General features: G+C 58.7%; 47 protein-coding genes and 13 pseudogenes. 32 read left to right on the top strand and 28 right to left on the bottom strand.

The genetic code is table 11. From position 1 onward, the window contains the following. The 4 genes and pseudogenes from BN1800_RS25665 to BN1800_RS25655 all read right to left on the bottom strand — a co-directional run. The coding region (locus tag BN1800_RS25665; RefSeq protein ID WP_087001700.1) for an ROK family protein at positions 1-1,045 on the bottom strand (1,045 nt) is incomplete at its 3' end. Between the two features lie 495 nt (positions 1,046-1,540). Further along, a pseudogene (locus BN1800_RS40575) lies at positions 1,541-1,710 on the bottom strand (transposase); the annotation flags it as partial. 199 nt (positions 1,711-1,909) lie between these two features. Then, complete coding sequence (locus BN1800_RS25660) at positions 1,910-2,869, bottom strand: S1C family serine protease (protein ID WP_087001705.1); 960 nt, start codon at positions 2,867-2,869, stop codon at positions 1,910-1,912. Between the two features lie 593 nt (positions 2,870-3,462). Further along, positions 3,463-4,020, bottom strand: coding sequence for an alpha/beta fold hydrolase (locus BN1800_RS25655; protein WP_244564636.1), 558 nt, complete (start codon positions 4,018-4,020; stop codon positions 3,463-3,465). Between BN1800_RS25655 and BN1800_RS42745 the strand changes: the two genes are divergently transcribed. Both BN1800_RS42745 and BN1800_RS25650 read left to right on the top strand, forming a co-directional pair. Next, on the top strand, positions 3,910-4,152 hold the full coding sequence (locus BN1800_RS42745) for a hypothetical protein (protein ID WP_244564635.1): 243 nt from the start codon (positions 3,910-3,912) through the stop codon (positions 4,150-4,152). The genes BN1800_RS25655 and BN1800_RS42745 overlap by 111 nt on opposite strands. Positions 4,153-4,358: 206 nt before the next feature. Further along, complete coding sequence (locus tag BN1800_RS25650; RefSeq protein WP_087001698.1) at positions 4,359-5,834, top strand: FAD-dependent oxidoreductase; 1,476 nt, start codon at positions 4,359-4,361, stop codon at positions 5,832-5,834. Between the two features lie 56 nt (positions 5,835-5,890). Here the strand turns inward: BN1800_RS25650 and BN1800_RS25645 are convergent, their stop codons facing one another. Further along, complete coding sequence (locus BN1800_RS25645) at positions 5,891-6,166, bottom strand: hypothetical protein (protein ID WP_087001697.1); 276 nt, start codon at positions 6,164-6,166, stop codon at positions 5,891-5,893. Positions 6,167-6,531: 365 nt separating this feature from the next. Then, positions 6,532-6,768, bottom strand: a complete 237-nt coding sequence (locus BN1800_RS25640) for a hypothetical protein (protein ID WP_179213887.1) — start codon at positions 6,766-6,768, stop codon at positions 6,532-6,534. A gap of 327 nt (positions 6,769-7,095) precedes the next feature. On the opposite strand from BN1800_RS25640, the pseudogene BN1800_RS43490 reads away from it, so the two are divergent. Together BN1800_RS43490 and BN1800_RS25635 are read left to right on the top strand one after the other, a co-directional pair. After that, positions 7,096-7,443 (top strand): annotated as a pseudogene (locus tag BN1800_RS43490) (divalent metal cation transporter); the annotation flags it as partial. A gap of 7 nt (positions 7,444-7,450) precedes the next feature. Then, positions 7,451-8,434, top strand: coding sequence for an NRAMP family divalent metal transporter (locus BN1800_RS25635; protein WP_280173975.1), 984 nt, complete (start codon positions 7,451-7,453; stop codon positions 8,432-8,434). Between the two features lie 1,103 nt (positions 8,435-9,537). Here BN1800_RS25635 and BN1800_RS25625 read toward each other — a convergent pair. The 5 genes from BN1800_RS25625 to BN1800_RS25605 are packed head-to-tail and all read right to left on the bottom strand — an operon-like array spanning position 9,538 to position 13,704. After that, a complete protein-coding gene (locus BN1800_RS25625) occupies positions 9,538-10,425 on the bottom strand; it encodes an MBL fold metallo-hydrolase (protein WP_087001694.1) in 888 nt (295 codons plus the stop codon). A gap of 34 nt (positions 10,426-10,459) precedes the next feature. Next, positions 10,460-11,398, bottom strand: coding sequence for a PQQ-dependent sugar dehydrogenase (locus BN1800_RS25620; RefSeq protein ID WP_087001693.1), 939 nt, complete (start codon positions 11,396-11,398; stop codon positions 10,460-10,462). A 55-nt stretch (positions 11,399-11,453) separates the two neighbouring features. Further along, the gene (locus BN1800_RS25615) at positions 11,454-11,918 is read right to left on the bottom strand and encodes a DUF2231 domain-containing protein (protein ID WP_087001704.1); all 465 of its coding nucleotides are present in this window, start codon (positions 11,916-11,918) and stop codon (positions 11,454-11,456) included. A 57-nt stretch (positions 11,919-11,975) separates the two neighbouring features. Further along, positions 11,976-12,302 carry a twin-arginine translocation signal domain-containing protein gene (locus BN1800_RS25610; protein ID WP_143534081.1) on the bottom strand — a complete coding sequence of 109 codons (327 nt, stop codon included), beginning with the start codon at positions 12,300-12,302 and terminating at the stop codon, positions 11,976-11,978. A gap of 49 nt (positions 12,303-12,351) precedes the next feature. Next, positions 12,352-13,704 carry a c-type cytochrome gene (locus BN1800_RS25605; protein WP_087001691.1) on the bottom strand — a complete coding sequence of 451 codons (1,353 nt, stop codon included), beginning with the start codon at positions 13,702-13,704 and terminating at the stop codon, positions 12,352-12,354. A 195-nt stretch (positions 13,705-13,899) separates the two neighbouring features. Between BN1800_RS25605 and BN1800_RS25600 the strand changes: the two are divergent. Continuing rightward, positions 13,900-14,280 (top strand): annotated as a pseudogene (locus BN1800_RS25600) (FAD-dependent oxidoreductase); the annotation flags it as partial. A gap of 417 nt (positions 14,281-14,697) precedes the next feature. Here the strand turns inward: BN1800_RS25600 and BN1800_RS25595 are convergent. Both BN1800_RS25595 and BN1800_RS25590 read right to left on the bottom strand, forming a co-directional pair. Further along, a complete protein-coding gene (locus tag BN1800_RS25595) occupies positions 14,698-14,883 on the bottom strand; it encodes a DUF3008 family protein (RefSeq protein WP_087001690.1) in 186 nt (61 codons plus the stop codon). Between the two features lie 265 nt (positions 14,884-15,148). Then, positions 15,149-15,724: a cysteine hydrolase family protein gene (locus BN1800_RS25590; protein ID WP_280173974.1), complete on the bottom strand. Its 576-nt coding sequence runs from the start codon at positions 15,722-15,724 to the stop codon at positions 15,149-15,151. 213 nt (positions 15,725-15,937) lie between these two features. Here BN1800_RS25590 and BN1800_RS25585 point away from each other — a divergent pair, with 213 nt between their 5' ends. Beyond that, entirely contained in the window at positions 15,938-16,429 is a 492-nt protein-coding gene (locus BN1800_RS25585) for a hypothetical protein (RefSeq protein WP_087001689.1), read from the top strand. A 1,099-nt stretch (positions 16,430-17,528) separates the two neighbouring features. Here BN1800_RS25585 and BN1800_RS42735 read toward each other — a convergent pair. The 4 genes and pseudogenes from BN1800_RS42735 to BN1800_RS25575 form a co-directional block, all read right to left on the bottom strand. Next, entirely contained in the window at positions 17,529-17,759 is a 231-nt protein-coding gene (locus BN1800_RS42735; RefSeq protein ID WP_244564633.1) for a hypothetical protein, read from the bottom strand. A gap of 370 nt (positions 17,760-18,129) precedes the next feature. Continuing rightward, a pseudogene (locus tag BN1800_RS42730) lies at positions 18,130-18,265 on the bottom strand (IS5/IS1182 family transposase); the annotation flags it as partial. Positions 18,266-18,285: 20 nt separating this feature from the next. Further along, a pseudogene (locus BN1800_RS44060) lies at positions 18,286-18,386 on the bottom strand (IS5/IS1182 family transposase); the annotation flags it as partial. Between the two features lie 109 nt (positions 18,387-18,495). Continuing rightward, a pseudogene (locus BN1800_RS25575) lies at positions 18,496-20,120 on the bottom strand (alpha-amylase family protein). A 398-nt stretch (positions 20,121-20,518) separates the two neighbouring features. Here BN1800_RS25575 and BN1800_RS41555 point away from each other — a divergent pair. The 5 genes from BN1800_RS41555 (at position 20,519) to BN1800_RS25555 (ending at position 24,290) form a co-directional block, all read left to right on the top strand. After that, positions 20,519-20,659 (top strand): hypothetical protein, encoded by a 141-nt coding sequence (locus tag BN1800_RS41555; protein WP_165928315.1) that lies wholly within the window; start codon positions 20,519-20,521, stop codon positions 20,657-20,659. A 341-nt stretch (positions 20,660-21,000) separates the two neighbouring features. Next, entirely contained in the window at positions 21,001-22,338 is a 1,338-nt protein-coding gene (locus BN1800_RS25570) for an SDR family oxidoreductase (RefSeq protein WP_087001687.1), read from the top strand. Further along, positions 22,338-22,805, top strand: a complete 468-nt coding sequence (locus BN1800_RS25565; protein ID WP_087001686.1) for a DUF2269 family protein — start codon at positions 22,338-22,340, stop codon at positions 22,803-22,805. Before BN1800_RS25570 ends, BN1800_RS25565 begins: the two co-directional genes overlap by 1 nt. Before the next feature lie 299 nt (positions 22,806-23,104). Then, positions 23,105-23,365, top strand: a complete 261-nt coding sequence (locus BN1800_RS25560; protein ID WP_244564632.1) for a hypothetical protein — start codon at positions 23,105-23,107, stop codon at positions 23,363-23,365. Between the two features lie 427 nt (positions 23,366-23,792). Beyond that, positions 23,793-24,290, top strand: a complete 498-nt coding sequence (locus BN1800_RS25555; protein ID WP_087001684.1) for a YciE/YciF ferroxidase family protein — start codon at positions 23,793-23,795, stop codon at positions 24,288-24,290. A gap of 355 nt (positions 24,291-24,645) precedes the next feature. Here BN1800_RS25555 and BN1800_RS25550 read toward each other — a convergent pair whose 3' ends face one another. Next, a complete protein-coding gene (locus tag BN1800_RS25550; RefSeq protein WP_087001683.1) occupies positions 24,646-25,080 on the bottom strand; it encodes a hypothetical protein in 435 nt (144 codons plus the stop codon). A gap of 598 nt (positions 25,081-25,678) precedes the next feature. Between BN1800_RS25550 and BN1800_RS25545 the strand changes: the two genes are divergently transcribed. The 4 genes and pseudogenes from BN1800_RS25545 to BN1800_RS44055 all read left to right on the top strand — a co-directional run. Then, a complete protein-coding gene (locus tag BN1800_RS25545; RefSeq protein WP_087001682.1) occupies positions 25,679-26,071 on the top strand; it encodes a DUF6766 family protein in 393 nt (130 codons plus the stop codon). A gap of 483 nt (positions 26,072-26,554) precedes the next feature. After that, a complete protein-coding gene (locus BN1800_RS25540) occupies positions 26,555-26,776 on the top strand; it encodes a hypothetical protein (protein ID WP_087001681.1) in 222 nt (73 codons plus the stop codon). Between the two features lie 440 nt (positions 26,777-27,216). Then, positions 27,217-28,395, top strand: a complete 1,179-nt coding sequence (locus tag BN1800_RS25530; protein WP_087001679.1) for a zinc-dependent alcohol dehydrogenase — start codon at positions 27,217-27,219, stop codon at positions 28,393-28,395. Between the two features lie 99 nt (positions 28,396-28,494). Then, a pseudogene (locus BN1800_RS44055) lies at positions 28,495-28,645 on the top strand (IS5/IS1182 family transposase); the annotation flags it as partial. A gap of 142 nt (positions 28,646-28,787) precedes the next feature. Here BN1800_RS44055 and BN1800_RS25525 read toward each other — a convergent pair. Next, positions 28,788-30,467, bottom strand: a complete 1,680-nt coding sequence (locus BN1800_RS25525; RefSeq protein ID WP_087001678.1) for a glycoside hydrolase family 13 protein — start codon at positions 30,465-30,467, stop codon at positions 28,788-28,790. Positions 30,468-31,152: 685 nt separating this feature from the next. On the opposite strand from BN1800_RS25525, the gene BN1800_RS25515 reads away from it, so the two are divergent. From BN1800_RS25515 to BN1800_RS25505, 3 genes are all read left to right on the top strand, one after another. After that, entirely contained in the window at positions 31,153-32,160 is a 1,008-nt protein-coding gene (locus BN1800_RS25515; RefSeq protein WP_087001676.1) for an SDR family oxidoreductase, read from the top strand. Between the two features lie 227 nt (positions 32,161-32,387). Beyond that, the gene (locus BN1800_RS25510) at positions 32,388-32,918 is read left to right on the top strand and encodes a DUF4142 domain-containing protein (protein WP_087001675.1); all 531 of its coding nucleotides are present in this window, start codon (positions 32,388-32,390) and stop codon (positions 32,916-32,918) included. A gap of 20 nt (positions 32,919-32,938) precedes the next feature. Beyond that, positions 32,939-33,796, top strand: coding sequence for an SDR family oxidoreductase (locus BN1800_RS25505; protein WP_087001674.1), 858 nt, complete (start codon positions 32,939-32,941; stop codon positions 33,794-33,796). 122 nt (positions 33,797-33,918) lie between these two features. Here the strand turns inward: BN1800_RS25505 and BN1800_RS25500 are convergent, their stop codons facing one another. Together BN1800_RS25500 and BN1800_RS25495 are read right to left on the bottom strand one after the other, a co-directional pair. Beyond that, positions 33,919-35,118, bottom strand: coding sequence for an epoxide hydrolase family protein (locus BN1800_RS25500; protein ID WP_244564631.1), 1,200 nt, complete (start codon positions 35,116-35,118; stop codon positions 33,919-33,921). A gap of 69 nt (positions 35,119-35,187) precedes the next feature. Next, entirely contained in the window at positions 35,188-35,634 is a 447-nt protein-coding gene (locus tag BN1800_RS25495; protein WP_087001673.1) for a hypothetical protein, read from the bottom strand. A 370-nt stretch (positions 35,635-36,004) separates the two neighbouring features. Between BN1800_RS25495 and BN1800_RS44050 the strand changes: the two are divergent. From BN1800_RS44050 to BN1800_RS25475, 5 genes and pseudogenes are all read left to right on the top strand, one after another. Continuing rightward, a pseudogene (locus BN1800_RS44050) lies at positions 36,005-36,119 on the top strand (IS66 family transposase); the annotation flags it as partial. A 212-nt stretch (positions 36,120-36,331) separates the two neighbouring features. Then, positions 36,332-37,321: a YihY/virulence factor BrkB family protein gene (locus tag BN1800_RS25490; protein WP_179213885.1), complete on the top strand. Its 990-nt coding sequence runs from the start codon at positions 36,332-36,334 to the stop codon at positions 37,319-37,321. Positions 37,322-37,738: 417 nt separating this feature from the next. Continuing rightward, positions 37,739-38,275 carry a hypothetical protein gene (locus tag BN1800_RS25485; RefSeq protein WP_087001671.1) on the top strand — a complete coding sequence of 179 codons (537 nt, stop codon included), beginning with the start codon at positions 37,739-37,741 and terminating at the stop codon, positions 38,273-38,275. A 10-nt stretch (positions 38,276-38,285) separates the two neighbouring features. Then, positions 38,286-38,705, top strand: a complete 420-nt coding sequence (locus BN1800_RS25480) for a phage holin family protein (RefSeq protein WP_087001670.1) — start codon at positions 38,286-38,288, stop codon at positions 38,703-38,705. Continuing rightward, on the top strand, positions 38,702-39,679 hold the full coding sequence (locus tag BN1800_RS25475; protein ID WP_087001669.1) for a DUF3618 domain-containing protein: 978 nt from the start codon (positions 38,702-38,704) through the stop codon (positions 39,677-39,679). Before BN1800_RS25480 ends, BN1800_RS25475 begins: the two co-directional genes overlap by 4 nt. Positions 39,680-40,277: 598 nt before the next feature. On the opposite strand, the gene BN1800_RS25470 is transcribed toward BN1800_RS25475, so the two are convergent. Together BN1800_RS25470 and BN1800_RS25465 are read right to left on the bottom strand one after the other, a co-directional pair. Continuing rightward, positions 40,278-40,538 (bottom strand): DUF2934 domain-containing protein, encoded by a 261-nt coding sequence (locus BN1800_RS25470; protein WP_087001668.1) that lies wholly within the window; start codon positions 40,536-40,538, stop codon positions 40,278-40,280. A gap of 45 nt (positions 40,539-40,583) precedes the next feature. Then, positions 40,584-41,089, bottom strand: a pseudogene (locus BN1800_RS25465) (ferritin-like domain-containing protein). Between the two features lie 1,012 nt (positions 41,090-42,101). Here BN1800_RS25465 and BN1800_RS25455 point away from each other — a divergent pair. The 3 genes from BN1800_RS25455 (at position 42,102) to BN1800_RS25440 (ending at position 45,533) form a co-directional block, all read left to right on the top strand. Further along, complete coding sequence (locus BN1800_RS25455) at positions 42,102-44,003, top strand: potassium transporter Kup (RefSeq protein ID WP_087001701.1); 1,902 nt, start codon at positions 42,102-42,104, stop codon at positions 44,001-44,003. Between the two features lie 376 nt (positions 44,004-44,379). Beyond that, on the top strand, positions 44,380-44,835 hold the full coding sequence (locus BN1800_RS25445) for a hypothetical protein (RefSeq protein WP_087001665.1): 456 nt from the start codon (positions 44,380-44,382) through the stop codon (positions 44,833-44,835). Between the two features lie 179 nt (positions 44,836-45,014). Beyond that, positions 45,015-45,533 carry a P-loop nucleotide/nucleoside kinase family protein gene (locus BN1800_RS25440; protein ID WP_280173976.1) on the top strand — a complete coding sequence of 173 codons (519 nt, stop codon included), beginning with the start codon at positions 45,015-45,017 and terminating at the stop codon, positions 45,531-45,533. A 104-nt stretch (positions 45,534-45,637) separates the two neighbouring features. Here BN1800_RS25440 and BN1800_RS25435 read toward each other — a convergent pair. The 3 genes and pseudogenes from BN1800_RS25435 to BN1800_RS25425 all read right to left on the bottom strand — a co-directional run. Further along, positions 45,638-46,292, bottom strand: a pseudogene (locus BN1800_RS25435) (hypothetical protein); the annotation flags it as partial. A 31-nt stretch (positions 46,293-46,323) separates the two neighbouring features. Next, on the bottom strand, positions 46,324-48,960 hold the full coding sequence (ligD, locus tag BN1800_RS25430; RefSeq protein WP_087001663.1) for a DNA ligase D: 2,637 nt from the start codon (positions 48,958-48,960) through the stop codon (positions 46,324-46,326). 2 nt (positions 48,961-48,962) lie between these two features. Beyond that, positions 48,963-49,271 carry a hypothetical protein gene (locus tag BN1800_RS25425; RefSeq protein WP_087001662.1) on the bottom strand — a complete coding sequence of 103 codons (309 nt, stop codon included), beginning with the start codon at positions 49,269-49,271 and terminating at the stop codon, positions 48,963-48,965. 409 nt (positions 49,272-49,680) lie between these two features. On the opposite strand from BN1800_RS25425, the gene BN1800_RS25415 reads away from it, so the two are divergent. Together BN1800_RS25415 and BN1800_RS25410 are read left to right on the top strand one after the other, a co-directional pair. Next, complete coding sequence (locus tag BN1800_RS25415; protein WP_087001660.1) at positions 49,681-49,887, top strand: hypothetical protein; 207 nt, start codon at positions 49,681-49,683, stop codon at positions 49,885-49,887. Positions 49,888-50,112: 225 nt separating this feature from the next. After that, positions 50,113-50,832, top strand: coding sequence for an SOS response-associated peptidase (locus BN1800_RS25410; RefSeq protein WP_087001659.1), 720 nt, complete (start codon positions 50,113-50,115; stop codon positions 50,830-50,832). A gap of 268 nt (positions 50,833-51,100) precedes the next feature. Here the strand turns inward: BN1800_RS25410 and BN1800_RS41550 are convergent, their stop codons facing one another. Next, positions 51,101-51,262: a hypothetical protein gene (locus BN1800_RS41550; protein WP_179213884.1), complete on the bottom strand. Its 162-nt coding sequence runs from the start codon at positions 51,260-51,262 to the stop codon at positions 51,101-51,103. Positions 51,263-51,602: 340 nt separating this feature from the next. Here BN1800_RS41550 and BN1800_RS25400 point away from each other — a divergent pair, with 340 nt between their 5' ends. Both BN1800_RS25400 and BN1800_RS25395 read left to right on the top strand, forming a co-directional pair. Next, positions 51,603-51,929 (top strand): low affinity iron permease family protein, encoded by a 327-nt coding sequence (locus tag BN1800_RS25400; protein WP_087001658.1) that lies wholly within the window; start codon positions 51,603-51,605, stop codon positions 51,927-51,929. Between the two features lie 63 nt (positions 51,930-51,992). Continuing rightward, positions 51,993-52,630, top strand: a pseudogene (locus BN1800_RS25395) (IS66 family transposase); the annotation flags it as partial. 96 nt (positions 52,631-52,726) lie between these two features. Here the strand turns inward: BN1800_RS25395 and BN1800_RS42725 are convergent. Further along, positions 52,727-53,065 (bottom strand): annotated as a pseudogene (locus BN1800_RS42725) (hypothetical protein). A gap of 196 nt (positions 53,066-53,261) precedes the next feature. Here BN1800_RS42725 and BN1800_RS40550 point away from each other — a divergent pair. Continuing rightward, a pseudogene (locus BN1800_RS40550) lies at positions 53,262-53,369 on the top strand (transposase domain-containing protein); the annotation flags it as partial. A gap of 848 nt (positions 53,370-54,217) precedes the next feature. Then, positions 54,218-55,204, top strand: coding sequence for a dienelactone hydrolase family protein (locus BN1800_RS25375; protein WP_087001655.1), 987 nt, complete (start codon positions 54,218-54,220; stop codon positions 55,202-55,204). Positions 55,205-56,079 lie beyond the last annotated feature (875 nt).

The following is a 56,079-nucleotide window of genomic DNA, read 5'->3' as shown; positions in this document are numbered from 1 at the left end:
GGTTGGTAAAGCGAACGTTCCCGAAACCCGTTCCGATCGTGACGGTTCCCCAATGTCTAACGTCCTGCATCACGGGAATCTGCGATAGGCCCTGAACGACGCCATCATTGTGCATCACCACCAGCGAGTCATGTTTCCCAATAGCCGGAATGGCATGCATCAGTTCGCGGGGCAGATTGAATTGCTCACCTTCCCAGTTGCCGCCTGGCAGGTTCTGGCCGCCACGTGCGATTGATCCATCCGCTTCGATGATACCGGGACATGCGACACCGATGACTGGCGCTAACAGAAAATGCTGCTTCTCCGTCTTGCCAATCAATTTGGTTAGCATTTTTAAGAGTTTCTCGATGGCCGCGTGCCGGCTGTTGCAGTCTTCGCCATATCGCCAAATGTAAGATTTCCAGATTCGCGCTTTCGATAGGTCCCGGCGGTCGGAGAGCCTGGTTTCCACGACGCCCGCTCGAATATTGGCGCCCCCGATGTCGACTGCGAGGATGCCATCATATCCATCGAGCATCCAGGAATGCATTAGGTGCGCCGAGCCGAGCAACCCGGCCTCGTCAGGGTTATGGGCAATTGGCACGATATCAATCGGTAGCCCCTTGCTCTTTAATCTCACCATCACCCGCGCAATCGCCAGTTCACAGAAGGCGCTCTCTTTCAGGCCGCCTCCAACTGCAATCCGCCTCGTACCGTTCCAGCCATCCTCCTCGAGAAATTGTTGCAATACATACGCAATTTCCGTAGCGAAGTCCTCGATTGCCCCCAGAACCAACGCACAGGCTTCCTTATCCTCGCCGTTCAACAATGCGTCGATCTGCTTTTTGGACAGTTTTTCCGTCGCCGTATCGCCAAGCGGATCCTTGCCGCCTTTGCGAACGCGTTGACGCCAATCTTCAAGTTTCTGATGGAAAGCCTGCCTGTTGGCGCGATCGCCGATGAAACCGTTCTCGTCGTGGAGCTCAATATTGTAACTGTCCACGGTGACGGACGGCAGGTCTGCCGCACCGTGATTGAGGAGGGGACGGCCATTTTGTTTTGCCATTTCGTTTTCCAAGTCCCGACGTACATCCTCAACGTTCACGGCAGATACTCGGTTCCTTGGTAGCCGTCGAATACCCGGGTGAGACCAACGGGCTCGGAAGAAGCGCTGAAATGCGGCAGCGCTTACTTCTGTACGCCTGCTCTAACGGTCGCCAGTACCGGCACTAGTCTATCACCACGTCGAGGCCGGGTTCGCCCGGCCTTTGGGACTGGCTAGCGGCGCATGATCGACTGCACCACATTGAGGATTGGGAAATGCTTCAAGCTGGTGGGGTACAAAGGGGCGCCGTGAGAACCGTTGCTATCCAGATTATAGTGCGACATCTGGATGGGAATTCGGTGGTGTCGTCGGCGACTGTGGCATCGCAATTGACGCTGGCCGGGCGTCGCTCGTTTCAGGCTGTCGCGCCGCGACAATCTCGGCGGCGTTATCATCGATAGCAGAGTCGAAGCTTAATTATGCTGAACAGTGTCGGTCATGAAGGTAACGAAGATGGGGGGCAGCGACGGCGATCGCCTTCTTCAATCCGGCATGATCGTCCGAGACGACGAATTCCAGCCGTGCAGATGGCGCTGCTTCAGCTTGGCCAGGAAGTCCTTCCAACTCGAGTGGCTCTCACGGTTGGCCAGGTCGACCGCCAACACTTGGCGCCGGCCTTCGAGATCCGACCGCGTCCACCCGGCCGTGTAATCGAGCGATTACTGCTTTCATCCACTGCTCCGGTATTGATAGAGCCGCAACTGCTGCCATGACGTTTCATTTCGCCAAGTTGCGTCCGGCCGTGATCAGCCCAGCACGGGAGATCGCGAATCCTATCGAAGATCGAACTCGGCTTCACTTGGACAGAACTCGCCGCCTTGCGCGCTATTCATGCCGGCGCTGCGGTCTGACGGTACGGCTTTCTATCCGTCCTGCGACCGAGAAGATCAGGAAATCACTGTCGGTATCGATCCTCTCTCCATCCATCAATCTCACGACGTCATCAATGCCGGAAACCGGAAGGCGGTCGATCGACAGGAGATAGTCGCCCTCTTGCAGCCCTGCCTTCTCGGCGGGGCTGCCCGGCTCCACGCGGCGAAGTCGGACCGCCGTAGTCTGTGCCATGCCCGCTTCCAAGGCTATCCTTCGATGGAGCTCGACGGTGTCCGCGGCAATGCCAATATAGGCTCTGCGAACATGACCGAAACGCAGAAGCTCAGAGACTACATGCTTTGCTGTATTCGACGCCACTGCGAATGCGATGCTTTGCGCGCCCTGGATCACGGCCGTGTTAACGCCGATCACCTCACCCGCAGACGATACCAGAGGGCCGCCGGAATTACCGGGATTGAGCGCCGCGTCAGTTTGGATGATGTCCTCCATCAAACGACCACTGGCAGCGCGCATTGACCGGCCCAGCGCAGATATGATTCCTGCCGTAACCGTCCATTCAAAGCCCAGAGGATTGCCGATTGCTATGGCGATATGACCCCGCTTTAGACTTTTTGAGTCTCCCAATTTCGCCCAGACACCTGACCAGTCGTTCGCGCGGATCAAAGCGAGGTCCGTGTCAGCGTCGCGCCCGAGCACCCTGCCCTCGATGACTGCTCCTTCCGGCGTTGTGATCAGGATGTTCTTGGTGTCACCCACGACATGGTTGTTGGTGACGACAAGACCATCTGGCGAAATTGCAAAGCCTGAGCCATGACCGGCACGGTCACCGATTCTTTCGATTCGGCTGACCGCGGGACCGACAAGATCGACTGAGGAAGACACCGATAGGGAATAGGCATCCAGCAATCCGGTGTCTGAAGACGGCTGGATGTCGCGATCAATGAAGCCCATGAAAAACTCCGCAGGATGCGTCGCGTTGAGGACCGGCAGCGGCCGCAAAACAAGCGAGAGGCTGTCAGTTCGACAGATTTAAATCCGCATTCAGATGATGGTTGTGATGACATTATTCAAGTCACCGGCCCAGCTATCGCCGCGGCTGTCGGCAAGTGCTCGACAATGCGCTGCGCAGGACATCCTGCAGGAGCGCCCTCCCATTTCGCTGGCCTTGCGAGCGAGCGTGCGATCTCTTCAATGTTACATGCGAGGTGGCCGCGCCCCTTCACATGAGGAGCTCAGTCTGCTTATTTAGTTCTTCTGCGCATCCGCGCCCGCGCGCTTCGCTCCCAAAACTATTTCGTGCTTCCAGTTGCGCCGTCACCCAAGAAGGCCAAGAGCTGCTGCGGGACGAAAGCCGGGTTTTCGTCCGGCAGCCAATGTCCGGTATCCGGCACAACGGCGCCGCGCAGGCGCGCACCTGTGGCGGCCTCTGACCGCGTAGATCGTAAATCAACCGGACGCCGCGATGAAGTCGCGCAGGGCCTCGGCGAGAGCGCCCGGTTGCTCTTCCGGCGAGAAATGACCGCAATCCGGTATCAGCGCGTCTGTCAGGTCAGCAAGGTCGGCGCCTCGCAATCCTTTGAGATAAGCCTGAAATTCACCACCCTCAGCCTCGCCTCGCACATACAGCACCGGCGTCGGGGAGCTGCCACGCGAGGAATTGTCATTCTCATCCTCGGAAATCCCCGGTACCAATCGAAACCGGCCTTGAGACTTGACGGCGTGGCATAGGAGTGCGCATAGCGGCGGCGGGCATCTTGTGAAACAGCGGCGGGACGGGCCGAGATCGCCTCGAAGAAGAAGTCGAAATACTCCTGCTGACGCCCGGCGACCAATCGCTCCGGCAAGTCCGGAACCGCGTGGAAGGCGAAGTGCCAGAGGCGGGGATTTCGGATCACCTTATCCCACGGCGGCACGCCCGGCAGAATGGCGGCCCGGGAAACGGCGTTCGGAAAAGCTCGGAGATAGGCATAGACGATCTGGCCGCCGATATCATGACCGATCACCGTCACGTCCTCGAATCGGGCCGCCTTGATGAGACGGTCGACGTAACTCGCGAGGGTTCGTTTATCGGCGTTGGGCAGCGGCGCGACCGAGCCCCCGATGCCCGGAAGATCGATGGCGGCAACTCGGAACTGCCCCTCAGTGAGTATCGCCCCGAGCGCGATGTTGACAACGCGTCGAGCAGCGAGAATTGCGCCGGCGCCGGTCCGTTGGAGACCGTTCCGTCAAATTAGACTGCAAGACCTTGTGCGCCGTCCCGGAACCGTTGGCGCACTGCCGGGTTAGACGGACAGCCCAATTGAGCAACATTGGAGAAAATCGATGATATTGGCCTTTGAAAACCAGGCGTTCAACAAGAAAGCACGGACATCCCACAAACAGGCCCGGGATGTAATTTCGCAAGTCGAGCTCATCGGCATCCGCGCCAAGGCCTGAGCCGATGGGCATGCTCTCGGGAAAATCAGGCTGCTGCTGGACGGAAACAGCCGGAGCCATGACCTATCCTCCTCTCGACGCTTCCATTCATGCCGAAACGGTTGTTGTGGGCGCAGGCATCGTGGGTCTCACAACGGCCCTGCGGCTGCTTGAGGCGGGACGTTCCGTAATCGTGATCGAAGGATTGCGTGTGGGAAGGCAGGTTACTGGCCGATCAACGGCTAAGATCACCACGCAGCATCGGCTCATCTATCGTCACCTGATCGATACGATCGGCCTTGAGCATGCCCGCGCCTACGCCGAAGCCAACAGCGCAGGGGCAGATTGCATCAAGGGCTGGATTGCAGAACACGGCATTGACTGCAATCTCGAGGCTAAGTCAGCCTATGCGTATACGCAGGATCCCGCGACTTCCGCCCTTATCAAGGTCGAGGCGGAGGCCGCGCGAAGCCTCGGTCTTCAGGCGGAGGTGCTCGACCGCGCGCCCCTGCCTTTCGAAACCGCCGCCGCACTCCGCTTCCCAAACCAGGCGCAGTTCAATCCCGCCCGATATCTGACCGGACTCTCCGCGGTCGTAACCGCGCGAGGCGGCAAGATTTTCGAAAATAGTCGCGCACGGCTCATTGGTGAGGCGAGCCGCTGGCGCGTGGTCACCGACGGTGGCACGGTGCACGCCGAAAATGTCGTTGTAGCAACAAACATGACGGTCAAGAGTCCCGTAGGCATGTCGCACCGCACGCAGCCGAGAAGCCACGTTGCCATGGCCTTCCGCCTCGACGATGCTGCCTTGATCGACGGCATGTTCATTACCGTCGAAGAACCATCGCGCTCGCTGCGGACCGGCCGCGACGCGCAAGGACCGCTGCTGGTGGCGCTAGGCCCCCATTTCAGAACGGGTCAGGACGGCGATGTGGCGGCGCGATTCGTGGAGCTTGAACGTTGGGTGCGTGCCAACCTGCGCGTTGGCGAGGCGCTTTGGCGCTGGTGCAACGAGGACTACGACACGGCAGACCGGGTTCCATACGGCGGCGAGCCCGACCCGACGAGCGCCCCAGGCTTCTACATCGCCACCGGCTTCAACGCTTGGGGGATCAGCAATGGCACGGCTGTCGGTATGTTGATCGCCGATTTAATTGCCGGCCATCCCAATGCCTGGGCAAGGCTCTACGACCCGACAAGACCCTATCCGAAAGATTTCCACAAGAGCGGCGACAGCCAATCGATCGTCCGGAGCCTGGACGAAATTGAGGCTAGGCAAGGCGGCGTGCTTGTGCGCGGGCAGGAGAAGATTGCAGCTTGGCGAGACGATGCCGGCCTGATCCATACCTTGTCCGCGTCCTGCACGCATAAGGGCTGTACGCTCACTTGGAATAACGCGGATCGCACATGGGACTGCCCTTGCCACGGCTCGATTTTCGCCGCGGACGGATCAGTCATCCACGGCCCGGCCAGAAAGCCGCTGCCGAAAATCAGGCTATAGCCTTAGTGCAACAAAGACGCTTGCCGATAAACAACAACCATTAAATTCCGGTCGCCTTACTGGCTCGACCGTTGCCGCAGCTCTCGTTGCCTTAGCGCGCGAAGCACCACGATGAGTTCGAGCTCCAGCTCGGCGCAAATATCATCATTCTCTTTGATTATGACAGGATCCTCACCTTTGCGCTTCACGTTGTCGCGACGGTCAATCGCCTTTCCGAATGTCCGCAGTAGTTCGCTTGCAGGATCGTCCAAAGGCGCACCGGACAGCGTCCCGCGCAAAAAAGGTCTCTTCAGCAAAAGAGTTGCCTTTCCAATCTTGAAGAAGTCCTTCATTCGTAGGTTTCCGTGAATGGCGGGCATCAGGAACTGTTGCGATTCGCCCCAGAGCGGCCGACCCAATAAAGGGTAGTGCAAGGTCTCGTCGCTTCAATAGTGGCAAGGTTCACGCCCGCGGGCGTAACAATCGCGCACGACATTTCGAACGGAAACATCTTCAGTGGATATTTACCCACAATTATCCTTGCCGTTTCATTGAGTGTGGCGCGACTCAACGGCAGCAATCAACGTGATCAGGCCGTTGGACCCCTACCACGGCAAGAGAGACCCGGTGGGGCCGCAGGAACCTGCCGCCGGGGCAGGAATGTTACCGCCGGCGGAGAGCTTCGCCAGCTACGTGAAAAATTGAGCGGGCCTGTTCACTACATCTCGCCTTCGCTGTAGATCTGACCGAGGCAACGCAGGCTGCGCTTCATTGCCTCGACGCGATGTTCGGCGTCGCCTTGCGAATGCGCCCAAAAGGCTACTGCCCAAGCCCGCCCGTCCATCTCGAATTCGCAGGCAAACTTATAAAAGCTGCGGCCTGTGCCGTCATGTTTTATCAGATCCGCGTCCGGTTCATTCCTGGCGTCGTCTAAATGAATTACGACCATTTCCAACTCCTCACGGTATCAGCTTTATCCTCCGAACTCTCGCGGAATGCATTTGTTCGCCTATGTGCCGATCCCTGGGGAGGTTGCGGTAAACAAGCTTTACGACAGGTACGGGGCGGTGCATCGACGCAGATGACACCCGACGCTGCGAGACGAAGGCGGTTGAATTCGAGGCCGAGGCGCCCGTCCGCCTTGGACCGGGCTAACAGCGACAGGGAACATTTGTCATCCGCCACGGTTATCTGACGCTACGCCTCGGTCATGATGCCCACCACGAGGACAGCGGTCATGGTATCCGTACCAGAGGCTTCGTGTGCCCTCTGATGATCGCGTATGAAAGCGTCAAACGATGCGGGCGCGTTCTTAAAACGCGAGCTAAACCACGATGAACTACGATCCTCCGCCCGCGGCGAACGAGGAAGGTCGATGGCGGTAGGAGGATCACTCGGACGCGGCATAATTTCAGGCGCGGCGGATGACGATCCGTCTGCTATCGGCACCTATGCCAGTGCTGGTGCGCGTTTTGGGCTTGATATCTTATGGACAGCACCGATCACGCTGCCAATGATGTTCACGGTCGTCTATCTCTCATCCAAGCTCGGGCAGGTCTCCGGGAGAGGATTGTTTCAGGCGATCCATGACTTCTACCCCCGCTGGCTGCTTTGGGGTGTTTTGGCCGGCGTGGTGATTGGCAACGCGATCGAGGCCGCGGCAGATCTCGGTGGCATGGCGGCGGCGATCGGGCCTCTTCGTGCCGCTGCCGGTGCCGATAATTGCGGCGGCCGTAGCGGCCTTGATCTTCGCATTGCAGATATTCGGCTCCTATACGCTCATCAGAAGTATTTTCCGCTGGCTGGCGTTGTCGCTGCTTGCTTATGCCGCTGCCGCTTTTCTAGCAAAGCCGGATCTCTTCGCGGTTTTGAGGGGCACCGTCGTTCCTTCGATCGAATTCAGTAAGGAATTCCTGTCCATCGTCGTCGCGATAATCGGGACGACGCTGTCTGCCTATCTTTATGCATGGCAGTCAAACGAGGAAGTCGAAGACCAAATTGCGGACGGCAAAACAACGCTGAACCAGCGCAAGGGCGCGAGCGACAAAGAATTGCGCCGGTCTCAGCGCGATATCTGGATTGGCATGACATTTTCCAATCTGATCATGTATTTCATTATTCTGGCGACAGGCGCAACTTTGCATGCCAATGGCCAAACGGAGATAGAGACCGCTGCACAGGCTGCTGAGGCGTTAAAGCCGATTGCCGGAAATGCGGCTGGATTTCTATTCGCGGCAGGCGTCATATCGGTTGGTTTCCTCGCAGTGCCCGTCATGACCACCGGCGCCGCATATGATTTCGCGCAGTCAGTTGGTATCAAGGGTACCTTGCACGCAACGGCGCGTCAGGCTCCGAGGTTCTATCTCGTCATCGGCGTGATCACGCTTGTTGCCGTCGGCATGAACTTCCTCGGCTTCAACCCGATGAAAGCCCTGGTCTGGGCGGGTATTGTACAGGGATTTGCGACGCCGCCGCTTCTGCTCCTGATCGTGCTGATGACAAACAACAGGAACATCATGGGTAAGCAGGTGAATTCCCGAGCGATGAACGTGATGGCCTGGGTGACGACGGCGGCGGTCTTTTCCGCAAGCCTCGGGCTTGTCGCAACTTCGTTCATCTAAAGTGGTTTGTTGTCATGTCGGCCTTTTTGCAAAACTGCTTGAGTCCGCGTGCCACTTCGGCGAGGCATTAACGCCACTTCGGATTCCGCTTTGCATTGTACATAAGCTCGCATGCGGTCGCGAATGGGCCAAACAACTGAAGCAATCGAGCCTGTTCCGTTTCGCCAATCTGGTGCCGTTTCGAATATTCCCGCACCGACCACACCCTGGTTGTTGGTCCGGTATCCGTGTTCTTCGGCTCCACACGTTCCATGTGTAACTCCTCCCATATCGCGAAAGGAGGACGATACCGAAGTCTAATTTAGAATCAAGACATATAAGATGCCCGGACTCGAACTGTACGCTGCCCGACCAAGTCTTCATTCGGCAAGCTTTTCTTTTCTGACATCAAAGCCGGATCGAGAGAGCTGCGCAGCTGCATGTTCCTGCCGCATGACAGTGTCCGGCAGCACGGCTTCAAGCGTTGGCGCGCGTCCTTCACGCGCATTGAGGGCCGCTTCGGGCGGTATTGCAGCTGGATGCAAGTACCGATCATTTTGGGGCCTCAGTCCGAACGACAGGACCTGTTCGTTCGTTCGGAACAGGCCCTGTCGCGCCGAATGTCACGTGCTCACGCTTATGGTCCGCGACAGCGGCGATCGTGCGGCAGCACTAGCAAAGGGGCTGAGGCCGTCCGTGGAAAAATGGAAGACCCGCCGCGCGACATGACCGTAAACAAGCGGAGCTGCAAGATGTTCCCGCTGAGGTGCAAAAAAGCGCCGCCTTTGATGAGGAAATGCACGCCGTCTCATTGGCTTCGATTGATCCTGATCTGCCCGCGGTATCAATGCAGCCGCCGCAGCCGCCGAGAGATCCACCCTCTGCAGACAGATCGGCGGCAAAGGAGGAGACGGGAAAGCGAATATTCACATGCCTTTCATGGACACGTTATGAACGAAGTATTGGCAGTTGACCGAGCGGATCGGACGGGCGCAGCCATGTCTCGAAAGCGCGTCGGGACAAGCGCCTCGGGCCGCTTCGCGGCGAACGCAATGCTTCGGCTGGAGGTCGCAGAGTAATCACCCGGCACCGGCTTATTTTCGCCGAAGCCCTGCGGCAGGTCTTCAGGGCGAGCGGTAGGCGGAATCATCGTCGGCGGTCGCGCGCTTTGCCACGTATTTTCCCTCTCGCGGTACCGCCACCTGCTGGAAATTATCCGACAGCTTCCATAACGCGGACCGCATATTGGGCCCGGAAAGCGGCGGCCCGTGCCCTGAAATTATTCTCTCGGGTTCCAGCCGGGCAAGTGCTGTTACCGACGCTTCGGCGGCAAGCCAGTCGATCGTGAAATATCGCGGCGGTCCGTGCATTTCCGGCGTCTGGGTCAGAACCTCGTAGGCTGACTCCTGGCCAGTCGTAATCACCGCATCTCCCGCAATCAGCGTTCGATCTCGCTCCCGCCAGAGAGAAATATGACCCGGAGCGTGTCCAGGCGTATGAATCCACGACCACTCTGGTATGCCGGGCACGCTGCCATCGCTCGGGAGCGATTTTAGCCTGTCGCCGAGATCGATTGGTTTGCGCGGGAAGAGCGGCGACAGAAGCGAGAAAGTACCTCCACCGACCCATGGATCCGCCGGCGGATAGCTAGCGCCGCCATTAAGATAGGGATGCTCAAGGGGATGCGCATAGACGGGTACGTCCCAGCGCGCGGCAAGCGTTTCAGCCGAACCGGAGTGATCAAAATGGCCGTGCGTGAGGACAATCGCCTCAGGGCGTGAGCGAGCAGAAAATCTCCGTTCTGCTGTCTGCGCGATCGTTTCGGCTGAAGTCGGCAGCCCTGTATCGACCAAGACCCAGCTGCCGTCACCTGCTGTTGGACTGCCACAAAAAATTGCGTTGACGATTGAGAGCTTGAGATAGGCGATGTCGGCCAAGAGAATACGTGAGCCGTCGGGGGCTTCTTCAAAGCCGGCCACATCCTCTCTTGTCAACCCGATTTGCGTGTGCATTTGCTATCCTCGCCGTTAACGAGAAGCTAACTTGCTACAGCCCGCAAGGTTCCAAAGGGCAGTGCCCTCTTGTCCTCCGCTGGAGGACCGCCCACGAAGAGACGCGACGGCGTGCCGACGATCGTGCTGGCCCGAGAGTTTTGGTCCGGCAGAATTCATCCTTCGGCTCATCCTCCGGCATGGTGAAACTGGCCCAGTCCGGCTGGCGGTCGCCGTAGCAGAACGGCCAGCCGTAATGCGCTCCCTGCTCGATCTTGTTCAACTCCTCGCCCGGCAGCTCGTCGCCTAGATGGTCGACACCGTGATCGACGCCCCACATAAGGCCCGTCTCGGGGTGCCAGTCGAAGCCGAGCATGTTTCTCAGCCCCTTCGCGAAAACCGTCCGCTTCTTGTCCTTGAGGTCCAGCCGAAGGTTGGCGGCCTTTTCATCGCTGCTTTCGAAGCAGGCATCGCACGAACTACCGACGTTGATGTGCAGCGCTCCGTCGGGCGCGAAGGCAAGCGTTCGCCGCCCATGCTGGCCACCATCCGGCAGGTCATCGACTATCGTCTCCAATTTGCCGATGGTGCCGTCCTCATTCAGGTCCGCCACCATCACCGCGTGGACAGTGGCGAGAAAGATACGGCCGTCCCGGATCGCAATGCCGTGGATGCCGTCGTGATCGGAGGCAACCATATGAGGCTTTGGATCGCCTTCCTTGATGGCGATCACGTCCTTTTCCTCGGGTCGCGTCACGTAGACGGTTCCGTCTTCCGCGACCGCCATCATGCGGGCATTGCCGAGCTCGCGGGCAAAGACGCTGACCTCGAAGCCTTCCGGAACCTTTAGTCGCTTCAACACATCCTCGTTGAAGGGCTCATGCTTAGGTCGAAAGACGTTCGTCTCAACTTTATGAAGGACGCCTTCCTGTTGGGCGCAGACAACTGTTGGGAAGAGCGCGATGCCAACCAGCAGAGCGGCTTTTGTGATCATATCTACACTCCCGTTCAGCGGTGACCTGATGGCTCCACACCACGAGCGCAGTCGCCTATCTCAGTCTGGTCTCTTCGTCGGCAACCCCGACGCGGTGCCTGTAGACCATCTCCCAGCCCTTCCAGCCCGTGAACAGAAAGATGCCTACCACGATCAGGGATAGGAGGAGTCCTTCAGGAAGAACCGCTGGATCGCCATTCTGATAGCGCAGGTAGAAGTTGACGAGCGTCAGGACGATCGCGATCGCGTTGCCAATGAAATGCTGCCAGGCGTCGCTCAGGGCGCGGATGCGCTTCTCACCCAGGAAATCGGTCAGGCCCGCCAACGCCGCCAACGTTCCGAAGACGAGCGCTCCTCCGAGCAGCCACAGCGCCGCCTGCGGCCAGAACGGCGAACCGGATCGCCAGAAAGCGAGATCGCAGAAGAGTGTAGAAACGACGAACACCACCGGGAACGGGATCAGCATCGGGTGGATAGGGTGATCTGCAATATGCGCAGTGCTGCGCGGATTTCCTTCGATAAGCGGAGATTCCTTGGTAGTCGTCACTGTGCCTTACTCCTTGCTCGGCTTTGCTCCTCAAGCAGGCCGTGGCTCGTGGAAACGGCACCAGCCGTTGGGGCTGATCTCGCCCGCAACGACCTCGCACGCATTCGGCTCAAGGAAATGAGTGCACCCGCCGCAGCGGCGACCCTTGTTCGGCCTATCCTGATAACGGGCGACGGATTTCGGCGTCGTTCCGGCTCCGCGAGCCACAGGCTGCCCCGTCAGGCATCCCGAAAGTCCGGCTGCGCCGGCGATCGCAACGCCGGTCATCGTCGCCTTCAAGAATTTCCGTCGGGACACAGATTGACCCGGGCCACATTCTGTCTGATCTCGCTCTACCTCGCCACGTTTCTTTTTCATGGTCTTTCCTCCCAATGAAATTCGAGAATACCTATCCGCCGTGCGGCGGTTAGATCGACTTCAGATACTCGATCAGATCGCTCCTCTCCTGATCGCTAAGATTTAGCTTGAGATGCTGATCGTAGTGCTTGACGACCTCGTCGAGGGTGGCGAACCGACCATCGTGGTAGAAGCCTCCCTTGTGGACCTTTTCCATGTCCCAGAGCGCCCGTAGCGGTACTGTACGGTAGCGCTCGTCTGGAGATCGCATCGCCTGGAAATCATCGATGCCTATCTCGTCCGCTTTGTGCAGGTTCCAGCCTGGTTCCGTGAAGAGCGGCGGAACATGGCAGGTGGCGCACTTGGCTTTTTCGTTAAAGAGCGTGTTGCCCTTTCCCGCAGCGGCGCTGTCAAAGGCACCCTCGGGAGGCTTCGGGACGGGCAGCGACAACTGATAGAAGTGAAGGGCTGGCAGCTTGCCGGTAATGCGGTCGTCCTGATCCTGCTTGTGGCCCTGCTTCGTTCTCGCGGCCACCGGGTACTTCTCGGCGTCGTCAAGGCGGGGGTCGTAGAACACGCCTTTTCCGTGCATCTCCAGATTGCCGACGTAAGCGTTCCAGTAGCTTACCGTGCCCCAAGCACCCGTCCATGTGTGGTTGTTGACGCCAGCGAGCCCGAAGGCCGGTGGATTGAGCGTGGCGGCGGTTTTCCCGTCCGGCCGGAACGCTTTGCCGTCCAGATTGAGTTCGGCGTCGAACTTGCCGGGTCCCCAGGCCTCCACCGCTTTCTTCACCTCCGCTTCGGAAATCTGCAGCATCTCGGTGAACGCCGTCAGGTCAGGCGCTAGCGCTATGATCGCGCCGATGTTCAAGTCGCGGTTGGGCCAGCCATCCAGGCGATGGCCGATACCGGGAGCATAGGCATCGTCGACCGTCGAATGGCACACCGCGCACTGGATGCCGACCGACGTCAGCGTCTTTCCGTCTTCGCCGAAGAATCCGGTAACACCAACAACGGCATTGGCCTTCAGCAGAAGAACCGTACTCGCCGGATCGGTAAGATCAACCTTGCCTTTGTCGAGCGCTACGGCAACATCCCTGGGGATCGCGTTGACATCCACTTTCAGCCCGAGCTCCAGAGCTTTTTCGGGGCTGAGGCCCGGTCCCTTGCCACCCAGCTTCTCACCGGCGATCGCCTCGTGGAGCTTGAGCTTGCCTCCCCAGAAGTCCTCGCTGCCGAAAGTGTCGAAGCGGAATGTCTCGCGGCCCTCCTCCAGATATCGTCTGGCTTGATCGGTGGCCGCCGCGTCAAAATCCTTGCCGCTCATGGAGCCTTTTTTGCCCATCTGGGCAGTTGCGGGCATCATGGTGGAGGAGAGGAGAAGAACGAAGAGAACTGCTGTACCCTGAAAGCGTCGCGTCATGGCACGTCCCTCCACGCGGCCGATTTTTTCGGGCCGGCGCGACCTGGATTTGGGCTGAGGAAAACAAGTCCCACTATTATATTACAATTTGCTAAAGTAGCAATGGATTCCTTTACTCTCGCCACTATCGCAGGCATCCCCGGGAACATCGGTTCCACCCGTCAGTTTACCGCGATAGATCGGGAGAGTTCCGCCATGAATGCGAGCGATGAAAGGACCGTATCTTTGTGGGCGGGGGTCGCGGCCGCGCCCGATGCTACCCCACTCGCTCGCGATGAAGACTTCGATGTCATCGTAGTCGGGTCTGGAATTGCAGGCATGTCGATCGGGTATGAGTTGGCCGCCGCGGGCCGACAGGTAGCTGTCCTCGACCGCGGCCGGATTGGTGGCGGCATGACCGCCCGCACGACGGCACACCTAACGTCAGTGTGCGACGACTACTTTTCGGAACTAATTCGGTTGCGCGGAGAGGAACTGGCGCGACTTTATTATCAGAGCCATTCTGCCGCGATCGCTCGTATCGAGGCAGTTCAGGACGCGGAGAATATCGCATGCGACTTCCGGCGTGTCGATGGCTTATGGCTCGCACTTCTCTGTTGATGGGACGGCCCTGAACGGACCAGCGGTTTCGCCCCTGCCCGAGATCGAATAGGTCTAGGTCCTGTGAGCTGAACCGTCATTCGGGGCGCTTCGCCGGCACCTGCCGTGGCTACGCAGCCCTCTTCTCGAAAGCAGCAAACCGCGTCTCCAACACCCGAGTTCTACTCCGACTGATCCGAACTCAGATTCGAAAGGAAGCGAGGATCGGGCAAGGCTCGGTCTTGCCCTCTGCGCATTCGGAGACCAATGGAGTGCTTCCCGAGCACGATAAAGCCTGCAACCGGAGATTGAAATGTATTAGAGGCACGCGCGGAAAATCAGACGTTTGTGATGAACAACACTACATCTCCAGCGGCCAGATCGCCTGCCGGCCTCGAGATGATGCACCGTCGTTTATTTCGAAGAATGCTCGGGCTTACCCTTGGTTTTGCTCGACGCGAACTCCTCGAGCTGCTTTTCGCTCATGGAACTGGCCATCTGTTTTGACGCACCCTTGAGCTTACTCTTCGATGTTTTACCACGCTTTGCAGACAGCGCCGCACCAGCGGCTTTCTGCTGCGCTTTCGACTTGGCTGGCATGGCTATTCTCCTTCTGCAACGAGAACGCCCGGCCGAAGCGATGGTTCCTGGTCGAAAAGCGGTCATGGCCGCTGTCGTCCGGCAATGTCTTCGCATGCAGCCGAAACGGTCGGCGCGCGACTGGCGCAATACTTCGAAGGGAACCCACCGAATGGGAGGATAGAGCCCGCAGAAGTCTCGACGGATCAAAAAGCCTCGGTGATTGGCGAGACACACCGGCAGCGATGACGTCATCACTGTTCCAGGCAAGCATGCTTTTGCCAGATCAGACCTCGCTCAGGAATTTTTCCGTGGTCATGATGGCGAGTTGGACAGAAAACCGACCGCCAAGGAGCTCAAGGGAGGCGTCATGCGTGTCATCGGTTCCGCTGCAGACAGCATCCTTCAGGAGGATGACCCGGTATCCCAGATCGATCGCCCCAAGCGCGGCAGCCAAGACGCAGACATCAGTTTCTCCCCCCGTCAGCACGAGGGTCTCGACGCCCTCTTGCGACAGTAGCCCGTGAAGCCGTCCGCAAACCCATGGCGAATATGTCATTTTGTCAAAGATGCGTGCAGGGGGAACCAGAGCCTTCAGTGAAGGAACGAGATCGACCAGCTGAGGATCGAGATACTCCGTCGTCATCATCCGCCACTTTTCATAGTAGTCCCTCCACATGCCCGGCAGGGCTTCCGGGCGGGATGGCGGTATGAAACGTGTAAAGACGGTCTTTTCCGGATGAGAACGGGCAAGCTCCACGATTTCGGGCGAGACCTCGCGCATCCATGCGACATGCCAAGGCGTATCCTCCGAGAACATTCGCTGCATATCGACGCAAAGATGAATCCATTTGCCTGTCACGTTTACCCTTTCCTTCAAACTCTCTAACCCGCGCCGGCGAAGTACGTTCCGCGTAAGCTATTGCCGGCCGCCGCCTGTTGAGGCCCATGCTCTATGCGCGGAACAAGCACCCGCCCATCGAGTTGAGTTGTCACCATGTCCTGAGCAGCGAGGGTTTCGCACAGCGGCCGGGACCTTCACGAGCTGGATACTCAGTCTAGAGGAGAACATGCCATGCCTATCGATAAAGTGGCATCGCCCGCGGTAGAATCTCTGAAACAGGAACAGGAGGAACAGCGCGAGAGGGCTAGGAAGAGCGAGCTCGACCAGGGCCTTGAGGACACCTTCCCTGCTTCCGATCCGGTTTCCGTCACCCGCAGCAGCAGACCTTCGGGACGGGCGGATACGACGGAGGCCGAGCGGCTGAAAAACCAGCCTGATGTGTCAACGGAGAACGAGCCGGACTTTCCACTGGCCGACGAAGTGCTTGAGCCTCGAGGGGACCGAAGGAACGCAGCCGGGCGGAGCGGTGAGGCCGCCGTCCCGCCCAAGTCCGAGGCAAAGCTGGTGGAACCGGCATCGGCGGTTGCTGCCGGCACGCTGCGCGTGGCAAAGACGGGAGCGGAACGTTTCGTAGCCGGAATTGAGGACCAGATAAAAGAAAGGCCGCTCCTCAGCGTCGGCATAGTGGCAGCGATCGCGTATGTTTGGGGCGCAACCCGCTGAGCGACCAGCAACAAGGCTGCCTCGTGCGGGATTGCGCTGTTGTGGAAATCAAAAGACCGTATCTCCACCGATGTAAAAGCAATCGCCGGCGCGATCAACGAGACGTTGCCTGTAAACGCCGTTGCGACAGCGCTTCCGCAGTGGAACGCGCACTTATTCAGGAATGCTTGATTCGATCAGTTGGCTTTCCGGAGGCGTAGGCAGCATAGTTCCATACTCGCTTCTCTCCCTTTGGAATGGCCCGGCAATACGCGGCAAGAGCACAGACCCTGTGGCGGCGCCGGAAATAGGCGAGTTTTGATCTTTATGACGCATGGCCGAGGAAGCGAAGCAACGCTGCCGGCCATGCGCATCTCTTGAGCTGCTTTGGCGTTGTCATTTATAGGCGCCTCCGCTTGCAATCAGCGCCTCCCGTGCGGTACGGGATGCGTCTTGCAGCGCCTTGTTTCCACCCAACCCCTCAATGGCCATGGCCTTAATAAAGTCAAAGCCTTGTTCATTGGATTGATCACTAAGTGGTTTCGTGACCATAATTTTGAACAAGCCAAGGGTTTCGGCTTAGGCACGTCCGACCTATCCACCGGCCCTGCGTGACTTTGCTTGCGCCGACAACCCAGACGACGGGCGGTCCGCCATGAGACTGTTATGACCCGCTCGCTGGCTCGGTCACGCTCCTCCGGCGCCTCTATCGCTCTGGGTCCGTACGAGAGCCGCTATCTTTCCGTGAGCCACAGCGGAACACTGGTGGCATGCGCTTTGCGGCTGAGGAAGGGAATCGGCGTTGATGTTGCCGGACGGCACTCGTCCCGAGAGAAGCCGGTGAGCGCGATGTTGCCGGGTCGAGCAGCAGCAAGTTGTTGGGACCGGTCGCGCGTGTTCCAAAATTTGCAAGGCTTCGCCGATTTGCAGTCGGTCGCCGCCCAAAGGGGTCAGCGCGTCGGCGAATCTGGATGGTTACAAAGGAGGGTGAGATCGATTGCGCCTCCCCACCAGAGCGGGGAGAGGTTGCATTTGATACTCGTTCGCACGCCCATGCCCTTGGGGGCCGATCACGGGCGGTCGGACAGGCGTTTTAGCAGGTCGTTGGTAGATAAGGTCCTCACTTTTCTCCAATGAGACCTTTGATTTCCGCCAGCTTCTTCATGCAGCCCTGCTCATCACCGGCCTGGGCCATTTTGCGGGCTTCCGCCAGGATCTTGCTTGGCTTGTCGGCACTTTCACCAGTCCCTTTCCCGGTTACCTGTTCCTCGTGGGGCGAAATCGCTTTCGTCTGGGTACCGGTTGATCCTGTTGTTTCAGTTCCAACGCCCTGCTTCTGTTTGCCGGCCATAACTTCTTCCTGGTGCTTCGTAACGGGAACACCGGACTTGCTCCCGCTTGCACCCGTTTCCGCGGAAACTGTAGCTTGCTCGAGTTTCGCGAGTTCTTGACTGCAGTCCGCGAATGCCGGCGCAGCCAGGAGAAGGGGGGCGGCGGTAGCGACTATGAGACGTATCAACATTTTTGCTCCTCGCTCGCTGTTTAGGGATGCGACGCATCCGATTCACGTGTCGAGCAAACGAAGCTGTGCGCGAAGAGTTCCCTGCAGATCGCCGAGTTTCTTTTAAAATCAGCTCGCCTTTAATTTCTAATAATTACGGGGACTTCCTGGCGTTCGTTCACGGATGGTTTTCGAGGCAGCTGATCTTAGATACTGCTGGCTATGCGGCAACAACTTTGCGGCGCACAGATTTTGGGCGTGCGCATTGGAGCATGCGGTTGAGGATGGCCGCGGCGATGGCAACTGCTGCCTGCTGGGCGGCAAGGGAGCGGGCCCCGCAGACGCCGTCCCGTGATGCCATCCATCACTCTCTTTCGATCGCCGCGATGCGGTTGTTCCGTTGATCCGGATTTCAGCATCTGCCCGCTCTACCGCGTTGGCAGGCGGCGGAATGACGATTGCGGCAGCCGCGCTGGGAAGGTCGCCGTCGCTGTAAGAATCAGAGGCGGGCTCCAAAGATCGTCCGTAAACGATAGGTCGAGTGAAGGTTCAACAGCACGGCGCCGATCCGAAAGTCCGGGTTCGTTTATTGACCGATCCGGAACCAACGATAGCCCAAGGCATCCAGTTCGACGATCGCGCCGTCACTTGAGTTCGCAGAATAGACCCTGTTGCCAAACAGCTCGATCAAGTCTCCGGCCTTCCCAGTCTCCCGATCAAGCCTCACCCGACAGCTTCTCGATGCAAGGTTGTGCAGGATGAGAAGAGAATTTTGTTCCGATGTGAAACGCTGGGCAAACACCGCTTGATTGTCCGTTTCGATGTGAGCCCATGTGCCCCAACCGACCTCAGGGCAGGATTGCCGGGCGTCGACAAGCCGCCTTACCCAATTCAGCAGTGATCTCGGATCGCGCTGCTGTGTCTCGACATTGATCCGCCTGGCGCCGTTGGTGCCGTCGACGATCGCCGGATGAATAAGATGTTCTTCGGAGCAGGTCGAAAATCCGGCATTGTTATCGTCAGACCACTGCATGCAGGTCCGCACCGGCCAACGCTCCGGCAACCCGAGGTCGTCACCCATGCCAAGCTCGTCACCATAGTAGATGGTCGGTATTCCCGGCAAACTGAACATCAGACTGAAGGCGAGTTCGATTCTTGCTCGATCGTTGTCGAGCATGGGTGCAAGCCGGCGGCGAATGCCGCGCTTGTAGAGCCGCATGTCAGCGTCGGGTGCAAATGCCTCATAGACTTCCTTGCGCCCTTTCTCCGTGAGGCGGCTGAGATCGAGTTCGTCGTGATTGCGCAGGAACTGCACCCATTGGCAAAGCTGTGGCAGCTTCGGGAGGCGAGCCAGTCCCTGGGCCAGAACCGCCGCACGGCTACTTGCAAGAGCGTGATACAAGTGCTGGTTTGGGAGGAAGGCGAACAGCATGTGAAGCCGCGAGCCGTCTCCGAAGAAATGCAGCATTTCCTTCGGTGGCACATTTGCTTCGGCGAGCAGCACGGAATCGCCCCGTCGCCAGGATAGGAAATCGCGCAGTTCACCGAAGAATTCGTAGTGTCTGCACGTGGCCTGGTTGGCACGAACTTCCTCGACCACAAATGGCGCCGCGTCTATACGGAAGCCAGAAATACCAAGCTCCAGCCAAAAGCCCACGATCTTGAAAATTTCCTCCTTAACGGCGGGATTTGCAATGTTGAGATCCGGCTGGTGCGGATAGAAGCGATGATAATACCAGGCTCTTGCGCGTGGATCATAGGACCACACGCTTGATTGATGACCAGGAAAGGCCATGCCGTGATTGGCATTGGCGGGCTGCTCCTTCGACCAGACGTAATAGTCACGATAACGGGAGTGCGGATGCGATCGCGCCTGCTGAAACCATGGATGCTGCTCCGACGTGTGGTTGATCGGCAGATCGATGAGCAGCTTCGAGCCTCGCAAGCCCGCTTGGTGGCTGAATTCGACAAAGTCGCCCAGCGTTCCGAGCTCTGGTGCAACGTTATAGTAGTCGGTGACATCGTAACCGTAGTCCATGCGGGGACTCGGGTAAAACGGCAGCAGCCATAAGCAGGTGACGCCAAGGCGTGCAATGTAATCCAGCTGATCGGTCAGGCCTTTGAAATCGCCGATTCCGTCACCGTCGCTGTCCATGAAAGTTGCAACATTCGGCTGTAGATGACAGCGCTCTTATACCAGAGGTCAATCACTGGCGTTGGCCCGGCGTAGCGGAGCAGCAAGCAACGATAGCTGTCTCGTTCGATGGCCCGAAGGTTGTTCCGGTCTCATCCGCATGGACTTGCTTCAGCCATCCTCATGGTTTCCTGGCAGTTGTCAGCTTTATCTGTTGGTCGGCATCGTTTTATCGCGCTTTCCTTGAATCGCTGCCTCTATTAACTTTCGAAAGACGAAAGCGTTCCAGTGACCCGCAGAAACGGTCGCAAGTTCTGTTGCGCATTTTTGTCTTTTCCCTCGTGGAGCTGAACAAAGGTTTCGCCTCTTCTATTTGGATCGCATGCGCCTTTGCGGTCAGGCCCGGTTTCGGCAAATCATGCTGCCGGAACCTTTCAGTTGCATTTTTGTTTGGTGGGGCAGCGGGAGGCTAAACATGAAGATGCGTTACATCGTCATTGCTTTGGTTGCTGCAGTGATCGCCTTCATCCTGATCGTCGGCACTCATCCTTTCGGCCAAAGAGGCGACCAAGTCGAAGAACGGCGCTCACCAAATGCCATTGGTCAATCGCAGTAAGCGTCTGCAACATTTCGCCATGGTCGCCGGGAGATGTGACGGTGGCGATCGCGAGTTGGCTTTCGCAGGTTTGACGGCAATGGACGAGGTTTATCATGGCACGCCAGATCGCATCGAGTCAGCACCAGATGATGAAGACCGCGGAAGGAGCCGACGTTCGTCTACGGTCCGTTTCGGTGCTTCACGATCGACTGCCGCATCACCACGTGCCGGCCTGAAGCCGATTGTCTCCAGCGGGATGTCACCGAACCGTGACCGGACACGCGCGTTGTTTTCTGGCGTCATCGAAAGACGTCCGTGAACTCGCAGTGCGATAAAATGCCAGTGTGTGAGAAACCCTGATGCCTCTGCTTGCTGATAATGCTGGGGGAAGCGAAGCGCACGGCACCACGAATGTGCTGGTCGTGGGAGCTTCCGGACTCATCGGCTCGTCAATCTGCGCAAGCCTGGTTACTGCCGGATACAGTGTGACCGCCCTCGCTCGCTCGAAATCGGCGTCCGTACCGGCGGGCGTAGAGCGGATTATTCGCTTAGACGTGGCTTCGGTCTCGGCTCCCGAGGAATGGTTTCAGCATCTTTCCGGCATCGATGCCGTCGTCAATTGCGCCGGGACGCTCCAGGACAGCCCCACGGACGATACAGCCGGCGTCCACGCAAAAGGGCCCGCGGCATTGTTCCTGGCCTGCGAAAGGCGTGGCGTGCGCCGTGTCATTCATTTCTCGGCCTTGGGCGTCGACAAGGCGCAACTCACCTCCTTTTCAAGGACCAAGCTCGAAGGAGACACCGCACTGATGTCGCAGGACCTGGACTGGATCGTCCTTCGCCCCTCCGTCGTCCTTGGGAGGCCGGTTTTCGGTGCAAGCGCGCTGATGCACGGCTTGGCTGCATTGCCGATTGTGCCTGGCATGCCGTCAACCGGCCGCCTCAGCGTCGTGCAGCTTCAGGACGTGGTCTCCACGGTGCTCTTTTTCCTTGATCCTTCTGCGCCATCGAAGGTTGTCCTCGAGCTTTCCGGACCAGAACAGTTGACCTTCGACGAGGTGGTGGCGGCCTATAGACGCTGGTTCGGCTGGCCGCCGGCAAGACGGGTGCCGGTTCCGGATTTTGCGGCCTCCGGCCTCTACCGGCTCGGCGACGCAGCCAGCCTATTCGGCTGGCGCCCACCGGTACGCACAACAGCAAGGTTGGAGATCGCCCGCGGCGCCACCGGTGATTCCCGGCAATGGGTCGAAACGACGGGCATTCGACCGACGTCACTGAAAAGGGCGCTTCGCGCCGCGCCGGCGACTGTTCAGGATCGTTGGTTTGCAAGACTTTATTTCTTAAAACCGCTGATCTTCGTGGTTCTGGCAATATTCTGGATTGCCACTGGAGCCATTTCACTCACAGTCGGATTCGAAGCGGGCGTCGAATTGATGTTGAGAGCAGGCGCCGGACCGCTGTCGGCTCCAGGCGTCATTGCCGGGGCAATTGCTGATATCGGCATCGGAACAGCGATAGCATTTCGCCGCTTGTCTCGTGCAGGCATTTTCGCCGCGATCGCCGTCTCATTGTTCTACGGCGCGGCAGCAACATTTTTCCTGCCGGAACTGTGGAACGACCCTTTGGGACCGATCGTAAAGATCGTTCCAATCTTGGTTCTGCACCTGTGCGCGCTTGCTGTTCTGGAGGAGCGTTGATGGTCTACCTCTTCCTAAAGTTTCTCCACGTAGTCGGTGCGTGCGTGCTTTTGGGGACTGGTGCGGGAATCGCGTTCTTCATGCTCCTCGCGCATTACACGGACAATGCTAAGACAATTGCCGCCGTCGCCCGCATTGTCGTCATTGCCGATTTTTTGTTTACCGCCACTGCAGTCGTGGCACAGCCGATCACGGGCATCCTGCTTGCCTGGATTGCCGGCTATTCGTTCTCCGATCCGTGGCTCGCCGGTTCGATCATGCTGTACTTGCTAACCGGCGCGTTTTGGCTGCCAGTTGTGTGGATGCAGATCGAGATGCGCAATCTTGCGGCGGCTTCCGCCGACAACAACGAGCCTCTGCCGCGCAGATACTATAAGCTGTTCCGGCTCTGGTTCTTTTGCGGCTTTCCAGCGTTCGCCGCCGTTTTGACGATCGTCTGGCTGATGATCAGTCGCCCAGCGTGGTAGACCTGGGTCGCCTGCAGCGAAGGATGCAAGGCACCAAATTTTTCCACTCAGTGCGGGTCTTGAAGGAATGCAGGTAGGGCATACCCACAAGACTGTCTCGCGAGTGGTCTATTTTTGGAACATGTATTACGGCGCCGAGTTAGCATCCTCGAGTGCCTGGCAATTCAGGTCTGCCGCTGCCGCAATCGTGAGAGGCCGGTCTAGCTAGGTCGAAAGGCGACGCAAGAGATAGTTGACGTCCGAGGTAGCCAAACAGACCCAAGCGCCGCAACGCAGGCTCGGCATGACGATCGGAGGCGATGATGCAGCAGGAGATCACTACGGCGGATTTCGCCCGATCCATCGAGAAATGGACAGACGAAGAGATTTTCGAGCTTCTGGCGAAGCTCGAAAGCGAGAGCGAGGAAGCTTCATCAAGTGACGAGGTAGACGCCGATCTTCAGGCAAAAATCATCGTCGTGGAAAACGAGATCGAAACCCGGTTTCCAGGCCAACTCCTCGCGCCGTTTAAGAAATGGAAACAGGACCGGCTGTCCGGAAATACAGCAAGAGGAGAATAACGTTTCCGATTAGCTATGAAGCTCTTTTTGTAAGCTGCCCCTTTTACACGTCGCCAGCAGGAGGTCTCGCCGCCAGCGATGACTCAACCGTCGCATGAAGCCGGAAGCAGATCCAGGGCGGGTCGTTGTCTTATCCGCGACGCGAGCGCGGATGGCGCAAGAGGTGCCCGCGAAAGGTGGGGGCTCCATCATGTGCGCTCGCAGATGCTTGCGCGCCATCCCTCGCCGTTTCCGACGATCTCCTGCACATGCCCGATCGCTCCGTATGTTTTCCAGTCAAGCAACTCACTTAGGGGTCGTCTGCTCAGCCTGATAGCGCGACTTCTTTCGAGCCTCCCGTTGCCAATGAACCTACGGTCGCTGATCGGAACATCACGCGGCGCGCCGCGTTCAGATGTGGTGACTCATCCGACCATAGGAGACCAGAATGGCAGAGAAGACTTTGAACGACCTGTTCGTCGAAACACTGAAAGATATCTACTTTGCCGAAAGGCAGATTCTCAAAGCCTTGCCGAAGATGGCGCGCGCAACGCAGTCGGAGGAAGGCAAGGCGGGCTTCCTGCAACATCGTGACGAGACTGAAAGCCAAGTCGAGCGCCTCGTTCAGGTATTCGAGATCCTCGGCAAGCCTGCACGCGGCAAGACCTGCGAAGCTATCCAGGGGATGGTCGCCGAAAGCGAGGAGATAATGGAAGAATTCAAGGGCTCGGCCGCGCTTGACGCAGGATTGATCTCCTCGGCCCAAGCCGTCGAACATTACGAAATCGCCCGCTACGGCACGCTTATCGCATGGGCCAAACAGCTTGGTTTGAAGGATGCTGTCCCGCTCCTTCAGGCAAGCCTCGCGGAAGAGGAAGCCACCGACAAGAAGCTAACGAAACTTGCGCTGGCGTCGGCGAATGTGAAGGCAACGAAAGCTGCCTGAGCCATTTCTGAATGCTGAAAAGCCGCCGGCCGCCTTCGCCGCGGGCCTCGCTGCACGGCCTAAGCCAGGCGGTCGAGTGGCCGACGATCCCGCTGCACGAGACACGCGCTTTGCTCGTTTCGCTGCCGCAAGAAAGAAGAAACAGGTCTCGACGCGCGATCCAGTGCGAGCGGGGGCAAACGTCAGGCCGGATTTTCGTCAACGGGAGCGCCGCTCGACGATCATTCGATGCCTCTAAAATGAAGGATAGGCACGAAACGAGGCCCGCGCCGGCGTATCGTATTGATCGACCTGGCGCGAGAAGTTCACGTGTGGTGTTCATCTTAGGTTTTGCCCAGTTGGGATCGATCTCCTGTCATCGGCGGGATTTCGCCTCGAGCTGAGCGACGAGCAAAGGTATGACGGTTGCCGCGATCGCACCCAAGGGAAGCCGTCTCAGTACCTGCGCGCCGGCGACGGTCGCGGCCATCGCGGCGAAAAGTTTCACCCATGGATATGCGCCCAGCTGAGCGTGAGCGCTGGCGTCGGCCCATTTTAAGTTGGACCGCGCAACGGCGGTCGTCTGCCGCCTGACGGGGGACAGCCTTTCCCGGAGCAGTTCGATCTCATTGCGCACATGGTCGAGGTCGTCTCTGACGCGCTGGAAAGGGCTTGCTTCCGATAGAACGCCGTCTGCAGGAGAAGTGAGTTCCTCCTCGGCCGGCGCTTCGGCCTCGAGCTCGGCAAGGTGAGCCTGCAGCTTTGCGTCAGTGTCGACGCTTTCTGGAGGTGCTGTGTCTCGCTGGGCCATGATGTTTTCTCCCGATATTGCGATCACAGCACAACGCACGTCCCCTCAAAAGGATGCATCTGTCGGGCGACACTGCGCGAACTCTTCACGTCGCCACGGTCATCTTGTATCGACGAGGCGGGACGGCCGGTCAGGCCCGACTGATGCTTTTTCATCGCGGCCCGACCGCAGGAGGCCCTGAGCTCGCCAAGGGGTCTCGAAAATCCGCTTGCGGGATGCCCGCCCGCCTCAGTGCTGACAGGCTTTCGCCGCGTCTTCCAGGCCGTGACGCTCCTATCAGTACTCTGAAGCAATGACTAAGGTCCCGCGTTTAAGAGCAGGTCGCAGCCCCGGCATCTTTTGAAGAAGCGCCTGTGCAGCCGGATCACAAATCATGGCTCTCGCGAACAGGTGCAAAACTCGCGCAGTCATTGTGGCCAATTGCGTTTGACGGCTATGTCTCCTCCGGTTGATGAACGGCGCCTCCCAGCCGATCCTGCCGGGGCCTAGCCATTTTTTTGATGAACTCAAAACGGCTGGTTGCGTTTTAGAGAAGTGGCGCTCGCCTTCACCAGCCCGCGGTCGCGCCGCGCGTTTGACGTCAATCGGAGAGATAATCATGAAACGTTACGCTTACGCATGGATTACGGCTATTTTCTTTCTCGTTTCCATCTTGGGGCATTGGACCTTCGGTTGGTTCGCCTATGTTGATGAGACGATGGAACATGCAAAGGCTCCTCAGTTTTCTGAGTATGCGATACAACTGTCTCGAGACACTTTTGAAAATTGGCAATCGGAATTTCTGCAGTTGATATGGCAAGTCGTGGGTCTTGCTTATTTTCTTTATGTGGGCTCTCCCTCCTCCAAAGAGAATGACGACAGGCTCGAGGCAAAAATAGACGAGTTGCTCAAGATCAACGCCGGTGAGAGAGGCGCTGATATCATTGCCGAGCTCGACGAGCGCTATTTCCGCACTCACGGTCACGCCAAACCTCATGGCCATTCACAGTGAATCATTGCAAGACAGCACCAAGTGCTGCTGTTGGCTATATTGCTGCTGCGATGTACGCTCGCTGTTACGATCAAAGACGTCAATGCACGACCCAGATCATAGTCCCCGACATTGTCGTGGAACGTTTGGAAATGCTGACCACAGGCGCAGATCGAAAACGCTCGTGGTAGTCCAGTTTAAGGGGGTCGGGAACCAGGCGTGCCCGGCGTCAACGACGGGTTAGGTTGATTTTCGGCAGGTGGAGGAAGTCCTTTTGGAGTCTCGCCTGTGTCCTCATCGGAACCAGGGATAAAGAAGAATATGCCAATGAGAGCGAGACAAAGAACCACCGCGCCGACCAAATACAGTCTCGAGTTCATGCAGACCTCCCGCAGCACCACTTGGCACCGCTAACCGCAAGGCGCTTGAGATGTTCCAAACAAAAGGGAGGAACTTTCGGAAGCTCCCTTGGTTGACCGTTCGTCGACATGAGAAGGAGACAAAATGCGACCCAGGAAGGAACTACTCGCACTCGTTTGCGCGCTCGCCATTGCGGCGCTTGCCGGCACGTTCTTTTTCTATGTGCAGGACTATGCCTCCACCGAATCGACCAGAATCGAGGATCCATACAAGCGCACGGAAGGTGCTCCGCCTGACGCCGTCGAGGATGAAACGGGTGCACCAGCCCTTAAGGAAAGTAAAAATGCCGAACAGCAGCAGCAATAGAGCCAACAGCAGCATCTAGTGCGTACTCTGCCCAGAAGGGTTGCGGCTAGAATCCGGGCCGCTAGGAAGATCGATACCGAACTCGCCCCGCCATTGCACACGATGTTCAAGGAAGGGAAGACCAGGCTAACCAAAGCGTTGTTCGAGAGCCTGGCAAGGAGGAACCTTCGTCGGGCGCTCCGCGGCGGCGTGCTTTCATGCCAAGCCCGCCATTGCCGGTTCGCCCGCTAAACACGCCGAGCGAGTGTTTGTCCCTGCGGCTGCGGATCGGCTTCGTTATCCGATGGAACAACATCCTCTGATCAAGGTTTGATCGTCTTGTTGAGAATTTCAGGACACGAGACGACGGATCGTTTCTGTGCACGGCATGTTCCAAGACCCGAAGAGCTGCAAGAGCAGCGCGTCGGCATTGCGCGCTAGATCGAAAGGCAGGCGAAGACATGAAAGCACTCACCTGGCACGGCAAACACGACATCCGGTGCGAGAGCGTTCCCGATCCGCAAATCGAGGAAGGCCGCGACGCGATCATCAAGGTGACAGCCTGCGCGATTTGCGGCTCGGATCTTCATCTCTTCAACGGCGTCATGCCGGACATGCATAGCGGCGACATCATGGGTCATGAGACCATGGGCGAGGTCGTCGAAGTCGGGAAGGACAATAAGAAGCTCAAGATTGGCGACCGGGTCGTCGTTCCTTTCACCATTTCCTGCGGTGAGTGCTTCTTCTGCCGGCGCGGCTTTTATTCCGGATGTGAACGCAGCAATCCCGATCCCTCGAAGGTCAAGAAGATGTGGGGAAACTCACCTGCAGGCCTGTTCGGCTACACGCATCTTCTCGGCGGTTACAGTGGAGGCCAGGCCGAGTACCTGCGCATCCCCTATGCAGACGTCGGACCGATAAAAGTGCCCGATGGACTGTCGGATGAGCAGGTGCTCTTTCTCTCCGACATCTTTCCGACAGGATACATGGCAGCAGACTTCTGCAATATTCAGTCCGGCGACACGATCGCGATCTGGGGTTGCGGTCCCGTAGGACAGATGGCGATCAAATCAGCTTTCATCCTTGGCGCTGAACGCGTCATTGCAATCGATACCGTCCAAGAGCGACTTGCTCTTGCCGAAGAGTCAGGCGCAGTCACTCTCGATTTCATGGACGAGGATGTATACGACAAGCTCATGGAACTGACCAACGGGCGTGGCGCCGACGCATGCATCGATGCGGTTGGCACCGAAGCCGAGGCGTCGGCGAGCTGGGACTCACGGCTTGACCGCATCAAAGTCGCCACGTTCATGGGGACTGACCGCCCGCACGTCCTTCGCCAGGCGATCCACTCCTGCCGCAACTTCGGCACGGTTTCAATCGTCGGCGTCTACGGCGGTTTCCTCGACAAGATCCCGATGGGTTCAGCGATCAACCGGGGCCTGACGTTCCGAATGGCCCAGACGCCGGTGCAGCATTATCTGCCGCTGCTCATGGAACGCATTCAGAAGGGGGAGATCGATCCGTCATTCGTAATCACCCATCGCGCCTCTCTCGAAGAAGGCCCCGATCTCTACAAGACTTTCCGCGACAAGAAAGACGGCTGCATAAAAGTCGTTCTTAAGCCGCAAGGAACCTGACTGTGATCATGGAAGCGCAGGATCGGGGAGCCACCGGGCTGTTGAAGAACTCTCATGCGGCTGATCCAATTGGGCAATCGTTGATTCTCTGGAGGGTTCATGACGCTCCGCCGTAGTGAACGCGATCAGCTTGAACCCTACGCGTGCGGCTCGCTGCGGGAGTTGGTGCCGGACGATCACCTAATGGTTGAAGTAGACCGTTATAGACCTCTCCCGGCTGCACGAGGAGGTTACCGAACATTATGCTGCTAGTCCGCTGCTGCGTTTGGCCGCGACTATAGGTTGAGTTCGACGCCGGACAAACTTATGCAGTAACCGATGAGAAACCTCAGGCAATGACCGGCCACACGACCGTCAATACCGACCATCTGCAACGGTGACCTATCTCAGCTTCATTTAGACGCAACGGCGAACGCCTCGTATGGACGCAGATCCATGGTTTCGGTGATCATATTCACTGGTTTATAATTGCAGATGAGACATTCTCCGTTCATGTCGAGCTCTGACGGCAAACTCAGCGCAACGTGCCGCGGTGTGAAATTGGCGACGACAATAATCCGGCTCCCGTCGAGCGTACGGGTATAGATGAAGACGTCCGGATGCTGGTCGAGCCAGGACCGGTACTCCCCGTATACGATTACAGGATGCGTCTTACGGAGAGCAATCAATGTGCGGTAGTGATTCCAGATCGATTTTTCGTCCCTGATGGCCGCTTCGGCGTTGACCTTCGGATAATTGGGGTTGACTTCGATCCAAGGTACGCTGGTCGAAAAACCGCCATAGGGGGCCGCGCTCCATTGCATCGGTGTGCGGGCGTTATCGCGGCCGTTCTCATTTGCCCCTCGGATAAAATCCTCCGGTGAAAGGCCTGCCTCCACGTGCAATCTGTGCATATTGAGCGTTTCGATATCCCGGTACTGTTCGATGGAAGTGAAAGGCACGTTTGTCATGCCGATCTCCTCGCCCTGATAGACGAAGGGCGTGCCTTTTAGGAAATGCAGCACTGTCGCCAACATCTTGGCTGACTCGACATGATATCCGGTGACATCGCCGTAGCGCGAGACGGCACGCGGCAGATCGTGATTACCCCAAAAGAGGGAATTCCACCCATCGTCGGATAAGGCAAACTGCCATTTGCTGAGGACCGTCTTGAGATTCACGAGGTCGAGCGGTTTCGGGCGCCATTTCCCGTAGAGCTCGTCCCACTGCTGGGTAACGTGCTCGAACTGAAAGATCATGGATAATTCTTGACGGTCACGCCCAGAATAGAGGAGGGCCGCGCCGGGGGTGGCGCTCCAGGCTTCGCCAACCGTAAGAATGTCGCGGCTGCCGAAGGTCTTCGCATTCATCTCCTGTAGATATTTGTGCAGATGCGGTCCGTCCTTGATCAGCTCCCGGTCCACCTGCTTGCCGATGTAGTCGATGACATCCATGCGGAACCCGGCAATGCCGCGCTCAAGCCACCAGTTCATCATGTCATAGATTTCCGCCCGTACCCTCTCGTTCTCCCAGTTGAGGTCCGGCTGGCGGCGGGAAAACATATGCAGGTAATATTCACCGCTCGCCGCGTCGAGCGTCCAGGCTGGTCCACCGAAGGAAGATTTCAGGCCGTTCGGCGGTCCCCCGTCCGGGGCTGGCTTGCGCCAGATGTAAAACTCGCGTAACGGGTTGTCAGGCCCCTGACGGGATTCGAGAAACCATGGGTGCTCGTCGGACGTATGGTTCACGACCAGATCGAGCATGATGCCGATACCGCGTTCTTTCGCCTCCGCCACGAGCTGGTCGAAATCTGTCAGCGTGCCAAATTCGGGGGCGATGTCCCGATAGTCGGATATGTCGTAACCGTTGTCGTCCATCGGCGACTTGTAGATCGGCGACAGCCAGATAATGTCGATCCCGAGCTTCTTCAGATAATCGAGCTTTGAGGCGATGCCGGCAATGTCGCCAATGCCGTCTCCATTCGAGTCGCAGAAGCTGCGCGGATAGATCTGGTAGACAGTTGCCGTATGCCACCATTTCGGTTGGAGAGGTGATCGCGCAGGCCCTCTCAGCGGTGTCGTGGACTGCTCCATCGATGGCTTTCCTACTTATTTGGAATCTTGAGAGAACACCTGTGATGGCGGCAGGTTCCAACTACGAATGTGGCGTCGTGCTCTTTTCGAATTCCTTTCCTTCACCGACGAAACATTGATGTCATTAGTCTTGAGTTTGCCGCTCTGCGATAACCGCGTCGATCAGAGAGCCGGCAGCGAATCTGGCGGTTGAGCCTCGTGCAGCAACATGGCATCGCGCGTGCCAACATTTCTGTATAATCGAACAGCCGGACTGACGCCGGCACGGGCACGTTCCGGCGGCGATGCCTCGCATGAAGAGGAGCATGATAGGTCACGATATCCACGATTCGCTGCTTTGCGCGGCGAGATCCAAATATCGGCCCATGTCAGGAGCGACGAAATCGCGAAAGCGGAACAAGGCTTTCGGCAGGCAGGTGTTCGTGACGTGATGATCAAATAAACTTTGCGGACAATTGCAAGATCGCCCGATGCTCCTCACGCTTAGGCCGTGATGGAAATTCCGCCCGCTGGCCTGAATCTGATGCTGTGCCCTCACATGCGGAACCTGCCAAACGGTTTCGAAAGGTCACGCAGGCTGATTGACACCTGCGCTTCACTGCAGCGGTCTGGGAACTTTTGTTTCAAGCATGTGTTCGATGTCCAGCGTCTCGCGTGCTCCCGTGGCAGTTAGAAAGGGTGTTCGATGTCTCTCGATCTCAATAACGCAGTGGTGGTCATCACCGGAGCATCGAGCGGTATAGGTCAGGCGACTGCGGAGGCCTTCGCGCGACGGGGCAGCAAGGTCGTCTTGGCAGCGAGGAATGGCGAGGCGCTGGATAAGGTGGCCCAAGCCTGCAAGTGCATAGGCGGCGACGCCATTTCGGTCGTGACCGACGTCATCGATCCCGCGGCCGTCAGAGCACTTGCCGAAAAAGCAAATGCGCTCGGCCGGATCGATGTCTGGGTCAGCAATGTTGGCGTTGGCGCTGTCGGTCGATTTGAGGAGACGCCGATCGAGGCGCATGAGCAGGTCATTCGGGCCAACCTGATTGGCCACATGAACGATGCCCACGCAGTGTTGCCGATCTTCCTGAAACAGGGCAGAGGCACCTTTATCAATATGATTTCGCTCGGTGGGTTTGCGGCGGCACCGTTCGCGACAGCCTATAGCGCCAGCAAGTTCGGGCTGCGGGGCTTTTCAGAGGCGCTGCGAGCGGAGTTGGCTGACAAGCCGAACATCCGGATCTGTGACATCTACCCAGCGTTTGTCGACACGCCCGGCCTCAGTCATGGCGCCAACTATGTTGGGCGACGAGTGTCGGCGCCACCGCCGGTTCTCGACGCACGACGTGTGGCCGAGGCGGTCGTTAAGGTTGCCATATCACCACGAGCGACCACTACGGTCGGAGCAGTCACCACTGCGACGCGGCTCGCCCACCTGCTGGCGCCCAATCTTTCTGCGCGGGTTCTTGGTCGCTTGATGGCAGCCTATTTCGAGCGGGCGCCGCGCATCGCTGAGAGCGACGGCAACCTCTATCGGCCTTCGTCAGACGCCGCACGAATCGATGGCGGACTAAGGTCGCAGCATCGGCTGTCAGCGCCGCTCCTTCTTGGCCTGACCGCGCTTGCGGCGGTCGCCCTCGGCGCCACGGTTGCGTCGAGGATATCTAGGCCACGGCGAGGACCGTCGTCATCCCACTGGCTCTCGTAGTTGAATGCCGGCCGTGTTGCGCTGCCAGGTCGGTCTTAACTTTCAGGATGCCGGGGCGGCTGCGCAAAGTTCCAAAGCAATCGATGTGCGATCTGCTTATTGACGAGGCCCAAGTGCCGGGGTCCTCCGCCTGTAGTACGTCAACTTGAATTTCTGTTCGAAGTTTCCCGCGTGAGGAACCACGAAGCCCGTTGGAAGTTTCGGTATGGCGAAACAGGGAGGTTCTGATGAATACCCTTATCTACGCATCCGTCATTCTCGCAACGGCCGGCTCGGCCGCTTTTGCCCAATCCGCCACCGAAAAGACAGGAGTCAATTCGCTCGTGGGTGTCGCGCCGAAGACCGAGGATTTCGTCACGGAAGCGGCAAGCAGCGACATGTTCGAAATCGAGTCCAGCAAGCTCGCCCTCGAACGCTCCGATGAGAAGACGAAGACATTTGCGCAGCAGATGCTGACGGATCATCAAAAGACTTCCGACGAGCTGAAGGCCATGGTCTCAGGTGGCAAGGTCAAGGCGACGACCCCTATGGCAATGTCCTCGTCTCATCAGGGAATGCTGGACGATCTAAAAAAGCTAAATGGTGCCGATTTCACAAGCCAGTACCACTCTGACCAGGAGGATGTGCACGAGGACGCAGTTGATCTCTTCAAGCGCTACGGCGACGAGGGCGAGAACGCGGATCTGAAGGCGTGGTCCGCAAAGATGCGCCCAGCCCTAGAGCATCACCTGCAGATGGCGACCGACTTGAACAAGTAATTCCAAGAGGAGCAGATGTCGTGACAAATTATCCCACACCACCCTTCGACACGCCGCAGCAATCAATGCCTGGGACGACAAAAGAGATGTCACCGCTGCCCGATCACGGTGAGCATACCTATCGCGGCTCCGGCCGACTGAGCGGCAAAAAAGCAGTGATTACCGGCGGCGATAGCGGTATCGGCCGCGCCGTTGCCATTGCTTTCGCGCGTGAAGGGGCCGACGTTCTGATTGCCTATCTCGACGAAGACGAGGATGCCAACGAGACCAAGAAGTGGATCGAGGAAGCCGGACGCAAGGCCGTACTCGTTTCTGGCGACATTCAGAAACCGAAGCATTGCCGTCACATCATCGACACGGCGCGAGCCGAGCTCGGCGGTATCGACATCCTGGTCAACAATGCCGCTCATCAGGCGAGCTTTGAGGACATTGGAGAGATCAGCGACCAAGAATGGGAACTGACCTTCAAGGTCAACATCCACGCGATGTTCTATCTGTCCAAGGCCGCCATCCCGCATATGAAGCCGGGCAGCTCGATCATCAATACCGCTTCAGTGAATGCTGACAACCCAAGTCCACACCTCCTGGCCTATGCCACGACCAAGGGCGCGATCCAGAACTTCACGGCCGGCCTCGCGCAGATGTTGGCCGCAAAAGGCATCCGGGCGAATACTGTGGCGCCAGGCCCGATCTGGACACCGCTCATTCCGTCGACCATGCCGGAAGAAGCTGTCAAGAACTTCGGGAAACAGGTGCCGATGAAGCGGCCGGGGCAACCAGCGGAGCTGGCTACGGCCTATGTCATGCTGGCCGATCCGCTCTCAAGCTACGTCTCCGGCGCGACAATTGCCATCACCGGCGGCAGACCCATCATCTGATGGCACCGCTCCTGGAAAACGTCCACGAGCGTCTCGCCGGCTTGTTTTAAACAATTAGGCTATCGTTGTGGATCGGACGTTCGCAGATCGTCACACTCGGTCAACGGCCATCGATTCTAACCTTAAAAACCATCATCCGCCCTCCTGCGAGTATCGGTGAGGGTAGCCGCCCAGTCCCTAAGGTCGGTGACGACGAGGTCCGGAACCTCCATGCTCGCGAAATGCCCGCCGCGATCGTGCTCTCGCCAGTGAACGACGTCATAGCCCTTTTCGATCCAGCTCAACGGCGGCCTCGGATGGCGCGGATCTGGGAAGCTCGCGAATCCCGCCGGCACGGGCACCCGACGTCCCTCCGGAAGACGCTTCGCACCCTCTGACTCCGCGCCGGCGTACATCCACGCGGCCGATCCAAAGCTGTCGGTCATGACTGTAAGCATGAGATTGGTGACGAGCGTATCGAGACCAAAGACCTCGTCGATTGCACGCCCACGCAGATCCGCCCAATCATGGAAACGCTCGAGAATCCAGGCCGCCTGCGCGACGGGATTGCCAGTCGCCAGGAAGGCCAGCGACTGCGGCCGTGTCGCGTGGAGACGGCTATAGGCGCCGAGCCGGCTTTCGCTCGCTTCGAAAGCGTCAAGATAGGCACGCTCGGCGTCGGTCGTCGGCACCGCCGCAGGCTGCGCGCCGGGATAGTCGAGGTGAATGCCGCGTATGTCCTCACTGTGATCCAGCGCGAGCCAGGCCGCGATGACGACACCCCAGTCGGTCCCCGCGACGAGATAGTCGTGATAGCCAAACGTATCGCGCATCAGGCGTGCGAGCCATCCGGCGGTGGCGCGCGGGCCGATTGGCACGGCGGGCTTATCCGAATAGCCGTAGCCGGGCAGCGAGGGAATGACGAGGTCGAATGCCTCCTCTTGCCTGCAGCCGAAGCGCGAGGGAAAGGCGAGCGCATCGATAATCGGCCAAAATTGGTAGACCGATCCTGGCCAGCCGTGAATCAACAGGAGCGGCCGCCGTCCCTGCGCCTCGCCGCGCACATGCACGACATGAAGCCGCATCTCGGCCGCGACGTCGGCGAGCAGTTGCGGATAGCGGTTGAGCACCGCCTCGCCGGCCGCGACATCATAATTATCCACCCAATGGATACAGAAACGGCGCAGGAAGTCGGGATCGCAGCCATAACGCCACCCGCCGCCAGCAGCCTCGCGCGGCCATTCAAAGCCGCGAATGCGCGACCGCAGTGATGCGAGCGCGGAGGCGTCCCAGCTTAGATGAAAGTCACTCTCCGACATCTGCAAGAAAGACACAGCGGCCATTGAAGTTCCGTATCAAAGACCACCGAGTGCCCTCGTGCCGACGCTTCAACATTGGTCCTCCGTGGGATCTTACAGCACGAAAATATTGCGCAGTCGGGCCAAAATGCCTTTCCGGTCGCTTGCAGCGGCCATTGCACGAACATAACGGGTGGCTCTCGCCGCGCTGACCGTTGCCCCGAAATGGCAATAGCAGACGAGGTGATGCAATTGACGGTCACTCAGTTCGAAGAACCGCTTGGCTTCGCCGTAGCTGTCATTCTCCAGCCCTGCCGCCCGCAGGACGGGGTCGGCAAACGCCACCGAGATCGGCGAATTGTCGGCGCGCATGAGCGCCCGCTCCTTGGCCGGCTTGTATTCCGTCTCGCGCAGGGTGGACAGCCCATCGTGTCGGCTCAGTTCCAAGAGCTGTGCCCAACGCTCAAGACGCTGGCGGCGGGACATTTCCGGTACCGGGCGCGGGTAATCGGGATTGACATTGGCGACGGCCTGCAGTTGTTCAAGGGCATGGTGCTTCATTGAAGTCTTCCTTTTGAGACGATAACTGGTCATATCGATCTGGGACAATCCAGATCGAGCCTTTACTCCAGCCGGTCACCAGTCGACACGCGGCGGAGATTCTTGGGTGCATCCCAATGATCCTTCCGCCGGCCCGACTGGATTGTCTTAGTCCTTTAAACCGCATCAAAGGCTGAAGGTTCCGTCAGATGGCGCCCGCCCCATCGTTTGATCAGATGGCGCCCGACCCAGCGCTTGGCGCGCTGAAGAGGCGGATCACTCCAGGCGGACTATACGGAGACGCTGATCGACGCGATCAGTTCCGGAGTAGGACGTAAGCAAGTCCGATCTCGTGCTCGGCCTCTCCGCAATTATCTCTCCGAATTCACCGATGCAAGTGGATGGCTACGCGGCCACCGAAACCGGCAGCAAATCAAATGGTTCAGCTCACAGGATGCTGGGCTCACATGCGCCGAAAGTCTTGCGACCTGCACATCAGGAGGGTTTAGCAATCCGCAACGGATGCGACCACAGCCATGGCAGAGTTGTGGAGGCTCGGGACGGCTTTCTTCGCCTCCGGCCCAAGCGGAACAAGGCATAAGGTGGGCCGTTGGTATGGAAGCTCACGAGGCATCGAGCATCGACGCGCATAACGCGAGCCGACTTGAATTCGCGGCGCCGCTTTCTAAGGGACGCTCCAAAAAACATGAGGTCTCAAATGAATCCTCACGAAAACGAAGAAGAGGCGGCGGAACGGCAGGATCCAGGGAGGGGACGGACCGCTGTCAACCCAGGCGACATCCCGGCGCGCGGATTACGCGACGTGTTCTGGCGCGTGATCTCACAGGTCGGTGAAGATCGGGTAACTCTCGTTGCAGCCGGCGTCACGTTCTATATCCTTCTCGCCCTGTTTCCGGCACTCGCTTCGCTGGTGTCTATCTACGGCCTCGTTTCAGACCCGGCCGCAATTGGCGAGCAGATCACGTTCATGGCGGGGGTCCTGCCGGCACAGTCGCTTCAGTTGATGACAGACCAGTTGCAGGCCATAACGTCTCAGAGGACCTCCAGTTTGAGTATCGGCTTCATTGCCGGTCTGCTGATCGCACTCTGGAGCGCGCGGAACGGGGTGACAGCACTCTTCGAGGCGATGAACATAGCTTATGACGAAAGCGACGGGCGCGGCTTTATCCGACTAACACTTCTCAGCCTTGGATTTACCGCAGGTGGTATCCTGGTCACAGCCTTGCTGATCGCTGCCATCGCTGTCTTGCCGGCGGTTCTTGCCCTTCTTTCGCCTGATCCATGGCTGGAAAGGCTCGCGAGAATTGCACGCTGGCCCGTGCTCTTGCTGCTGATTGGCGCGGCCATAAGCCTGCTTTACCGATACGGGCCGGATCGAGACCCACCGAAGCTAAGGTGGGTCACTTGGGGCGCGGCGTTTAGCACGCTTTGCTGGTTACCAGCGTCCCTTTTATTCTCATTCTACATCGACAACTTCGCGGACTATAACGCAACCTACGGCGCTATGGGTGCATTGATCGGTTTCATGCTGTGGATTTGGGTGTCGACGATCATCATCATCGTCGGTGCGGAGCTCAACGCGGAACTGGAGCACCAGACGGCGCGCGATTCGACGAAAGGTCGGCCCAAGAAAATGGGCAAGCGCGATGCCTACGTAGCCGATACCATAGGCGAGTCCAGCGATTGAATCCGCCGCCGATACCACACGCGTCGAGTTAGTCGTCTATAGTCTGGTAGGGAAGCTGAAAGCGCGAAGGGATTCGAACGGCCGGCAGGCGACCGGCGTAAGGGCCATGCTCGGCTAAATCCGTGGCACCCTTCGGACCTCATCTAGATGTTCAGGATGTATAGGCGGGCGTCCCAAGGATCCATGCATCCGAAGGCCTCAATAGTCAAAAAAGCTAAGCCGGAGGGAGTTTCTCGTTCCCGCCGGCTCTGAGCGCGGAGAGATAAGAGAACTGCTCACCTAAGGCGCCGCTCTCGCTCATCACGATTGTCGCGCTGGGGCCGATCGCGGAATAATCGACCTTCGGAACAAAGGGACTGTAGCACTGTTTTAGCAATGGATAGCGGCACCTCCGTTCAAAGACAGTAGGAGGACAAAATGAGTGATACGACGTATGGCCAAGGATCTGGCCGCCCGCCCGAAGGAAGCCCGAGTACACCGGGAGGCGAGGCTAATCCGGCTACGGCCCGGGAGCCGGCCTTGCGGGGCGATTTGAAAGAAATGAAGCAGTTCGCGGAAGAGCAGACTGAAAAGGCCAGGGACGCGGCAGAGCAAATGGCCACGGACGAGAAGAACTTCGCCGCGCGCCAGCTTGGCGGCGTTGCAACCGTCTTGCGGAAAGTGGGTTCCGAACTTGAGCAGTCGGAACAGAAATCCCTTGGACGGTATACCAGGAACCTCGGCAGCTCGCTTGAATCACTGGCGGGCGACTTGAAGGACCGCAATCTTGGCGACATAGCGGGCATAGCAGAGGACTTCGGCCGGAGAAAGCCAGCCGCGTTCCTGAGTATAGCCGCTCTTGCCGGTTTCGCCGCAAGCCGTTTCCTGACCGCCTCGGCTGAACGTAGAGCGAAACACCCTCAACCCACCACAACGCCACCGTCCACTTCGTCGAATGCAGGTCGGATCGGCTAGGAGCATTATTATGGCAAATCACGGAGATAATCGCGCCCTTCCAGAGCTCCTCACGGGCCTTGTGGCAGACATTTCGGGGCTATTCCGTAAGGAAATCGATCTCGCAAAGACCGAAGCTTCCGAGAAATTCGATCGCGCGCTGGGGGCCTTGGAAGTCGTCGCCATCGGATTGGCGCTTGCGATCGGCGCGCTGGGAGTTCTCTTAAGTGCCGCCGTTACCGGCGTTGCCGCTTTTCTCGTGGCCCGAGGTTTTACCGAGCCAAATGCAGACGCCTTGTCGTCGGTGATCATCGGCGTCCTGGCGGCGGTGCTTGCCTGGGCTATGATTTCGCGCGGTCTAGCGAACCTGCGCGGCGGCAAACTAACGCTTGACCGCACGGCAACATCCCTCAGACGGGATGTCGACGTGATCAAGGAGCGAACGCAATGACCTATTCCTCCAATCACCACAGGGCGGCCGAGCTTCAGCGCGAGATTGACTCCGACCGCCAACGAATCGAAGAAAAGCTCCACGCGATACAGGAGCGAATGTCGCCGGGACAACTGATCGACGAACTCATAGCCTACACGAAGAATAGCGGGGGTGCCGAATATGTCGGCAATCTCGGCCGGACGATGAAGACAAATCCTGTTCCACTCGCTCTTATGGGAGTGAGCCTGGCATGGCTGATGGCCAAAACCCCGCAGGCCACGGCCCCTGCAGCGGAGCATGAAGAAATGCTGGACGACTATCCGCTTGCGCCGGTGACAGGCGCGGTGCGGCGAATTGGTCCGGTAGAGGAGAGCTTCGGCGAGCGCTACAGCCACTTCTCGGACGAGAGCGGCAAGCGCTTTAGAGCACTGACCGATACGGCCGGTCGGCGAGCGGGGCACTTCATTGATGAAAGTGGCAAGACCTATCGCGGCTTTGCCGATGCAGCGGGTAGGCAAATAGATGAAATCTTCGACGAGGCCGGCGCGTTATTCGACCAGGCTTCCGGCTGGGCCGCGCGGTCCTGGCGCCGGCTCACGCAGTCTGCCGAGAAGGTGCAGGCGACGATCTTCGACACGGGCGGAACGCTCCATGATCAGGGTGCGCGGCTCAATGAACTACTAGAGCGGCAATTGCGGGACCAGCCGTTGGTGAGTGGTGCACTCGCCTTTGCCGTCGGGGCTGCCATCGGTGCTGCGCTTCCACACACGGAGCAGGAAGACGAGGCGATCGGCGAGACATCGGATGCCGTCCGCGAGAGCCTGTCGTCGAGCGCCGACGCGGCGATGGCCCGGGCTGTCGAGGCAGGGTCGGAAATCTACGAACGCACAAAGGACGTCGCGTCCGATGTCCATCAAGCAGCCAAAGACCGCATAAAGGAAGAGGCGCGGGACTTCCAGGCTGCTGATAATCCGGCCAATTCGCCACGGTGACCGCCCTCTGAGGTGGGACCCGCGATGGATCAGACGCTTGATTATGCTGGAACAGGCAGAGCGATGAAGAGCGCGCTACGGAACAGGAGAGATTAAACGCCCTAGATGACGATGAACCGCTGCCTGAACGCCTGATGTGATGTAGCGACAGGCCCTGCAAAGCGAACTAACCGCCGACGCCCTCAGGTTGGATCGGCAATACTGCGACTCTGGCCCAACCCAGCTCGCATAGCGATGGCCGGAAGGAACAAGGCGACCACCAGCATCCATACCAGCCACTGACAGCAAAGATTCTGGGTTCCCAATCGCGCGATTGCGCGCCGGTTGTTCACTCCGAGTCTCCTGTTATTAAAGCATCTGCGGCGCCAAGGGATGAATATTAGAGGAATTCTAAAAATAGGACTCCTGCCCGATAACTTCCGTAGGTGCCGTGAGACCGGACCAGCCACTTTCGGTCGTCTTTTCCAATAGTAATGGCCATCGATGTTTCCTAACAGATAAATGATTCTCAAAATCTACGACAATCTAGGAATATTCCCAGCGCGCGGTGCGGCCTATCATCACCGTGCGCCGATCAGCGGCTGATTACCGCGGCAGGTTAACGCTCGCCGCCGTGACCGATCCCGTCCTCTCCTTCAATCTCCTTTTCCGCCTGCTGCCAGTGCCGCTCATGCTCCCCGTCGGGCCGGCCCTCGCGCTCCCACTTTTCGTAGGCGCGTCTGCGAATGCGGTCTTCCCTATCGCCGGAGCTTCTGTCCGGAGACTCAGTCCCAGTGTCGTTGCGCCGCTCCAGCTCCCGTTCAATCATCTCCGCGGAGCCTTCGACCGGATCTTCGTTCCTTTTATTTTCGGTAACCATCGATTCCTCCTTGGTAGACTGCCGTCGCCAGCGCCAGCGAGCTACCTATCGCTTTGCCGCAATGTCGGCTTCGGCGCGCGTAAGAAAAGCCTCGGTTACACCGGAAAGATTGTCCTCCAGCCACTTTGCCATGGCGATTTCTTCTTTGAGGATGCCTTCGCAGACCGCCTGCGTTTGCCGGTCGCCGGCAAACTCTGCGGCCGCAATGAGAATCCTGTAGCTCGCAATCTCAAAATGCTCGAATGTGTAGCTTGCCAGCGAGCCTTTGACGATCTCATCGCTCACAAGCAGGCCGCTGACGCCCTGCCCGAAGGCGGTTATCTTTCCGGCCATATCCTTGATGGTCGAGGACCCGCCACCTATGCGGTTCAGGCAAGTCTCCAGCGATTTTGCCTGCTGCTGGTTTCTTCGAGATGCTGACCGATGCGTGCCTTCAGATCCGGATAGTTTTTGATCCGCTCGTATTGTGCCTTCAGCATCGTTTCGGCCTGCTCTTCCATGGCGTGAGCGTCACGGAGCCAAGCGACGAGATTGTCTTGTGCAGTAGACATGAGATCCTCCATCGTTGTGCGGCGCTAACGCTAACGGACCGTCTCATGAAATGTTCCGCCGGTGCCATCTGTGCAGAATCTTCATTGACACGCGCCTGAATCCATTTGTGCCGGCAACCGGAATTGCGCCATGGACAGCCGATCACAGATAATGCCTGATGAGACAACGGGCGGCCAGGGGACCGGTTACGCCAAGGCGCCCGGGGAGGTGACGAATTGTCCGGTGTGGGACAGCGACCGGGCTCGCCGTAGAGGGGTTTGAAACGAGCCCTGCCGCATCCTGGCTGTAGTTGATTTGGATCCTACAGCACAGGCATCACGCGACTTCGCTGGGCGAGCGGGGGCGGACGCCAGCTGCGATTAACGGGCGAGCTTGTCGCGCGACAGATGATAAATGCAAAGCGCATCAAAAGGTTCCGGTGCGCTATGTACGTATTGCATCACGACATGGCGGGCGTATGCTGCCTTGCCGGCCCCGCGTTTAACGGCTGAGACCGGTTGAGAGACTCGTTGCGCTCTTGCCATTATTGGAGGGGCTATAGATGTCTCTTTTAGACCTTCTTCCGCTCAATGAAAATGAAATCGAGCTGGTCACAACAGTGGTTCGCCAGTGGTGCGAAGATCATCGTGTCCTGATAGAGAGCGGCCGCGGCCGCGTAGCCATGACGACAGCCGTGGGTCTGGTGATCTCAGGCGACCACTCGCCTGAAGGGCTCGCGGAGGCTCTTGGCAGTTGTATGCGGATCGAGCAGTACAAGCGGATAGGCTCGAGGCTCGGTCCCGGACGAGAATTCCTCCCCTTGCTCTTGAAGAGATACAAAACCGCAGACTCCTTGATCTCATTGGTGCGGCGAAACGACGATGGGGCAGCTTTCTCAACAAGCCAACGGCTGTCGGCGCCTGCCCTTTGCGAAACGTGAATGCAGTCATTGCATGTCCGTTTTCGCGTTGCCATCAGACAAAGCCGGTGGCAACTTCGAGCGATCACCGCCCGCCCAACAGGACACGCCATTTGACCGAAACCAAGCTGCGATTAGCAGATCCGGAACTGGAACAACAGACCCGGGGAGGACTGCCCTCGCTCGTGCTCGCTGCCCTGGGCGTCGTCTATGGCGACATCGGGACAAGCCCGCTCTACGCGTTCAGGGAAGCCCTCCACGCCACCGGCGGATCAGGAGCCCATCATGCCAACGTTCTTGGAATCCTGTCGCTGATCGTTTGGGCACTCACGATCGTCGTCACCTTGAAGTACGTAACGTTCGTGCTGAAGGCGGACAACCGGGGCGAAGGCGGCACGCTGTCTCTCATGACTCTCGCTCGCGAAGGTCTGGGCGGCCGGCCCAAGTGGGTCCTTGTCGTGGGCGTTATCGGCGCCTCGCTGTTCCTCGGCGATGCGATCATCACGCCTGCCATCTCCGTCCTGTCTGCAGTCGAGGGCATCGAGGTGGTGGCACCGGCGTTGTCTAACTGGGTCGTGCCCGTCACTCTCACGATCATCGCGGTCCTGTTTTTCGTCCAACGGTTCGGGACGAGCGGCGTGGCGTCGGTGTTTGGTCCCGTAACCGCTCTGTGGTTCGTCGTCCTGGGCCTCAGCGGAGCGATCCACATCTTTGACGATCCGTCGGTGTTAGGCGCAGTCAACCCGGTCCACGCGCTCCGGTATATCGCAAGCAACATCGGCTCGGCCATCGCGGTACTCGGGGCGGTCTTCCTTGCTGTGACCGGGGCCGAAGCCCTCTACGTCGACCTTGGCCATTTCGGGCGCCGCCCGATTGTCACGGCGTGGTTTTCGCTCGTCTTCCCAAGTCTGCTTCTGAATTACTTCGGGCAGGGAGCATTCGTGCTCGCGAACCCGCAGATGGCCGAGCATCCTTTTTTTAGCATGCATCCAGAATGGGCGAGGATTCCAATGGTCTGTCTGGCGACCGCGGCAACGGTCATCGCTAGCCAGGCCGTGATCTCCGGCGCCTATTCCCTCGTCCGTCAGGCGATGCACCTCAACCTGCTTCCGCGCCTGCAGATCCTTCATACCTCCGAAACGCAATCCGGGCAGATCTTCATGCCACAGGTGAACAACTTGCTGTTCATATTCGTGACTGCTCTGGTGCTCTTCTTCCGAAACTCAAGTGGCCTTTCCGCTGCCTATGGTATCGCTGTGACGGGCGAAATGTTCATCACTTCGATCCTCCTGTTCATCGTGATCCGGCGTATCTGGAACTGGAAACTGGCGACGGCTCTTGCAGTCATTGTGCCGATGTCACTGATCGACGCCGGATTTCTGGTCGCCAACGTTGCGAAGTTCGCAGATGGCGGCTGGGTTCCCGTTGCGGTGGCGTCGACGATGGCTCTCATCATGCAGACATGGACGGCGGGGCGTCGGCTGCTTGCCGCCCGCACCAAGGCCGACGAAATCCCACTCGCGGCGATCATCGACAATCTGGCCCGGAAGAAGCCCCCCACAGTGCCTGGTACGGCAGTCTTCCTGACCAGCGACATCGAAGGCGCGCCAACGGCACTTCTCCATAGCCTCAAGCATTACAAAGTGCTCCATGAGCAGAACATCATTCTCAGCGTCGTGACTTCGACGACGCCATTCGTCCCGGACGATGAGAAAATCTTCCTTGAAAGCTTCAACCCCCGCTTCAGCCGGCTGGTAATCACTTTCGGCTACATGGAGACGCCCAACATCCCTCGTGCGCTCGTCCTCGCCCGCAAGCTTGGCCTGAAGTTCGACATCATGTCGACTTCCTTCTTCCTGTCTCGCCGAACGATCTTGCCGTCGAAGAAAGGTGGCATGCCGTTCTGGCAGGACCGGTTGTTCATCTCGCTTGCGCAGAATGCCAGCAATGCGACAGACTATTTTGGGCTGCCGTCGGGGCGAGTTGTCGAACTCGGGCTGCAGACAACTATCTAGCGGCGCCGATGAGCGCCGGTCTCGCGTCACGTTGCGAGGAACGCTAATTTGTCCGTCGTCGAGCTCTTTTCGTTGCTCCTGGCGCTACACCGCCGGGTTCGCTGGGTCAACCACCGCACACGAGCATACCCGACGTCCCTGCGGAAGACGCTTCGCACCCTCTGACTCCACGCCGGCGATCCGAAGCTGTCGGTCATGACTGTGAGCATGAGATTGGTGACGAGCGCATCGAGACCAAAGACCTCGTCGATTGCACGCCCAGGCAAATCCGCCCAAATCATAGCCGAGACAGTCTATGCCCGCTTGGCGACAAGCGCGCCATCGTGCATGCGCTGGTTGTCGCCGTCATGTGGGGGCCGATCCGGCAACGCGGTTTATGGAGCAGGCCGAAAGGCGCGCGGTGCGCGCCCAGACGGATCCCGAGCGTATGATCGACGCCTCCTCTCAAGACGTCTCAACCCTTCTCGGCCGCGCAGCAACCATGCTGGCGGTCGTGCGGACGGCTGCGGAAACCGAGGCGGAAATGCGCGACCTCTATGTGGAGCTTCATGCGGCCCGCCGCAGGAATCTGGCGCGGTTCGTCGCCGGGCTGGCCGAGATCGGTGGCCTGCGCGAAGGGCTCGACCGGGAAACGGCGACAAGCCACGTCTGGTCGCTCGGCAGCCCGGACCTCTTTCTGCTTTGGACCGGTCCAACAGGGAGACGGCCCCGAAGCTTACCGCGAATGGCTTGCGGCCGCCTTGAAGCGCCTCTGCGGGGGCACGACACGAATTTCGAATGGAACCAGATAGTCTGCCAAAGTGCAGTTGTCGAAAGTCACAAGAGGGGGTGACCAGCACATCAGATCAATGAGCGAGTGAGCTCACCCTTGCGCTTCGTCTTGACCCCCGAGCAGAGCGGGCCTACAAGATAGACTATGGCAACACACCTCTGATTGGCCGCGCCTTGCGGCATTGAGCGAAGCGCAGTCCTGCACGACACCGCGGGGCCACTTTCAATTGCCAAGCCAAAATCAGAGATTTTCCAATGCCCACGCTCTACCTCACTTGCGGTCTTCCCGGTTCGGGGAAGACGTCGCTCGCCACGATAATCGAACATGAAGCATCTGCCCTCCGTCTGACTGGAGACGACTGGATGCACAAGCTTTACCCCGGCATCTCTACTCCAGAAGCCGAAACTGGTCCGTGCCGAGGTAGAGTCGAGGGCCTACAATGGCAGATCGCTCTGCGTGCCATCAGGCTTCAGTGTAATGTTGTCGTGGATTGGGGAGTGTGGTCACGGGCAGAACGCGACACCTGCCGGGAGGAAGCTCGAGCAGCTGGTGCCCGCGTCGTCCTCTGCTTCCTCGACGTTCCCTTTGATGAGCTTTGGGACCGAGTCTCCCGGCGAAACGCCGAGCTTCCAGTCGGCACGTTCGACATCTCGCAGGCGGACCTGCTTAGGTGGTCGAAGCTGTTCGAGCGGCCAACCGCCGAGGAATTGGCGCTTTACGATCGGCAAACCCGTCCAGCCATCACCGCCCTTACATGAAACGCCACAGCGCCAGGGTCTTCTCAGTCTGCGTACTAGGCGAGTCCGGACCAGCTCGTTGATCTCGCGTAAGATGACAGCACAATTATTTATACCAACTTTCTGGCAGTGACCGTGGTGGGGTCGGCCAGTTCTCCGTCGGTGCCGATAAAGAAGACGACGCCGACATGCGTGCCGACCGCGCGATCCAAGGGCGGGGCGTCATCGACGGGAACTGGATAGCGCTTCCGCCGACGCTCCCTTGTCCTCGCGCTGATCGCCTGGTCTTCCTCAGTGCCCTTGATCGCCTCGCGCTTTGCGCGGCGGGCCTCCGGCTCGCTCCGTTCGGCAGCCGCCTCGATCGCCGGCCAGCGTCGCCGGAGTTCCTCAAATGAGCGGTAGGGCACGGTCCAGAGGCGGCGATCGGCGTCCCAGCGTGCATGCGGAATCGTTGATCACGGTCCGTGAATAGGGCGTCCGGATTTGGAGGGTTGCCGGTGCCGCCTCAAGGTAGCGGCTTTCGATCGGCTCGAAGGCGAAGGCGTCCCTACCCTTCTCGTCGGCGAAGGTGTCGGCCTCCGCCTCCATCTCGGCCAGCCAGCGGCCGATGCGCTTTTGAGCAGTGCGGCCCGGTACGAACCAGGCGTTCAGGCGGTCGCTCCACCGGGCGCACGGAAACGCCTCCCGAAACCGTTGCACCGTCATCCGGTCGTGCGACAGGTCGGTCGTTGCACCCTCACGCGGGCGTGGGTCGGATGTGTCCTTCGGTTCCATGTCCATGTCACATCGCCTGGCAGCCATGCTTCAGAGATCAGGCTGCCCGCCTTGATTTCCCGAGGCGCTTGATCGCCTGCTCGAGCGGACGTTCGCCATCACAATAGTCCTGCCAGGCCGAACTCTTGGCAATCAGTGCTGACACGGTACGCACGGTAAACCGCCTCGGATCGAGATCGGATTTCACCTGCGTCCAGGTGAGCGGCATCGACACGGTGGCGCCGGGCCGCGCGCGCGGCGACAGCGGCGCGACGGCGGTGGCCATGCGATCGTTGCGGAGATAATCAAGGAAGATCCTGCCGCCCCTCAGGCTCTTGGTCATCTTGATGAGATAGAGGTCGGGATTGTCGCGTGCCATCTGCTGACAGACGTCGTGGGCGAAACCCTTCGCCTCTGCCCATGTGAGAGGCTTGCGCTTGTTGACGGCAAGCGGCGTGACGACATGCAGCCCCTTGCCGCCCGTGGTCTTGCAGAAACTGACAAGGCCGAGCTCGTCGAGCCGGTCGCGCATCTCGCGCGCGGCAGCGACGACGTTCGAAAACGGCACGTCCGGGCCGGGATCGAGATCGAACACCAGCCGACCAGGCACTTCCGGCTGGCCGGGTTCGCAGTTCCACGGATGCAGCTCGACGCCGCCGATCTGGGCGATTGCCGCAAGCCCCTCCAACCGATCGACCTGCAGGTACGGCTTCTTGTCGCCGAAGACCTTCACCAGTTCGAGAAGGTTCGAGGTGCCGGGCATCGCATGGCGCTGGAAGAACTGTTCTCCGCCGATGCCATCCGGCGCCCGAATGATCGAACAAGGCCGACCCTTGATGTGTTCGATCAGCCAAGCGCCAACAGTCTCATGGTAGCGGGCGAGATCTTCCTTGGTGACCGGCTCGCCATCACCCGCGTCCGGCCAGAGCGGCTTGTCGGGATTGGAGATGAAGACGCCCATGACCTCGGCCTTGGCGCCTTTGCGCCGTGCGGGTTTTGACTTGTCAGTCGGAGCAGGTTCAGCGGCATCAGTCCTGGCGGGCGATGCTGGCTTCTCGGCCTCAACCTCTTTCGCCGGCTTGTCTTCCCGCAGTCCCTTAAAGGCTGCCTGGCGCACGATGCCGTCTGCCGTCCACCCTTCGAATTCGATGTCGGCGACGAGCTCGGGCTTCACCCAAACAACTTCAGCCTGCTTCTTGGGAGCACCGATACCGGTGAACGGCGATCTCGCCGTCTCGAGCGCGTTCAGTTTCGGAAGGAGCATCTCGACTTTCCTGGCGCCGTAGCCGGTTCCGACACGGCCGACACAGACAAAGTGATCGCCGCGGTGAACACCGACCAGCAGGGAGCGGAACTTGCCGTTGGTCCTGGCGTAACCGCCGATCACCACCTCATGGCCCGCCCGGCATTTAGATTTCGCCCAAGTGTCGGTACGGCCGGACTGATAGGGCGCATCCATCTGTTTGGAGACGATGCCTTCGAGCGACAGCTTGCAGGCAGACCGCAGCACCGCATCACCACCAGATTCGAAATGGTCGACGTAGCGGAGATGAGGATCATCAGTCGCATCGGCGAGCAGATTTTGCAGCCGCTTCTTCCGCTCGACCAAGGCCAAGGACCGCAAGTCCTCGCCGCCGTCGAACAGCAGGTCGAACGCGAAATAGACCAGATCGCCCGTCTTGCCCTCCGACAGGGCCGCCTGGAGAGCCGCAAAATCGGGTGCGCCATTCTCGTCGAGCGCGCAGATCTCGCCATCGATGATGCAATCCGGCAGTTCGGTAGCCGCATCGGCGATCTCGGGATATCTCCCTGTCCAGTCGAGGCCCTTGCGTGTCTTCAGGGTCACCGTGCCGTTGGCGACGCGCAGCTGGATCCGGTAGCCATCGAATTTGATCTCGTGCAGCCAATCGTCGCCACCCGGCGGCCGATCCAACGTCGCGCATAGCTGCGGGGCGATGAAATCCGGCAGGTCGGCCGCGGTCGAGGTCGCCACGTCCTTGTGGGACCTCTTCTTCCGTTCGTCGGCCGCCAGGCCATGCTTGCTGTCCCAGACGGCATCCGCCTCGACATTCGCATTTCCCATCATAAACGGTCTTGGCTTCCGCCCCTTGCCGCTGGCGATTTGCTCCATGCTGCGGCCCGACGCGACCGAGGTCGCATTCTCCTCCAGGATCGCCGCGCCGTTCTCCTCGACGGAATGATCATCATGGTGCTTGATCAGCAGCCAGTTGGTCCGCTTGCCGCCATCGCGGTCGTTGCGCATCCTGACCAGGACGAAGCTGCCATGTAGACGTTTTCCCTCTAGCGTGAACTTGAAATCGCCCTTCTTCAGGGCTTCTTCGGGTGACTTCCTGCCTTCCGGTTCCCAATAGCCGCGATCCCACAGCATGACCGTGCCACCGCCGTACTGGCCCTTCGGGATCGTGCCCTCGAAGTCACCGTAGTCGAGCGGGTGGTCTTCAACCTCGACGGCCAGTCGCTTGTCATGGGGATCAAGCGACGGCCCCTTGGTCACCGCCCAGGACTTGAACACCCCGTCAAGCTCGAGTCTCAGATCATAATGGAGCCGCGTCGCGTCGTGCTTCTGGATCACAAACCGCCTGCGGTTCGACGGCTTGATGTGGGTCGCGCCGCTCGGCTCGCTCGTCTTCTTGAAATCGCGCTTGGCGCGGTATTTTGAGAGATTGTCGACCATGCTCAGCGGCTCGATACACGCATTGCGCCGGCGGCTCGGAAACTGCGCTGGACGGCGGCGACTTGGCTGTATGCGATATCTGCCGAAACCTCGATCTCGCCTGCGAGCGGCGCGTCGCGACGGGCGCCCTCGTCATGAGAGGCATCCCCGCCCGACGGCGCCGAGCCGGCGGAATTGCGGTCAGTCGCCGACTGGATAAAGATATCGGGCCTCGAGATCCCGTGCTGCTGAACCAGATGTTCGACGGCAAGATCGGCTGCTTCGCGTGTTTCGAATGTGGCCCGGATTGTCGTGGTGCTGTCGTCCGCCATTTGGCTGTCTCCTGCTACTGATGTTTACAGGGCGAGAACGCGTCAGGCGGCCGGTAGTTTCGCGACGTGGTCACCGGCGCGATTGAAATGGTTGATATCGCGGCGAAGGCTGGTATGTTCCCCTTTTGTCTCGGCATGAAAAGACTGGCCGATCCTTGAAGGCGATGCTGATCGTGGTGCGGGGCCTTTGCCATTCGACGATTAAATCACGCAATCTGCAAATAACCACCGCCAATTCGGCAGGGATGCTATTCCATCGGCCGCTTGAACTGCTCGATCCGCATCGAGCGGCCGCGGGCCTCGGCGAGCGCTTGAGATATCACCAGTTAAATTCTGGCCATTGGTAGGAACCTGGGCCCCTGCGTCGTCGTTCGAAGGACGCTGTTAACCAGGCGCCAACGAACTTGCCATGGCAGACAAGGATAAGAAAGAAAACGAGCCGCGAGACCAGATCGAGCAGATCGATAGGCAGCGTAGGAGAGAGAGCGGACGGGCGCTTTTGATTGCCCTTATCGCTGCGACAATGATCATCGGCGGTTTCCTGCTCATCATCTATCTCGCTGATACAGTCGACCGCCTTGGAGTCAACTTGACACTACCGCCGACGCGAACATAATGAGAACAAGTGGCCGCCAGTCGCAACCACCGACCCTGCAGTAATCGGCGGAACCTATGCGGGAGTAACGCAAGCGGGCGAAGTCAACGCATAACGATTTGTGAGGCAGGCGAGATGATGACGGAAGCATTATGTTTTCCGTCCTGACTATCTCACTCGACCTCGCCCACTCGCGCCCTTGACTCTCGACGCTCGGCAGAACATTTTGAGAACAAGGGGGCGATCATGTGCGGACGCATATTCATCAAGACCAATCTCGAAAGCATGATGAATGCCTTTGCCTTCGCCGATCGCAAGGGCGCGCTTGGCCTCGCCAATCACTTCCCGCGCTATAACGGCGCTCCCTCGCTTGATTACCCGATCATCATCAAAGACCTGGTGCGTGAGCCTGTCACGATGGGCACGGTCTTCGTCAGCGCCCGATGGGGCTTGATGCCGGGCTGGATGAAGCCGGGCGGGCGGCCGCCGCCGATAAACGCGCGCTGCGAAGGCATTGCCGCGAATGGCATGTTCAAATCCGCCTATCGCTCGCGCCGCTGCCTGGTGCCGATCGACGGCTTCTTCGAATGGAAGGACATCTTCGGCACCGGCAAGAATAAGCAGCCCTATGCCGTTGCGATGAAGTCGGGCGTGCCCTTTGCGCTTGCCGGCATATGGGAGATACGGCGCGATCCGGCCGACGTCGATATCCGTACCTTCGCCGTCATCACCTGTCCGGCGAATGAAATTATGGCGGCGATCCACGACCGCATGCCGGTGATCCTGCATCCGGAGGAATACGAGCGCTGGCTGTCGCCAGAGCCGGACCCACACGAGCTGATGAGGCCATTCCCCTCCGAGCTGATGACGATGTGGCCAATCGGCAAGGCCGTCGGATCACCGAAGAATGACAATCCAGAGATCATCGAGGAGATCGGTCCCGATCCCGAGCCGACGCTGTTCTGATCAGGACCTGTTTCGCGGTGTTATCCTGCACTTCGCGGAGCCCCTTGTAGGACGAATGCCGCAGGTTTCCGTAGTGCGTCCACGCCCGGTACTGGATCTCCGCAATCAGTCGGCTTCACCTAAACGATGTCCTTCCGGCGGCCTTCGTATTCGACGGTCCGGGCGCATAGGCATGCTGCGATAGGTCTTATGCAGCGCTTCAGGCTGGAGCAGGATGTAAATCAGATTCCGGGTGCAGAGGCCGTTATAGCCTTCGGGCAAATGGGCCTCATCCGCGCCGGTGTACAAGGATGCGCGTGTTGTCCGCGAGAAGGCTCTCAACGTCGATCGTCGTCTGCGGCCGCAGTTCCGTATCGTTGAGGCTGGGAAAACCGAATGTGTTGAGCGCCGGCAGCAGCGCCTTCAGCCGGTCGTCAAAATCTTCCTGCATTGACTTTTCCAGATGGGCGACAGAGGCCTTGAGTCGGTCAGCGATATGCTGATCGTTGATCGATGCGGTGAGCGTATTCGCCGTCTTGAAAAGCTGTTGAGCAGATTGCCGATGACGTCGGTGTCGCCCCGCTTACCCACGTCAAGCGTGCGCTGTGCTTTCACGAACCCAGTACTGATCAGGTTGTTGAGTTCGGTAATTTTATCCAAGGTCCGAATAAAAAGCCAAACAACAAAGAAACAGCCGCATTCTTAACGTTTAAGTGCGAAACGACAAGCAGTGTCTCCGAACAAGATCCGCATTGGCGCGTTAATTTAGGCACCGATTGCGGAGGACTGACGTGAACGAGGTTCTTTTTCGACTGGCGGATTTTCTTTCCCGCCCTCCCGGCTTTTATTTCGTTATTGCAGCGATGATTGGCAGCACCGCGCTGGTGCCGTTCGGGCTCACAAACGTCGTCACCTATGCTCTGTCGGTCGCCGCAATAGTGATCACTAGCATCGTGTTGATCCAAGGCTATCGCGACACCGCGGCAATCCACGCCAAGCTCGATGAAATCATCGTGTCAATGCGTGAGACCCGGAACGGGGTCGTCGGCCTCGAGCACGAACAGCCGGAGCGCATCGCGGCGGAAGTCGAACGGCTCGAACAGGAAGCGGACAAGTAAAACCCTGCCCCTCGGCAGACCACTATATAGCGGAATTGTCTAGGCTCGACGCCGGCACGCTCCCATGCCGAACGTATATCGCAGGGCTTCTCTGGCATCCTGCAGGTCGTCGGCTATGCCGGATACAACAGGCTGATTGCACCTGACCGCGCCGGCACGGACATCCAACTTGCCTATTGCTGCGCGCATGCCCGTCGCAAGCTCATGAGCACCTATTGCCGAGGAAGCCTCAAACGGATCGGCGAGCTGTATCGGATTGAGGCCGAACTGCGTGGCCTTGATCCGCCGGCTCGTCTTGCCAGGCGGCAGGAACGGCCAGCGCCGCTGATCGCCGACATGCAGACTTGGCTTCTCCACCACGACGCCCGTGTCGCGACCAAATCTCCGCTTGGCGAGGCTTTGGCCTACATCGCCAACGACTGGATGGTTTGAAGCTCTTCCTGACCGACGGCCGCATCGAGATCGACAACAACAGTGTCGAGTGAACCATCTGGCCGATAGCAATCGGAAGAACGCACTCTTTGCGGGGGCACGATGCCGGAGCCGAGAACTGGGCAACCATCGCCTCGCTCATCGAGACATGCAAACTCAATGCCGTCGACCCGCAGGCCTACCTGACCAGCACACTCGCCGCCATCGTCAACGGCCACAAGCAAAGCCGGATCGATGAGCTGCTGCCTTGGAATTACCCGGCCGAGTAAATGCACCCGAGGCGGCAGTTGACCCTAAGCAGACGTCCGCCACCTCCCGAGCGAAGGTAAGGTAGGCGGAAGTGGGTGATGTTCGCCAAAAGGAGTTCAAGTTAGAAAAGGCATGATATCTACACCGTCACCAGGAAATACGGTGAGGTGCGGATGGTCCTGGAACAGCCGTGCGGCGGCATCAGCGGTTTCCGCTTCGACTACCAGATAGCCGCAGAATGGATTCACGGCTTCGGCCACACCGTCCTTTGTCACACGCGTCGTCTTGCCCACCATGCCACCGCGATCAAGGATGAACGCAGCATTATGTTCCTCCCACGCCACTCACCGTGGTATGCCCACAGCATCGACTGCATCCTGCTGGGCTTTGGGCAGGCTTCGAAATGACACGAGGTCTTCGGGCTTCATAGTGTAAACGGCAAGAAATCGGGGCACCGGCGTTACCTCCCTTGGCTTAGATGGCTATCAGTTTACATGCCGAGCGTCGGGAAACACCCCCTGTAGTCCAAGATGTGGCGCGAGGCGCAGGATGACGGCTGTTGGGGTAATAGTTGGCATCCCCTTCATGTCCTCCAGTGCTCGGCACTGCAAAAGGCAGCTCAGTCAATATGGAAGCGGGACACCGCTTACGGCCTATCTCTCAGACGTTCTCACACAGATCGTCAACGGGCATCCAAATAGCCAGATCGACGATCTGCTGCCGTGGGCCTACGCCGCCAGGCTTAAGCCCGCAGCCTGATAGAACCGCTTGAGCTTCACTCGCCGTAGATGCCAATTCCAATGGTGGCAGTGGCGACGTACACGCAGATTATTCAAGTGCGGCGCCGGGCGTCACCTTCGCTGATGCAATCCGGCGGATAGGGATCGTTCTGGGGCGGTAACGCAGACCGAACGGCAAGGGCTCGTCATGAAGAGTCGCTGAGACGAACCCTCACCGCATCGTGCAAGAGGCTGATCGACCTCTTGCCACGATCGCGCGGATCGGTTGGAACGATGGTGGATGCCGCGTGATGGTGCCCAACGTCTCGCGCGGCGCGAAGTTCCAGACGCAATGTTCAAAAAATCCCCGCTGTCGATCGGCGGGGCAGAGGAAAGTGATGATCTCGCCACGCAAAGTGGCGGCTCTCTATTACATGGGTGAAACGATCTGCCGGTAAACCAGCCTGAAAGTATTAGTGCGATTTCGTACAAAAAGCGGTTGCCGATGCGCGAAGAATTAAGGTGGATCGCGCAGCCACGTGCAAAGGGCGTAAGCACGGTCACAGGATGATGTGGGCCGCGCGATCCAGTCCTTAGTTGTCCTCTTCATACTCCTCGTCGGTATGGCGATAGACGTCACCTTCGCTGATGCCATCCGGCGGATAGCGGGGATCATTCTCGGGAGGTAGCGGGAACTTGCGCGGCGTTCGCGAAAGGCGATTGCAAAAAAAGGAGTTCGGCAGCAAATGCCACCAGACGTCGGATGGATGAGTCTTGCAGTGCAAAAAGGGCTTGCTGGTTGGCTGGTATCATCAATCCAAGTTGAGGGAGCCATACGGTTTGACGGCTTAATGTGCTAAGTTGAGCGCCAAGTCGGAGGTGCTTGACATGGCACGTTTTATCGGAGCCGCCCTCACTATGTTCATCGTGACACTGTTCGCATCGCACGGACACGTCGGGGAAATCCGGCCGAAATTTCCCCCGGACGAGACATTGACAGTGCCGTCGCTCACCCTGACGGACAAGCAGTTCTTGCAGGGGAATACGGCGAACGGAGTTGCTGTGACGCTGACTGGCCAACTCCGGTTTCCGAGTTGGAATGAGCATCTGCCGGCCGTCATTCTGCTCCATGGTTCCAATGGTGCTGCCAACAGCACGCCAGCAGTCCGCTGGGGCGAATTTCTCAACAGAATGGGAATCGCCACGTTCCGCCTTGATAGTTTCGGCGGTCGAGGCATAGATCAGGTCGAGACAGATCAGTCGCGGCTGAGCTCTTTCGCACAATTCTACGATACCTATCGCGCCGTCGACGTGCTCGCGGTCCACCCGCGGATCGATCCATCACGCATCGCCGTGATGGGCTTCTCGCGCGGTGGCTCCGCAGCGCTCTATACCAGCATGCGGCGTTTCCAAGCTCTCCATGGGTCAGCAAAGACGCGCATTGCCGCACATCTTTCATTCTATCCTGCGTGCAACATTCGCTTCATCGATGAACTCGACATTGCCGACGCCCCAGTCCGCGAATTCCACGGCGCGGCGGACGACACGACCCTGGCTATGACGTGCCTTGATTACATCACGCGTCTCAACGCCGCCGGAAAGGACGCTGTCATGACCGAGTATCCCGGCGCGCACCACGGGTTCGATAACCCCGATGCGCGGGCGGTTTCCGTTACCCAAAGCGCACAATCTTCTCGCAATTGTCAGCGCCGCGAGGAAGACGGCAAGATATTCAATGTCGAGACTGGCGAGCCCTTCACCTTCAATGATGCTTGTGTGGAACTCGGTTCGACCGTGGGTTACGACAAAGCTGCGACCGAGGCAGCACAAGCCACGGTGAAGAAGTTCTTGATTGGAGTATTTCGCCTCAACTGATTCGATGGCGAAGCATCGAGAGCGGGGGGCGGACCCTAGTCGGGTACTTGAGGAGACTGCGTTTATTCCAAAACCGAGTTGGTGGCATTTGCTCCCGAATAGCGGAAAAAAGAGCCCCGCTGTCGATCGGCGGGGCAAGGGAAAGTGACGGACACCGCTCATAGGGGTGCGCGGCCCTTATAAAATGGGCGAGACTGTCTGCCGGTAAACTAGCCAAAGGTATTAGTGCGGTTCCGGTCAAAAAACGGACCTGACGGACGGGGTGCAGCGCACGGCCAAGTCGCCGGCTGGATGCGCGTTTGTAGACGGGCGCGCAATCCGCAATTTCAATGACTTAACTGCCGAGAGCGTTCCGCCAGCACACAAAAAAGCTTTCCGTACGGTAAGATACCAATGCGCGAAGAATCTGAGGCGGACAGCCAGCCACGAGCAAGTGGGTAAAGCGCGGGTCACAGGATATGTCGGCCGCACGATGACGAACCGTAATCGGGATCATCTCAGTTCCCTGTTCCGCAATGGGCTCGTTGTCCAGCCAGAGGTCGAATCTCTCTCGCGCAGAACATCTATAATGTCCATGATGGTGGCTTCATCGAGGTGCTGGAGGGGCACGGTTTCCGCGATGACAACGATCATTCCGGTCCTTATGTCAACTATCGACCAAGTCGCGTCCGGGTCACGTCTCGCATAGTAGGGCGGGTACATACGCACAATCATGTTCGCTCCTCATTACAAAGAGCCCCGACGTATCGGCGCTAGTTGTTGACAAAGAGGAACGTCGGGAGACGTTCAAAATATTAACGTGCTATGTGGATCATGGTTTCCGTACGATAACGTACCAATGCGCGAGGAGTTGAGGTGGACCGCACAGCCACGTG

Source organism: Rhizobium sullae (assembly GCF_900169785.1).
In the GTDB taxonomy this organism is placed as follows: domain Bacteria; phylum Pseudomonadota; class Alphaproteobacteria; order Rhizobiales; family Rhizobiaceae; genus Rhizobium; species Rhizobium sullae.
This window is presented reverse-complemented; position numbering and strand designations above follow the sequence as displayed.

Bases quoted from the DNA above. Each gene is read 5' to 3' on its own strand.
- BN1800_RS25660 (WP_087001705.1), bottom strand. From the start codon at position 2,869: ATGGGCTTCATTGATCGCGACATCCAGCCGTCTTCAGACACCGGATTG.
- BN1800_RS42745 (WP_244564635.1), top strand. From the start codon at position 3,910: ATGACCGATCACCGTCACGTCCTCGAATCGGGCCGCCTTGATGAGACG.
- BN1800_RS25650 (WP_087001698.1), top strand. From the start codon at position 4,359: ATGGGCATGCTCTCGGGAAAATCAGGCTGCTGCTGGACGGAAACAGCC.
- BN1800_RS25645 (WP_087001697.1), bottom strand. From the start codon at position 6,166: ATGAAGGACTTCTTCAAGATTGGAAAGGCAACTCTTTTGCTGAAGAGA.
- BN1800_RS25625 (WP_087001694.1), bottom strand. From the start codon at position 10,425: ATGCACACGCAAATCGGGTTGACAAGAGAGGATGTGGCCGGCTTTGAA.
- BN1800_RS25620 (WP_087001693.1), bottom strand. From the start codon at position 11,398: ATGATCACAAAAGCCGCTCTGCTGGTTGGCATCGCGCTCTTCCCAACA.
- BN1800_RS25610 (WP_143534081.1), bottom strand. From the start codon at position 12,302: ATGAAAAAGAAACGTGGCGAGGTAGAGCGAGATCAGACAGAATGTGGC.
- BN1800_RS25605 (WP_087001691.1), bottom strand. From the start codon at position 13,704: ATGACGCGACGCTTTCAGGGTACAGCAGTTCTCTTCGTTCTTCTCCTC.
- BN1800_RS25595 (WP_087001690.1), bottom strand. From the start codon at position 14,883: ATGCCAGCCAAGTCGAAAGCGCAGCAGAAAGCCGCTGGTGCGGCGCTG.
- BN1800_RS25585 (WP_087001689.1), top strand. From the start codon at position 15,938: ATGCCTATCGATAAAGTGGCATCGCCCGCGGTAGAATCTCTGAAACAG.
- BN1800_RS42735 (WP_244564633.1), bottom strand. From the start codon at position 17,759: ATGGCCGGCAAACAGAAGCAGGGCGTTGGAACTGAAACAACAGGATCA.
- BN1800_RS41555 (WP_165928315.1), top strand. From the start codon at position 20,519: ATGAAGATGCGTTACATCGTCATTGCTTTGGTTGCTGCAGTGATCGCC.
- BN1800_RS25570 (WP_087001687.1), top strand. From the start codon at position 21,001: ATGCCTCTGCTTGCTGATAATGCTGGGGGAAGCGAAGCGCACGGCACC.
- BN1800_RS25565 (WP_087001686.1), top strand. From the start codon at position 22,338: ATGGTCTACCTCTTCCTAAAGTTTCTCCACGTAGTCGGTGCGTGCGTG.
- BN1800_RS25560 (WP_244564632.1), top strand. From the start codon at position 23,105: ATGATGCAGCAGGAGATCACTACGGCGGATTTCGCCCGATCCATCGAG.
- BN1800_RS25555 (WP_087001684.1), top strand. From the start codon at position 23,793: ATGGCAGAGAAGACTTTGAACGACCTGTTCGTCGAAACACTGAAAGAT.
- BN1800_RS25550 (WP_087001683.1), bottom strand. From the start codon at position 25,080: ATGGCCCAGCGAGACACAGCACCTCCAGAAAGCGTCGACACTGACGCA.
- BN1800_RS25545 (WP_087001682.1), top strand. From the start codon at position 25,679: ATGAAACGTTACGCTTACGCATGGATTACGGCTATTTTCTTTCTCGTT.
- BN1800_RS25540 (WP_087001681.1), top strand. From the start codon at position 26,555: ATGCGACCCAGGAAGGAACTACTCGCACTCGTTTGCGCGCTCGCCATT.
- BN1800_RS25530 (WP_087001679.1), top strand. From the start codon at position 27,217: ATGAAAGCACTCACCTGGCACGGCAAACACGACATCCGGTGCGAGAGC.
- BN1800_RS25525 (WP_087001678.1), bottom strand. From the start codon at position 30,467: ATGGAGCAGTCCACGACACCGCTGAGAGGGCCTGCGCGATCACCTCTC.
- BN1800_RS25515 (WP_087001676.1), top strand. From the start codon at position 31,153: ATGTCTCTCGATCTCAATAACGCAGTGGTGGTCATCACCGGAGCATCG.
- BN1800_RS25510 (WP_087001675.1), top strand. From the start codon at position 32,388: ATGAATACCCTTATCTACGCATCCGTCATTCTCGCAACGGCCGGCTCG.
- BN1800_RS25500 (WP_244564631.1), bottom strand. From the start codon at position 35,118: ATGGCCGCTGTGTCTTTCTTGCAGATGTCGGAGAGTGACTTTCATCTA.
- BN1800_RS25495 (WP_087001673.1), bottom strand. From the start codon at position 35,634: ATGAAGCACCATGCCCTTGAACAACTGCAGGCCGTCGCCAATGTCAAT.
- BN1800_RS25490 (WP_179213885.1), top strand. From the start codon at position 36,332: ATGAATCCTCACGAAAACGAAGAAGAGGCGGCGGAACGGCAGGATCCA.
- BN1800_RS25485 (WP_087001671.1), top strand. From the start codon at position 37,739: ATGAGTGATACGACGTATGGCCAAGGATCTGGCCGCCCGCCCGAAGGA.
- BN1800_RS25480 (WP_087001670.1), top strand. From the start codon at position 38,286: ATGGCAAATCACGGAGATAATCGCGCCCTTCCAGAGCTCCTCACGGGC.
- BN1800_RS25475 (WP_087001669.1), top strand. From the start codon at position 38,702: ATGACCTATTCCTCCAATCACCACAGGGCGGCCGAGCTTCAGCGCGAG.
- BN1800_RS25470 (WP_087001668.1), bottom strand. From the start codon at position 40,538: ATGGTTACCGAAAATAAAAGGAACGAAGATCCGGTCGAAGGCTCCGCG.
- BN1800_RS25445 (WP_087001665.1), top strand. From the start codon at position 44,380: ATGGAGCAGGCCGAAAGGCGCGCGGTGCGCGCCCAGACGGATCCCGAG.
- ligD (WP_087001663.1), bottom strand. From the start codon at position 48,960: ATGGTCGACAATCTCTCAAAATACCGCGCCAAGCGCGATTTCAAGAAG.
- BN1800_RS25425 (WP_087001662.1), bottom strand. From the start codon at position 49,271: ATGGCGGACGACAGCACCACGACAATCCGGGCCACATTCGAAACACGC.
- BN1800_RS25415 (WP_087001660.1), top strand. From the start codon at position 49,681: ATGGCAGACAAGGATAAGAAAGAAAACGAGCCGCGAGACCAGATCGAG.
- BN1800_RS25410 (WP_087001659.1), top strand. From the start codon at position 50,113: ATGTGCGGACGCATATTCATCAAGACCAATCTCGAAAGCATGATGAAT.
- BN1800_RS41550 (WP_179213884.1), bottom strand. From the start codon at position 51,262: ATGCAGGAAGATTTTGACGACCGGCTGAAGGCGCTGCTGCCGGCGCTC.
- BN1800_RS25375 (WP_087001655.1), top strand. From the start codon at position 54,218: ATGGCACGTTTTATCGGAGCCGCCCTCACTATGTTCATCGTGACACTG.